The organism is Streptomyces sp. NPDC090442 (assembly GCF_044769405.1).
Taxonomy (GTDB): domain Bacteria; phylum Actinomycetota; class Actinomycetes; order Streptomycetales; family Streptomycetaceae; genus Streptomyces.
Genome location: NZ_JBIVXW010000071.1, coordinates 1 through 48,002 on the forward strand (window position 1 = coordinate 1; position 48,002 = coordinate 48,002).

The window sequence follows — 48,002 nt, forward strand, 5'->3', positions numbered from 1 at the left end:
GATCCGTTTCCGTCTCCAGCCCCCTGTTGGAGCGGGGTTCGGCCGCTTCGCTTTCGCTTTTCGACCTTTCCGACTTTATCAGATCTTCTTTCGTTTCCGGCCGCTGAGCGACCGGTTCGAATTCCGTTCTGCATTGCTCGTCGGAGGAGCTTGCCTTTCGGCGTGACCACTACGTTAGCGGCTTTTCCTGACGGCTCATAATCGAGTCATTCGAATCGAATTCCGGACGTGCCGAAATAGACCCATCAGGGAGTCGTGCGGAGTAGTGGTTGGTGCCACATCGGGGACGCAGAAAGCGCTGCCCGTATCCAGCGGCTCGGGCCACGTTAGGCGTTTGGCGGGACAGAGTCAAGTAGCTGTGGCGGTGCGGCGGCGGGGACTGTGGGGGCGGTAGGGGCTGACCGTCGGGTCGCCGTCGATCCAGTAGCGCCAGGGGTGGTCCGCGCCGTCGCCGCCGACGCCGGTGCGGGGGCCGTTGCGCACCACGTCACGAGGGGCCGGGGTGCCGTGGAGGATCGTGAGCGGGGTATCGGTGGGCGCGCAGACGTCGGTGCCGTCCAGGGAGCGGTCGATGTCGAGGGCGGTGGCCAGGCGGGCCGGCCCCTTGGCCAGTTCGTCGGCGTTGCGGGCCTTGGGGCGGCGGGCGGCGGCCAGGGGTTCGCCGGTCAGGATCTCGCCGGCGCGCAGCAGGACCGCACTGGCCCTGCCCTCGGGGCCGCAGACCAGGTTGATGCTGAACCACATGCCGTAGATGAAGTAGACGTACGCGTGGCCGGGCGGGCCGAACATGGTGGCGTTGCGGGCGGTGCGGCCGCGGTAGGCGTGGGAGCCCGGGTCGCGCTCGCCGTCGTACGCCTCGACCTCGGTGAGGCGGAGCTCGATGGGACCGTCGGGGCTGTGGCGTACCAGGGTGCGGCCCAGGAGGTCCGGGGCGACCTCCACGACGGGACGGTCGAAGAAGTCGCGCGGGAGGGGCGTGCGGGCCGGTACGTCGGTCATGGGTTCCGAGCGTAGTGGAGCCGGGCGGAGGTGCGGGGTGTGTGGATCCGGCCATGATCGGGGACGGTGGGAGAGTGCGGTGCGGGGTGCGGTAACGGCTGGTGTTCCGGGGGGAGTTGGTGGTGAGGGTGAGGGTGGCGGGCATGCGCCTGCGGCCGGGATGGGCGGGGGACGACTGGGTGGGGTGGTCCGGTCGTTGGCCGGGCGGGGGCGGTGGGTGGGGGGAAGTGGCTCTAACCTGGCCGGACAGAGTGTCAGCAAGCGACCAGGAGGTCCGAGGTGTCCGAGCTGAAGCGGCGGCCGCTCCCGCACGATTTCCATCCGCCGGTGGCGGAGTTCACGGTGGTGAGCGAGGAGGTGGAGCCGGGCGGGGCGCTGCGGCCGGAGCAGGTCTACGCCGAGGGGAACCGTTCGCCGCAGTTGCGGTGGGAGGGCGCGCCCGAGGGGACCAGGAGCTACGCCGTCACCTGCTACGACCCGGACGCGCCGACCGGCAGCGGGTTCTGGCACTGGGTGCTCTTCGACATCCCGGCGTCGGTGACGGAACTGCCGGCCGGGGCCGGTAGCGGCGATCTGAAGGGGCTTCCCGCGGGGGCCGTGCACGCCCGCAACGACTACGGGACACGGGACTTCGGCGGCGCCGCCCCGCCGCCCGGGGACGGGCCGCACCGCTATGTGTTCACCGTGTACGCCGTCGACCAGGAGAAGTTGGGGCCTGACGCGGATGCCTCGCCCGCGGTGGTCGGCTTCAACCTGCGGTTCCACACGCTCGGGCGGGCCCAGTTGATCGGCGAGTACGAGGTGCCGGCCGCCGGCTGACCCGCGGCCGGCTCTCCGGCACATGGGAAATGCGTTGCGCCCCGGCGCTTCCGCCACGCACAGTGGTACCCGTACCGCCGCCTCCGCGAGGCGGCGGGCGGCTGGTACCGCAGTGGCGGAGCGCCGGGGCGTCAGTGTGTGTGCGCCCCTCCCCGCGGCCCCCAGGGCCCGGGAGGCGCCTCGTCCGGACATCCTGCTCAGGGGCGTCCGTGCGGCTGCCGTTCGCTCCGGGTTCCTCTACGGGGGTCGGAACCCGGAGCGCACTCTTCTTCCCTCTCTCCCGCGCGCGCCGTCGCGCCGGCTCCGCCCCCGTCGCGGAACACCTCTTCTTCACGCTCCCGCAACCCCCCATTTCCCTTGCGGCACACGGAAATTGCGTTGTCCGGGGAATACCTGCCCTTGCAGAGTGGAGCCACTTCGCCAGGGCGGCGATCAGGATCCGGGAGGTGGACGGGATGCGCGAGACGCTGGTGCTGAATGCGAGCTTCGAGCCGCTGGCGACGGTGTCGCTGCGGCGTGCGGTGGTGCTGGTGATGCAGGACAAGGCGGTCGTCGAGCACGCGCACCCGGGGTTGCGGGTCCGGGCGGCCTCGGTGGACGTGCCGGTGCCGCAGGTGATCAGGCTCAGCAGATACGTACGGGTGCCGTTCCGAAGACGGGCGCCCTGGTCCCGGCGGGGCGTGCTGGCGCGTGACCAGCACCGTTGCGCGTACTGCGGGCGGCGGGCCACGACCGTGGACCACGTGGTGCCGCGGTCGCACGGCGGCGGGGACACCTGGCTGAATACCGTCGCCTCGTGCCGGGAGGACAACCATCGCAAGGCGGACCGGACGCCGGAGCAGGCGGGGATGCGGCTGCTGCGGAAGCCCTTCGAGCCGACGCCGGCGGATGCGCTGGTGGCGGCCCTGGGGGTGTCCGTACGGGACGAGTTGCCGGACTGGCTGCGGGCGCTGCCGGCGTAGCGGCGCGGGCGGGTGGTGGCCCTCGTTCGACTCCCCGCCACGGAACTCCCGCTATGGCGTGAGGAGTTGGATGAGGGCCACCAGCCCCACCGCGACGATCACGGCGCGCAGCACGGTGGGCGGCAGTCGGCGGCCGACCCTGGCGCCGAGCTGGCCGCCGAGCGCGGAGCCGACCGCGATGAGGAGCACCGCGGTCCAGTCGAAGCGGGCGACGAAGAGGAAGAAGACCGCGGCGACGGCGTTGACGAGGGCGGTGAGGACGTTCTTGAGGGCGTTGCTGCGCTGGAGGTCGTCGCTGAGCAGGACGCCCATCAGGGAGAGGTAGATGATCCCCTGGGCCGCGCCGAAGTAGCCACCGTAGACGCTGGCCAGCAGCAGGCCGGTGAACAGGGCGGGGCCGCCGTCGCGGTGGGCGGTGGTGCCGTTGCGGGCGCGGCGGGCGCGGACCGCGGCGGCCAGCCGGGGCTGGGCGACGACGAGCACCAGGGCGAGCGCGATCAGGGCGGGGACGACCGCGTCGAAGGCGCTGGAGGGCAGGGCCAGCAGCAAGGCCGCGCCGCCCAGGCCCCCGATGACGGCGCCGGTCCCGAGGCGCAGCACCCGGCCACGCTGGCCGCGCAGTTCGCGCCGGTACCCTATGGCACCGCTGACCGAACCGGGCACCAGGCCCAGGGAGTTGGAGACGTTGGCGGTCACCGGCGGGAGGCCGACGGCGAGCAGGACGGGGAAGGTGATCAGGGTGCCGGAGCCGACGACGGTGTTGATGGTGCCGGCGCCCAGCCCGGCGGCGAAGACTGCGACTGCTTCCCAGGGGGACACGCACGGCTCCTCACGCGATCAGGGTCGCCTCCCCGCCCAGAAGGTCGGGGGGCAACCCTGATCATGCACGAGGGATGCGGCCGCGTCAGTCGATCGGGGGCGCCTGCCGCTCGGGGCTGGCGGGCCGGGGGATCGAGGCGCCGCCGCCGGCGGGGTTGAAGTTGCCGATGGCGCCGCCGAGGCCCTTGAGCGCGTCGCCGATCTCGCTGGGGACGATCCAGAGCTTGTTGGCGTCGCCCTCGGCGATCTTCGGGAGCATCTGGAGGTACTGGTACGACAGCAGCTTCTGGTCCGGGTCACCGGCGTGGATGGACTCGAAGACCACCCGGATCGCCTGGGCCTCGCCCTCGGCGCGCAGGGCCGCGGCCTTGGCCTCACCCTCGGCGCGGAGGATCGCGGACTGCTTCTGGCCCTCGGCGGTGAGGATCTCGGACTGCCGGACGCCCTCGGCCTGGAGGATCGCGGCGCGCTTGTCACGGTCGGCGCGCATCTGCTTCTCCATCGAGTCCTGGATGGAGGTGGGCGGCTCGATCGCCTTGAGCTCGACGCGGTTGACGCGGATGCCCCACTTGCCGGTGGCCTCGTCGAGGACGCCGCGGAGCGCCGCGTTGATCTCCTCACGGGAGGTCAGGGTCCGTTCGAGGTCCATGCCACCGATGATGTTGCGGAGGGTGGTGACGGTGAGCTGCTCGATCGCCTGGATGTAGCTGGCGACTTCGTAGGTGGCGGCGCGGGCGTCGGTCACCTGGTAGTAGATGACGGTGTCGATGTTGACGACGAGGTTGTCCTGGGTGATCACCGGCTGCGGCGGGAACGGCACGACCTGCTCGCGGAGGTCGACGCGGTTGCGGACCGTGTCGATGAACGGGACGACGATGTTCAGGCCGGCGTTGAGCGTGCGGGTGTAGCGGCCGAAGCGTTCGACGATGGCCGCGCTGGCCTGGGGGATGACCTGGATCGTCTTGAGGAGTGCGATGAAGACGAGCACCACCAGGATGATCAGGACGATGATGATATCCAAAGCGGCTCCCGTTGCCCTTCGTTGCTGGCCCATCCGGCCGCGGCCGGCTTGTTGTTGATCAGTCTTCCAGAGGTGCGGGGCGTCGCGCACCGGGTTCGGTTCAGATGACGAGGGCGGTGGCGCCCTCGATGTCCACCACGTCCACCTGTTGTCCCGGTTCGTAGACCCGGTCGCCGTCGAGGGCGCGGGCCGACCAGATCTCGCCGGCGAGTTTGATGCGGCCGCCGGCCCCGCCGTCGACCCGCTCCAGGACCGTGGCGGTCCGACCCTTCAGGGCCTCGATGCCGGAGGCGAGGTGCGGGCCCTGGCCCCGGTGGCGGTTGGCGAGCGGCCGCACGACGGCGACCAGCGCGACGGACACCGCGATGAACACCAGGAATTGCACGACGGTGCCGCCACCGAGCGCTGCGGTGACGGCACCGGCGACGGCACCGACCGCGAACATCCCGAATTCGGGCAGCGCGGTCACGACGAGCGGTATGCCCAGTCCCACGGCGGCGAACAGCCACCACACCCATGGATCCACGGGGTCATGGTAGATCGGTCGGGCGGCTCCAGGACAGGGCGCGATCGGTCAGTGGCCGGTCACCGTGGACCGTGCAACGGTCAACGGCGGCCGGCCACTTGGGATCACGGGGTCACTTCAGGGGCAGGCCCTGGGCGGTCCAGCGGTCGGCGCCGTTGCGCTCGACGACGAGCGGGAGGCCGAAGCAGTGGGAGAGGTTGCCGGAGGTGAGCTCCAGGTCGAGCGGGCCGGCGGCCAGCACCTTGCCCTGATTGATCATCAGGACGTGGGTGAAACCCGGCGGGATCTCCTCGACGTGGTGGGTGACCATGATCATCGAGGGCGCGTAGGGGTCGCGGGCGAGCCGGCCGAGGCGGCGCACCAGGTCCTCGCGGCCGCCGAGGTCGAGGCCGGCGGCGGGCTCGTCCAGGAGGAGCAGCTCGGGGTCGGTCATCATCGCGCGGGCGATCAGGGTGCGCTTGCGCTCGCCCTCGGAGAGGGTGCCGAACTTCCGGTCGAGATGGGCGTTCATCCCCAGCCGGTCGAGGAAGGCGCGGGCGCGCTGCTCGTCGATCTCGTCGTAGTCCTCGCGCCAGGTGGCGGTCATGCCATAGGCGGCGGTGAGGACGGTCTGCAGGACCGTCTGACGGCGCGGCAGCTTGTCGGCGAGCGCGATGCCGGCGATGCCGATGCGCGGGCGCAGGTCGAAGACGTCGACGCGGCCCAGCTGCTCGCCGAGGATCCGGGCGGTGCCGGTGCTCGGGAAGAGGTAACTGGAGGCGACGTTCAGCAGGGTGGTCTTGCCGGCTCCGTTGGGGCCGAGGATCACCCAGCGCTCCCCCTCCTTCACCGACCAGGAGACCTGGTCCACCAGAGCCCGTCCTTCGCGGACCACGGATACGTCCACCAGCTCCAGCACATCGCTCATGAGCGCACTGTCTCCCATTGCCATCTCGCGTCGTCGTGTGCGCCGGTAGGCGCAGCCCCCCTGCAAACCTACGCCACTCGTTGTCAGTGCCGTTCCCTAGGCTGGGGACCATGCTCGATGAACCTCGCTCGGGACGGCTGGCGTCGTGGGGAAATGCCCTTTTGGCCGGACTTGTCTCACCTGATGACGCCGCGCACCAGATCGCGGACGACGATGCGGTCCACCGCGTCCTGGGCCTGCCCGGGGAGGACGCCCCGGTCGGTCTGACGCTCGCGCTGGGGCGGCTGCGGGCGCTGGGGGCGGTCGGCCTGCGGGTCGCGCTGCCGGTGCCGGGGCATCCGCTGGGGCTGAGCGGCCCGCCGGAGTTCAACGCGCGGGCGCTGGAGGCCGGCGAGGCGGTGCTGGCGCACGGCGTCGCGCTGGGGCTCGTCCCGGAGGTCTACGAGGCGGGCCCGGAGGGCGCGGCCGGCCCCGACGTGCACGTCGAGGTGGTCTGGCACTGCCTGCCGGCCCGCGAGGCGCCGCCGGCCGACGTGCCGTCGCTGGGCGAGGCCGAGCGGGAGTTGGCGGAGGCGCTGCGGGAGGCGACGGAGGTGCTCGCGCGGCTCGACGTGGCCGGCTCCGGCCCGGTGGCGGACGCCGCGCTGGCGGCCTACCGGGCGCGGGCGGAGGCCGGCCGGCAGGTGCTGGCACCGGGCTATCCGCCGCGCGCCGTGCGGGTGTTGGAGCTGGCGCAGCGGGTCGGCGCGCTGATCGACATCGCCCGGGGAGCGGGCGGGGACGGTCGGGAGCACGGCGCGGCGGTCAGCTCGTCCCAGATCGCGGCCCGCGCCGAGGCGTTGCGCCCAGTGGAGCGCACGGCCCGGCGGGCGCAGGTGGCGGCGTACAACTCCGCGGTGGAGGAGCGGGAGCGGGGCCGGGGGTGAGCGGGAAGGTCCCGCCGGCCATGGCGCGGCCGGCGGGACCTTCGAGGAGAGTTCGAGGACCAACGTCCTCCGTCGGCCCGGGCGTTGGGGGCCGGGCCGGTGGCGTCAGTCGTTGACGGCCGGGTTGCCGAAGACGGAGTTCAGCACGCCGACGACGTTCACGCTGTTGCCCGTGACGTTCACCGGCACGTGCACCGGGGCCTGGACGACGTTGCCGGAGGCGACGCCCGGGGAGTTCAGGGCCTTGCCGTCGGCCTGCGCGCCGTCCTGGGCGAACGCCGAACCGGCGGCGGCGCCGACGGCGAGACCGGTGGTGGCAAGGACAAGGGCGGCCTTTTTGACGGTGTTCATGGTGGCGTGTTCCTCACGTGGTGGCACAGGGCCGAAAACAACGGTGGATGTGGAGGGTGGACCGGCCGCACGGCCAGGGCTGGGCGGGGCCGGTCCGAAGTGACCTACGCGGGGCCGGAGTTCGGCCCGGCACGCGGGTCAGGTGGTCGGAGCGGGAGCTCCCACGGTCACTTGTTGAAGCAGGTGTTACCGAAGGCCGGGTTGAGCAGGCCGACCACGGAGACGGTGTTGCCGCAGATGTTCGCGGGGATGTGGATCGGGGCCTGGACGACGTTGCCGGAGGCGACGCCGGGCGACTGCACCGCGGCACCCTGCGGACCCTCGTGGGCCGAGGCGACACCCGCACCCGCCAGCGCGAGACCGGCCCCCGCGATCGTGACGGCCGCAACTCGCTTGATGTTCTTCACTTCTCTTGCTCCTCGTTGCCGATGCCGTGGCCAGCCGCCACGACTGCACTGGGAAACGGCCCGGCACGGAGCTGGGATACGCCAAACGGGCTACGTATACACGACAGTATGAATCTCCGACTCATGGGGCGACGTTCGGCTAATAACTTTGATAGAGCCTCAACCCGCCCCGCCCACCTGGTGTTTCAGGCCCCGATGCCGTGCCGCACGGCCCACAGCGCGGCCTGGGTGCGGTCGGCGAGGTCCAGCTTCATCAGGATGTTGGAGACATGGGTCTTGACGGTCTTCTCCGACAGCACCAGCGCCCGGGCGATCTCGCGGTTGGAACGGCCGTCCGCGATCAGCCCCAGCACCTCCCGCTCCCGCTCGGTGAGCGAACCGCCGCGCCCCTGACCGCCGTTGTTGTCCTCCTGCGACAGCAGCGCGCCGGCCACCTCGGGCTGGAGCAGCACATGGCCGGCGTGCACCGAGCGGATAGCGCCGGCCAGCGCGTCCGGGTCGATGTCCTTGTAGACGTAGCCGGACGCGCCCGCGCGGAGGGCCGGGACGACGGTGCGCTGCTCGGTGAAGCTGGTGACGACCAGCACCTTGGCCGGGTTGTCGAGCGCGCGGAGCTGGCGGAGCGCCTCGATGCCGTCCATGCCGGGCATCTTGATGTCCATGAGGACGACGTCCGGGCGCAGTTGCTCGGTGGCGGCGACGCCCTCGGTACCGTCGGACGCCTCCCCCACCACCTCGATGTCGTCCTGGACCTCCAGGAACGTGCGCAGGCCGCGGCGGACGACCTGGTGGTCGTCGACGAGCAGCACGCGGATCGCGTGGCCCTCGCCGGTGGCCCGTTCGGTACCGCCCTGCGGGTGTTCAGCCACCGGGCACCTCCATCTCGACAGTGGTGCCCTTGCCGGGCTCCGATTCCACGGTGAGCGTGCCGCCGACGCCGCCGGCGCGATCGCGCATCGACACCAGGCCCAGGTGCCGTCCGGCCCGGCGGACGATGCCGGTGTCGAAGCCCCGCCCGTCGTCGGCGACCCGCAGCAGGGCGCCCTGGCCGGACCGGGTGAGGCTCACCTCGACGTGCGCGGCGCCGGAGTGGCGCAGCGCGTTGTGCAGCGCCTCCTGGGCGACCCGGAGCATCGCCTCCTCCTGGGCGGAGGGCAGTGCCCGTACGCCCTGGGCGGCGAAGCTGACCCGGGCGGTGTGTGCCCGGTCCAGGACCTGGACCTGGGAGCGGAGGGTGGCGACCAGCCCGTCCTCGTCCAGGGCCGCCGGACGCAGTTCGACGACGGCGGCGCGGAGCTCGTCGGCGGCCTCCGCGGCCAGGGCGGCGACCTGGTGAAGCTCGTCCTTGGCGCGGGCCGGGTCGCGGTCGACCAGGGCGGTCGCGGCCTGGGCGGTGAGCCGGAGCGAGAACAGCTTCTGGGAGACCGCGTCGTGCAGCTCGTGGGCGAGCCGGGCGCGCTCGCCGGCGATGGTCAGCTCGCGGCTGCGCTCGTAGAGGCGGGCGTTGGTGAGGGCGATGGCGGCGTGCTGGGCGAGTATCCCGAGCAGCCGCTCGTCCTCCTCGGTGAAGCCGCACCCGCCGGCGGGCTTGGGGCAGCGCTTGTTGGCCAGGAAGAGCGCGCCGAGGATCTCGTCGCCGTCGGCGACCGGGAGGCCGAGGAAGTCGGACATGTCCGGGTGGGCGGCGGGCCAGCCGCCGAAGCGGGGGTCCTCGCGGACGTCGGCGAGCCGCTCGGGGGTGGCGTTGTGCAGCATCGCGGCGAGGATGCCGTGCTGGCGGGGCAGCGGGCCGATGGCCTTCCACTGCTCGGCGCTGACACCGTCCACGACGAACTGGGCGAAGCCCCCGTGATCGTCCGGCACGCCGAGCGCGGCGTACTCGGCGTCCAGGAGTTCACGGGCCGAGGCGACGATCGTCTTGAGGACGTCGCGCACCTCCAAATGCCTGCTCATGGCCAGGATCGCGGTGCTCACCGCGGGGATCCCGGCACCCGGTCCGGTGCTCATGGCTTCACCGTACCGGCGCGTCGATCACCCCGTATCGGTCCGCCGACGCTCCGTGCCTACGCCCGCTGACCTAGGCCGAACGCCCCGCTGGGGGCGCGGAGCCGGTCGAGCCCCGGCTGGGTACGACCAGAATGCTCCGGTTTCTATAGATAAGTGCGATGCGAGACCCCTTATATAGAGGGCCCTATAAGGAGGGGTCTGGTGGCAAGGTTCCGAGAAGGGTCGTGTTAGCCCGTAAATCAATCCTTGTCCCCTTATATAGGGACAGAGAGTGCGATCGGTGCGGGCCGAGAGCGCGGCGGCGCAGCGATCGAGCCGCGGACGCGGAGGGAATCGGCACGGATTCGGCGATCCGCGGCGCGGGCCGCCGGCCCGGACCCAGACTCATGGGCATGTCCTCTTCATCACAGGCGCACAGCGCGCCGACACCCCCGACGAAGCGTTGGACGCCCACCCACGGCGAGCCCTACCGGTCGGTGCCGTACCGGCCGGAGCGGATGCCCGCGGACGAGTCGCTGGCCCGCGCCGCCGAGCTGCGGGAACGGATGGACCGGCGGCGGACGGTCCGGCAGTTCGCCGCCGACCCGGTGCCGGAGCAGGTGGTCCGGGACGCGATCGCCTGCGCCGCCACCGCGCCGTCCGGGGCGCACCAGCAGCCGTGGACGTTCGTCCTGGTCAAGGACCCCGAGGTGCGTCGCCGGATCCGGGCGGCGGCGGAGGCCGAGGAACAGCGCTCCTACGCGGGGCGGCTGGGCGAGGAGTGGCTGGCGGCGCTGCGGCCGCTGGGCACGGACGAGGTCAAGCCGCATCTGACCGACGCCCCGCACCTGATCGTGGTCTTCCAACAGCGGCACTGGCTGGGCCCGGACGGCACCAAGCACAAGCACTACTACGTGGACGAGTCGGTGGGCATCGCGGTCGGGATGCTGCTGTCCGCGCTGCACCTGTCGGGGCTGGCGGCGCTGGTGCACACCCCGAGCCCGATGCGGTTCCTCCAGGAGGTGCTGGGCCGGCCGGCCAACGAGAAGGCGTTCGCGGTGATCCCCGTCGGCTACCCGGCTCCGGACTGCCAGGTGCCGGATTTGGTACGAAAGTCCCTTGACCAAGTCTTGGTCGAGGTCTGACGCGGGCCACCCCGCCCGCAACCCGCACACGAGCTGTGCGATTGCAACTACTAAACGCGAGATAAACCTCTGCCCGCTGTGACCCCGCGCATAGGGCGCAGGTCACTTACGAAGCTGGTTAGTGGACCGGGAAACCCGCTATGAGCTGGGAATATTCCGGCTCGGACGCATTCTGGGCGGGCCCGGTCCCACTAACCGGGATCGTACGTCACATCGTTGCTCGGCGAATTTTCGGCCGCTAAGAATGGCTCCCGTCGCTCGGCGCCGTAATCAGAACTCGGCGTTCTGCCGCCGCTCTTGGCCCGTGCGATGTCCCCCATCGGAAGAGGTCGCCCGCCATGCCGAAGCACGCCAGTCTGAACCTGACCCGGGTCCACAAGCTCACCGCAGCCGGCATCGCCGCGGCCGGTGCCGCCGCGCTGGTCTTCACCGTCGTCCCGGGGGCCGACGCCAGCCAGGGCAAGGCCGAGGCGCCCTCCGCCAGCCTGAACATCAAGCCGGTGGCCTTCAGCACCGTCGACACCGCCGCCCGCGCCCAGCAGGCCACCATCGCCCAGCAGGCCGACGCCTCCGCCGCCCAGGGCAAGGCCGAGGCCGCGCTCGCCAAGCAGAAGGCCGAGCAGGCCGCCAAGGCCAAGGCCGAGCAGGAGCGCCAGGGCAAGGAGACGGCGAGCCGCTCCGCCGTCCGCGAAGCCGTCCCGGCCGCCGCCCCGAAGCCGGCGAAGATATACCCGAACACCCTGGACGGCTGGATCCGCGAGTCGCTGGACATCATGGCGCAGCACAACATCCCGGGCAGCTACGACGGGATCTACCGCAACCTGATGCGCGAGTCCTCCGGCAACCCCAACGCGATCAACCTCTGGGACTCCAACGCCCAGATGGGCATCCCGTCCAAGGGTCTGCTCCAGGTCATCGACCCGACGTTCCGCGCGTTCCACGTCCCCGGCACGTCCTGGAACATCTACGACCCGGTCGCCAACATCACCGCCGCCTGCAAGTACGCGGCCAACCGCTACGGCTCGATGGACAACGTCAACTCGGCCTACTGAGCCGGACGTTCGCCACGCTCCGCGCCGGCGCACAACGACACGTGAAGGGGCGGCACCCGAACTCGGGTGCCGCCCCTTGGCGTTGGCGCGTGCCGGCGCTACTTGCGCATGACCTCCGGCTCGTGGCGGCGCAGCAGCCGCGCGACGACGAAGGCGAGCCCGACGCCCAGGGCGAGCAGGATGACCACGTCCATCACGTAGACGCCGGTCTGGTGCTTCCACAGCGGGTCGGGGTGGCCGACCTCCCAGGGCAGCAGCGTGTTCATGTCGGCGGTCGCGCCCATCGCGGAGACGCCCCAGCGCGAGGGCATCAGCCAGGAGAGCTGGGAGACGCCGACCGTGTCGAAGAGCTGGAAGAGCACGCCGGTGAAGACGACCTGGACGATGGCGAACATGACCAACAGCGGCATGGTCTTCTCGGCGGTCTTGACCAGTGCGGAGATGATCAGGCCGACCATCATCGAGGTGAAGCCGAGCGCGATGATCGCCACGGTCATCTCGATCGCCGGCATCTTCGGCACGATCAGGCCCTGGGACGGCATGGTCCGCACGGAGAAGCCGATGGCCGCCAGGATCACGCCCTGGATGGCGGTGACCACGCCGAGCACGATGACCTTGGACATCAGGTACGCCGACCGCGACAGGCCGGTGGCCCGTTCGCGCTCGTAGATGACCCGCTCCTTGATCAGTTCGCGGACCGAGTTGGCGGCGCCGGAGAAGCACATGCCGACCGCGAGGATCAGCATGATGGTGCTGGCGTCGCGGTTGGGCCGCATGCCGAGCTGCTTCTCGGGGCCGTAGCCGAGGCCGTAGTCGCTGGGGATCAGCAGCGAGACCACGCCGAGGACGGCCGGCAGCAGCACCATCAGGGCGAGGAAGCCCCGGTCGGAGGCGAGCACGGAGACGTAGCGCCGCATCAGGGTCCACAGTTGGGAGCCCCAGCTCTGGGACTTCTGTATGCGGGCCGGCGGGGCCTGGACGCTGACCGACTGCGGCGGGGCGGCGTCGAGGTCGGCGGCGTACATCTGGTAGTGCGGGGAGCCGCGCCAGCGGCCGGCCCAGTCGTAGTCGCGGTAGTTCTCGAACGCCGAGAAGACGTCGGCCCAGGACTCGTACTGGAAGAAGTTCAGCGCCTCCTGGGGCGGGCCGAAGTAGGCCACCGAACCGCCCGGCGCCATCACCAACAGCCGGTCGCACAGGGCGAGTTCGGCCACCGAGTGGGTGACGACCAGCACGGTGCGGCCGTCGTCAGCCAGGCCGCGCAGCAACTGCATGACGTCGCGGTCCATGCCCGGGTCGAGGCCGGAGGTCGGCTCGTCGAGGAAGATCAGCGACGGCTTGGTCAGCAGCTCCAGGGCGACCGAGACGCGCTTGCGCTGGCCGCCGGAGAGCGAGGTGACCTTCTTGTCCTTGTGGATGTCCAGCTTGAGCTCGCGCAGCACCTCGTCGATCCGGGCCTCGCGCTCGGACTCCGCGGTGTCGCCGGGGAAGCGCAGCTTGGCGGCGTAGCGCAGGGCCTTCTGGACGGTCAGCTCCTTGTGGAGGATGTCGTCCTGCGGGACCAGGCCGATGCGCTGGCGCAGCTCGGCGAAGTGCGTGTAGAGGTTCCGGTGGTCGTAGAGGACCTCGCCCTCGTTGGCGGGGCGGTAGCCGGTCAGCGCCTTGAGCAGCGTCGACTTGCCGGAGCCGGACGGGCCGATGACGGCGACCAGGGACTTCTCGGGGACGCCGAAGGAGACGTCCTTGAGGATCTGCTTGCCGCCGTCGACAGTGACGGTGAGGTGGCGGGCCGAGAAGGAGACCTCACCGGTGTCGACGAACTCCTCCAGCCGGTCCCCGACCAGCCGGAAGGTGGAGTGGCCGACGCCGACGGTGTCGTTCGGGCCGATCAGCGCGGTGCCGGACTTGGGGACCGGCTGGCCGTTGACGTAGGTGCCGTTGTGGCTGCCGAGGTCGCGGATCTCGAACCGGCCCTCGGGCGTGGCCCGGAACTCCGCGTGGTGACGGGAGACCTGGAGGTCGGAGACGACCAGCTCGTTGTCGAGCGCACGACCTATCCGCATCACCCGGCCGGTGTCCAGGCGGTGGAAGGTGGTCGGGCTGCGGTCGCCGCCCTGGGCCTGCGGGGCCTGCTGCTGCGGCGCGGACGCCCCGGCGGGCGCGGCCTGTTGGGGCGCGCCCTGCTGCGGGTGCGGGGCCTGCTGCGGCGGGACGTACGGCTGCTGGTGGCCCTGCGGCGGCGCCTGCCAGTCCTGTTGGACGGGCGGCTGCTGCGCGGGCGCGACCGGCCAGCCCTGGTGCGGCGTGGTCGTCATGGCCTGCGTCTGGAGGGCGTCGTTCGACAGCCCGGCGGCGGACAGGGTCAACCGGGGGCCGTCGGTGGCGTTGCCCAGGTGGACGGCGGCGCCCGGGCCGATCTCCAGTTGCTGGATGCGCTGGCCCCGGACGTAGGTGCCGTTGGTGCTGCCGTGGTCCTCGATCAGCCAGCTTCGGCCGGACCATCGGAGGCTGGCGTGCCGCCAGGAGACCCTGGCGTCGTCGAGCACCATGTCGCCCTGCGGATCACGGCCCACGCTGTAGGTCCTGGACGGGTCGAGCGTCCAGGTCCTTCCGTTCAATTCCAGTACGAGTTCAGGCACTCCATGCCCCATTACATAGTCCCCCGAGTGACGCCCTGTGCGGGAAGTCTAGGGATGGCGAAACATCGTGAGGAACTATTTCAGGCTCGGCCGGTGGACGGGAAACCGGGACGGGACCGGGGGCGGAGCACTTCTGCCGGCATCCGGCGAACCCTCCCGGAGAGCCGGAATAGCCCGCTGGAGCCCACAATGCCGGGAATTCGGGGCATTCGACGCACCGCGACGGCCCCGGACGGCTCCCCCGGCCGCGAAAACGCCATACCAAAAGGGGAGTTGGAGTGCCAGCGCGGTCCCTCGGACCGGTGCAACCGGGCAGGCGCGGACACGAGTCCATAACGATCGCCCCGACCCCCGCGGACCAGGCGCCCGACCGCTTCGGTGGCGGGGCGGTGACCCTGCGACGCCGCGGGTCCGAACCCCGGACACCCGTACGGCCCCGGCCGGCCGCCGGATACCGTAAGGGCACCATGAGCGCATCGCAGACCCCGCCTGCCGCCGCCGGATCAGGCGAAGACGTACCGACACTCCTCGTCAAGATCTTCGGGAAGGACCGGCCCGGCATCACCGCGGGCCTCTTCGACACCCTGGCCGCCTACTCCGTCGACGTCGTGGACATCGAGCAGGTGGTGACCCGAGGGCGCATCACCCTGTGCGTGCTGGTCAACGCCCCCTCCCCCGACCGGGCCGGCAGCGGCGCCTCCGAGGGCGACCTCCGGGCCACCGTGCACAGCTGGGCCGACTCCCTGAACCTCCAGGCCGAGATCATCTCCGGCCGCGGCGACAACCGCCCGCGCGGTCTGGGCCGGTCCCACGTCACCGTGCTGGGCCACCCGCTCACCGCGGAGTCGACGGCCGCCATCGCCTCCGCCATAACGGCCACCGGGGGCAACATCGACCGTATCTTCCGACTCGCCAAGTACCCGGTGACGGCCGTCGAGTTCGCGGTCTCGGGCGCGGAGACCGAGGCGCTGCGCAGCGTGCTGGCGCCGGAGGCGGCGCAGTTGGGGGTGGACGTCGCGGTGGTCGCGGCCGGGCTCCAGCGGCGGGCACAGCGGCTGGTGGTCATGGACGTCGACTCCACCCTCATCCAGGACGAGGTGATCGAGCTCTTCGCGGCGCACGCCGGGTGCGAGGCCGAGGTCGCCGAGGTGACCGCCGCCGCGATGCGCGGGGAGCTGGACTTCGAGCAGTCCCTGCACGCCCGGGTCGAGCTGCTGGGCGGGCTGGACGCCTCCGTGGTGGACCTCGTCCGCAAGGAGGTGCGGCTGACGCCGGGGGCGCGCACCCTGGTCCGCACGCTGAAGCGGCTCGGCTACCAAGTCGGCGTGGTCTCGGGCGGTTTCACCCAGGTCACCGACGCGCTCCAGGAGGAGCTGGGGCTGGACTTCGCCGCCGCCAACACCCTGGAGATCGTCGACGGCAAGCTGACCGGGCGGGTCATCGGCGACATCGTGGACCGGGCCGGCAAGGCGCGGCTGCTGCGGCGGTTCGCGCACGAGGCCGGGGTGCCGCTGGTGCAGACCGTCGCGATCGGCGACGGCGCCAACGACCTGGACATGCTCAACACGGCGGGGCTGGGCGTCGCCTTCAACGCCAAGCCGGTGGTCCGCGAGGCCGCGCACACCGCGGTGAACGTGCCGTTCCTGGACACCGTGCTCTACCTGCTGGGGATCACCCGCGAAGAGGTGGAGGCGGCGAACACCCACGCGGAGTGAGGGACCGGGCACGGAAGAGGCCCGGACACGGAAGAGGCCCCGAAGCGCGTCGTGCGCTTCGGGGCCGCTACGTCTCGACGCTCAACTGGGCCGCCGTGGGCCGCTCGTCGTGCGGGAGCGGCCGTCGCACCGGGCGGTGGGGGGCCGGGTGGGGAGCCGTCCCGTGGGCGCGGGGTGGACTCAGGCGTGCGGCGACCAGAACGCGACCAGCCGGCCGATGCCGTGCTCGACCGCCTTCCAACTGCCGTTGAAGCTCAGCACCGCCATCGCCGACGTCGGGAAGCCGCTGCGGTTCATCCGGGCCAGCAGGTCCCCCTCGGCCTCGCCGGCCAGGGCGTCGGCGAGGGCGTGCACCCCGGGGTTGTGCCCGACGACCATCAGGTCGTCCACCTCGTCGGAGGTCTCGTTCAGGATCGCGATGAGCTCGCCGAGGGACGCCTCGTACAGCCGCTCGTCGTAGACGGTCTTGGGGCGGTGCGGGAGCTCGGAGACGACCAGCTTCCAGGTCTCTCGGGTGCGGGCGGCCGTCGAGCAGAGAGTCAGTGCGGGGGCGACTCCGGCGCCGGCCAGCCAGCGGCCGGCGACCGGGGCGTCCTTGCGGCCGCGATCGGCGAGCGGACGCTCGTGGTCACTGTCGTTCGACCATTCGGCCTTGGCGTGTCGGAGCAGGACAATCCGGCGGGGTGTATCGACGCTCATGCGTCCCAGCTTCGCATGAAACCCGCCGCCCGGCGCGGGGTGTTGGGGCGCTCCGCTCGGGCGGGTGATGGGCCCCGGGCACCGCCGCCGGCACCCCGGTGGGAGCCCCGATCAGCCCCCGAGCCGCAGCACCCTGGCGACGAATTCCAGCAGCGGTCCGAGGGTCTGCGAGGCCCGCTCCGCGCCGGCCGCGCTCGCCGCACCGGGGTTGGCGACGAGCAGCAGCAGGGCTATGAACGAGAGCACCGGCAGCGCCACTCCCCACCACGGCAGCGCCTTCCGCAGGCGGGGTGCCTGCGCTGCGGACGGACGGCTGAACGCGGTGGACATGGCGGGCTCCGGAGGGTCACCGAGGGCTCGTGCGCCCGCGGGGCCGCGGGGCACCCACCGCCGTTCCGCGGTGTGACTGTGACGCTACGGACCCCCGGCGGCCGTTCCTATCCGGGAAGCCACCCATTCAACCCTGACGCCGGCCCCCTAGGGGATGGGGGGGACAACCCCACCCCGGGGACCGGTTCGCCCCTCATCGCGCGGCGATGCTGGCGATGATGGCGACGACGACGGTCACCCCGAGCATCAGACCCAGGACTTGCAGCAGCTTCTTCTGGCTGCCCTGCGGATTCGGTTCGAGGACTGGCATGCGCCCAGTGTCGCACCCGCCCCGGGCACCGTTCCGCCCAGGGCGCGCGTCGGGGTGCGCGGAGCGCGGAACGACGCCGCGGGCGGCGGCCGATGGCCACCGCCCGCCCCCGTCGGCGGTCCTCAGCGCTCGTCCTCGATGCGGCGGTTGCGGCCCGCCAGCACGCCCACCGCGATCTGCGGCACCATCAGCCCGACCATCAGCGCGATCGGCAACCCCCAACCACCGCTGTGCTGGTAGAGCGTGCCGACCAGCAGCGGCCCTGGGAGGGAGATCAGGTACCCCACGCTCTGCGCGAAGGCGGACAGCTTGACCACCCCGGCCGGGCTGGCGGAGCGCATCCCGATCATCGTCAGGGCCAGCGGGAAGGCGCAGTTGGAGATGCCCATCAGCAGGGCCCAGCCCCAGGCACCGGCGGCCGGCGCCAGCCACAGGCCCGTGTACCCGGCCAGTCCGCAGACGCCGAGGACGACCACCAGCGGCCCCTGGTGCCGCATCCGGGACGCCAGCCGCGGCAGGACGAAGGAGAGCGGGACGCCGACCGCCATGGTGACGGCCAGCAGCACCCCTGCGGTGCCCGCCGAGACCCCGGCGTCGCGGAAGATCTGCGGCATCCACCCCATGGTGATGTAGGCGGCCGTCGCCTGGAGGCCGAAGAAGACGGCCAGCGCCCAGGCGGTCGGCGACGAGGTGATCCGTATGGGGGTTTCCGCAGCCGCCGGCGCACCGCTTCCCGGTGCGGGCGCCGCGGCGGCCGGACGCCGCCGGAGCACCACCAGCCACGGCAGCACCGCGAGCATGGCGAGCAGCGCCCACACCGTCAGGCCGGAGCGCCAACTACCGCCCAGCGCGGCCGTCATGGGGACGGTGAGCGCCGCGGCGAGCGAGGTCCCCAGGGACAGCGCCATGGAGTACACACCGGTCATCGGGCCGACCCGGTCGGGGAACCAGGTCTTGATGACCACCGGCAGCAGGACGTTGCTGACCGCGATGCCGGCCAGGGCCAGCGCGCTGCCGGCCAGGAACCCGGGCGTACCGCCGGCGTACGGGCGCACCACGACGCCCACCGTGATCGCGACCATGCCGGCGCAGACCACCGCGCCCGGACCCCACCGCCGGGCCAACCGGGGCGCGGCGAAGCCGAAGACGGCGAAGCACAGCGCCGGTACGGACGTCAGGAGGCCGGCGACCGTGCCGCTCATGCCGAGCCCCTCGCGGACCTCCTTCAGCAGCGCGCCGAGGCTGGTGATGGCCGGGCGGAGGTTGAGCGCCGCGAGCACCAGTCCGGCGACCACGATCCGCGGCAGCCAACGGGCGGCCGGCCCCGGCTCCGGCACGGGCTCGGGGGCGGCGCCCGTGGTGGGCCCCGCGGCGGGCGGGGCGGGGGAGGTCGTGGGTCCGGCGGCCGGGCCGAGGATCGCGAGGTCGTCGTCTGACATAGCGGCCATCATAGAATCATGGGATGAATAGTTGTCCAGTCATTATCGGTAGCCTCGGCTCACCTCCACGGCACCACGGACCCCGCCGGCCGGCCCGCGTCCGCGCCGCCGTCCGCCCGGCCGACCGGCCTCAGCCCCCCGGAGCCCAGCCATGCCCCTGACCTCGCCCCGTCGGTCCGCGCTGGCGGACCAGGTGATCGCGCAACTGCGCGCCCAGATCACGTCCGGCGACTGGCCCGTGGGGTCCCGCATCCCGACCGAGCCGGAACTGGTCGAGCAGCTCGGGGTGGCCCGCAACACCGTCCGCGAGGCCGTCCGCGCGCTGGCGCACAACGGCCTGCTCGACATCCGGCAGGGCTCGGGCACCTACGTGGTCGCGACCAGCGAGCTGGCCGGGGTGATACACCGCAGGTTCGCCGACGCCGACCCCCGGCACGTCGCCGAACTGCGCTCCGCCCTGGAGACCGAGGCCGCCCGGCTCGCCGCGCACCGCCGCACCGAGCAGGACCTGCGCCAGCTCGACGCGCTGCTGGAACGCCGCGAGCGGGCCTGGGAGTCGGGCGCCGCCGCGGCGTTCGTGGAGGCCGACGCGACCCTGCACATGGCGGTGGTGGCGGCTTCCCACAACGACGTGCTGGCCGAGATCTACGCCGATCTCGGCGGTGTGCTGCGGGAGTTCCTGCGCGCCGACGTCGGCGAGGAGCTGCGGCCCGAGGCGCGGATGGACCACGCGCGGCTGGTGGCGGCGATTCGGGCGGGCGACGGCGAGACGGCCGCGGCCGAGGCGGGCGCGCACTCCTTCGGGTGCCGCCCCGGGGCGGGGCCCGTAGGGGCGGTCGAACGGGTCCCGTAGGGGACACGAACGCCCCCTGCGGGGCCACAACGGGCCGCGGGCGGGCGGATGTTCCCGAGGCGGCGGAGCGGCGTACGTTCTCGGCCAACGACGCACACGGGCGCTCCCGGCCGGGCGAAGCAGGCGGACGCACCCGTCCGGACAACGCGGGCCGGCGCCCACCCGGAACCACGTCACCGCAACGCAGAGCCGCGACACCGAGCCGTCATGCGCACCCGCGACAGGTGACCGGAACGCCCACCCGCAGCAGATGGCCGGAACGCACCGCCGCTGCCCGCAACGCGCAACTGCCCGCCCCGGGCGTACCGGGACGGGCAGTTGGGGAAGTGCGACGGGTGTCGCGGTGGGCGTCAGGCGCCCATCATGTGCACGCCACCGTCGACGTGGACGATCTCGCCGGTGGTCTTCGGGAAGAAGTCCGACAGCAGGGCGACGATGCCGCGGCCCGCGGGCTCCGGGTCGGCCATGTCCCACTCCAGCGGGGAGCGGGTGTTCCACACGTCGGCCAGGTCCGAGAAGCCCGGGATGGACTTGGCGGCCATCGAGCCGATCGGGCCGGCCGAGATGAGGTTGCAGCGGATGTTCCGCTTGCCGAGGTCCCGCGCCATGTAGCGGTTGGTGGCCTCCAGGGCGGCCTTGGCCGGGCCCATCCAGTCGTACTGCGGCCAGGCGAACTGCGCGTCGAAGGTCAGGCCGACCACCGAGCCGCCCTCGTCGGGCATCAGCGGCAGGCAGGCCATGGTCAGCGACTTCAGGGAGAACGCCGAGACGTGCATGGCCGTGGCGACCGACTCGAAGGGCGTGTTGAGGAAGTTGCCGCCGAGCGCGTCCTGCGGGGCGAAGCCGATGGAGTGGACGATGCCGTCCAGGCCACCGAGCTCCTCGCGGACCACGCCCTCCAGGCGGTCCAGGTGCTCCTGGTTGGTCACGTCGAGCTCGACGACCTTGGCCGGCTTCGGCAGCTTCTTGGCGATGCGCTCGGTGAGCGTCGGCCGCGGGAAGGCGGTCAGGATGACCTCGGCGCCCTGCTCCTGCGCGACCTTGGCCGCGTGGAAGGCGATCGAGGACTCCATCAGCACACCCGTGATCAGGATGCGCTTGCCGGCAAGGATTCCACTGGTGTTCGTCATCGTGCTCAGTGCCCCATACCCAATCCGCCGTCGACGGGAATGACGGCTCCGGTGATGTACGCGGCCTCGTCGGAGGCCAGGAAGCGGACGGAGGCGGCGACCTCCTCGGGCTGCGCGTAACGCGCCAGCGGCACCTGCTTCACGATGCTCTCCCGCTGCTCGTCGCTGAGCACCCGGGTCATGTCGGTGTCGACGAAACCGGGCGCGACGACGTTGACCGTGATGTTGCGGCTGCCCAGCTCACGCGCGAGCGAGCGGGAGAAGCCGACCAGCGCGGCCTTGGAGGCGGCGTAGTTGGCCTGCCCCGCCGCGCCCATCAGGCCGACCACCGACGAGATCAGGACGATCCGCCCCTTGCGGGCCCGCAGCATCGCGCGGTTGGCGCGCTTCACCACCCGGAACGTGCCGGTCAGGTTGGTGTCGAGGACGGCGCTGAAGTCCTCCTCGGACATCCGCATCAGCAACTGGTCGCGGGTGATGCCGGCGTTGGCCACCAGCACCTCGACCGGACCCTGCTTCTCCTCGATCTCCTTGTACGCCTGCTCGACCTGCTCGGCGTCCGTGATGTCGCACTTCACGGCCAAAAAACCCGCCGGGGGCTCGCCCGAGCGGTAGGTGATGGCGACCTTGTCGCCTGCCTCGGCGAAGGCGCGGGCGATGGCCAGGCCGATGCCGCGGTTGCCTCCGGTGACCAGAACCGAGCGGCTCAAGAGATCACCCTTTCCGTGTCCCGTTCGTCTTGCGTTCGGTACGAAACTATCGGTCGGGGGCCCCTTCCGGAGAATCGAGCCCGGACAGGGGCGCGCCCCGGTCACTGTCGGGTCTCCACAGAAGCAGGGGATGATGCTCCCGCCGAACTACGGGAGGACGCCGTGCCCGCCGCACCCCATGAACTCGACGAGACCTTCCGCGCGCTGCCGTTGCACGCGCTGGCCGACGCCGCCCTGGCGCGGGCCCGCGCGCTCGGCGCGGAGCACGCCGACTTCCGCCTGGAACGGGTCCGCAGCGCGCTCTGGCAGTTGCGCGACGCCCGCACGTCGGCCACCGCCGACACCACCGACCTCGGCTACGCGGTGCGGGTGGTGCACAACGGCGCCTGGGGCTTCGCCTCCGGCGTGGACCTGACCATGGACGCCGCGGCCCGGGTCGCCGGCCAGGCGGTGGCGATGGCGCGGCTGTCCGCGAAGGTGGCGCAGGCCGCGGGCGCCGGGGAGCGGGTGGAGCTGGCCGACGAGCCCGCCCACCGGGACCGCACCTGGGTGTCCTCCTACGAGGTCAACCCCTTCGACGTGCCGGACGCCGAGAAGACCGGCCTGCTGGCCGAGTGGAGCGCCCGGTTGCTGGCCGCCCCCGGAGTGGCGCACGTCGACGCGCACCTCCTGGCCGCCCAGGAGAACAAGTTCTACGCCGACACCGCCGGCACCAGCACCACCCAGCAGCGGATCCGGCTCCACCCGGAGCTGACCGCGGTCGCGGTGGACCCGGCCACCGGCGACTTCGAGTCGATGCGGACGCTCGCGCCGCCGGTCGGCCGGGGCTGGGAGTACCTGACCGGCGGCCACGACTGGGACGGCGAACTCGCCGCGCTCCCGGAGCACTTGGCCGGCAAGCTGCGCGCCCCGAGCGTCGAGCCCGGCGCCTACGACCTGGTCATCGACCCGTCCAACCTCTGGCTGACGATCCACGAGTCGGTCGGGCACGCCACCGAGTTGGACCGCGCGCTGGGCTACGAGGCGGCCTACGCCGGCACCTCGTTCGCCACCTTCGACCGGCTCGGCGCGCTGGTCTACGGCTCGCCGCTGATGAACGTGACCGGCGACCGGACCACGGAGCACGGCCTAGCCACCGTCGGCTACGACGACGAGGGGGTGGCCGCCCAGTCCTGGGACCTGGTCACGGACGGGATCCTGACCGGCTACCAACTCGACCGCAGGACAGCGAGGTTGGCCGGTCTCGCGCGCTCCAACGGCTGTGCGTTCGCGGACTCCCCCAGCCATGTGCCGGTCCAGCGGATGGCCAACGTCTCGCTCCGGCCGGCGCCGGACGGCCCGTCGACGGAGGGGCTGATCTCCGGGGTGGAGCGCGGCATCTACCTCGTCGGCGACCGCTCGTGGTCCATCGACATGCAGCGCTACAACTTCCAGTTCACCCAGCAGCGGGCGTTCCTGATCCGCAACGGGCGGCTGGCCGGTCAACTGCGCGACGTCGCCTATCAGGCCACCACCACCGACTTCTGGGGGTCGTTGACCGCGCTCGGCGGCCCGGAGACCTACGTCCTGGGCGGCGCCTTCAACTGCGGCAAGGCCCAGCCGGGCCAGATCGCGGCGGTCTCGCACGGCTGCCCGGCGGCGGTCTTCGAAGGCGTGCAGGTCCTCAACACCACGCAGGAGGCAGGGCGATGAGTCAGCGGGCCAGGCGCGGCAACCGGCCGCACGAGATCGTCGAACGGGCCCTGGCGCTGTCCCGCGCCGACGGCCTCGTGGTCCTCGTCGAGGAGCGCTCCGACGCCCATCTGCGCTGGGCGGGCAGTGCGCTCACCACCAACGGCACCACCCGCGGCCGGACGGTCACGGTGGTGGCGACGGTGGACGGCGCCCGGGGGACCGCGTCCGGGGTGGTCTCGCGGTCGGCGGTGACCGCGGGGGAACTGGAGCCGCTGGTGCGGGCGGCGGAGGCGGCGGCCGCGGACGCCGGTCCGGCCGAGGACGCGGGGCCACTGGTCACCGAGGGCCCGGCGGGCGCCGACGCGGGCTTCACCGACGCCCCCGCCGAGACCTCCCCGGACATCTTCGGCGCGTTCGCCCCGGCCCTCGGGGAGTCCTTCCGACAGGCCCGGGCGGGCGGCCGCGCCCTGTACGGCTTCGCCCAACACGCCGTCGTCTCCACGTACTTGGGCACCTCCACCGGGCTGCGGCTGCGGCACGACCAGCCCACCGGGACGCTGGAGCTCAACGCCCGGTCCGCGGACGGCACCCGCTCGGCCTGGGCCGGCCGGTCCACCCGGGACTTCAGCGACACCGACCCGCGCCACCTGGACGCCGAGCTGGCCCGCCGGCTGGGCTGGGCGGAGCGCCGGATCGACCTGCCGGCCGGCCGCTACGACACCCTGCTGCCGCCCGCCGCCGTCGCGGACCTGCTGATCTACCAGCAGTGGTCGGCCACCGCCCGGGACGCCGCCGAGGGCCGCACGGTCTTCTCCAGGGCGGGCGGGCCGGCGGGCGCGGCGCGGACCCGGGTCGGCGAGCGGCTCAGCGACCTGCCGCTGACACTGCGCAGCGACCCCGCGGCCCCCGGGCTGGAGTGCGCGCCGTTCGTGCTGGCCCACGCCTCCGGCACGGACGCCTCGGTCTTCGACAACGGGCTGCCGCTGACCGCCACCGACTGGGTGCGCGAAGGCGTGCTGGAGCGCCTGGTGGCCACCCGGCACGGCGCCGCGCTCACCGGCCTGCCGGTGGCGCCGGCGGTCGACAACCTCCTTCTGGAGGGCGGGAGTTCGGACTCCCTCGACGCGATGGTGGCCGCCGCCGGCCATGACGGGCCGACGCTGCTGCTGACCTGCCTGTGGTACATCCGCGAGGTCGATCCGGCGACGCTGCTGCTGACCGGGCTGACCCGGGACGGGGTCTATCTGGTCGAGGGCGGCGAGGTGGTCGGCGCGGTCAACAACTTCCGGTTCAACGAGTCGCCGGTGGACCTGCTGGGCCGGGCGGTGGCGGCGGGCCGGACCGAGCGGACGCTGTCGCGGGAGTGGGGGGACTCCTTCCCGCGGACCGCGATGCCGCCGCTGCGGGTGCCGGACTTCAACATGAGCTCGGTCAGCCGGGGCGTGTGAGCGGGCCGCCGCACCGGCCCTGGCGGCAGGGGGCGGGGCGGCGGCCCGGGCGGCCGGGCCGGCGGATATCCCGACGACCTCCCGGGACCGGCCTAATAGACTGTCGCCCTGTCCTCCCGTTTGGGAACCACGATTGATCAGGGACGCCATGACACGCCTCGGCGAATCCGTCGCCCGCGCCAGCACACTGCTCTCCACCGACCTCTCCTCGGACGACACCGTCCGGGAGCTGCTCCAGGAGACCGGTGAGCGGCGCTATCTGGACCTGACGGACCTGTCGCCGAAGGAGCAGGCCGAGCTGATCGCCTCCCGCACGGTCGAGGTGCTGCCGGGCGTCGCGAAGCTGGCCGAGCGGATCGAGGAGCGCCGGGCGGCCGGCAAGGGGCTGCACGTCAAGCTGGGCATCGACCCGACGGCCACCGATGTGCACCTCGGGCACGCGGTGCCGTTGATCATCCTCAGCCGTTTCCAGCGGCTGGGCCACGACGTCACCCTGATCATCGGCGACTTCACGGCCAAGATCGGCGACCCGTCGGGCCGGACGGCCGAGCGGCCGCCGCTGACCGACGAGGACATCGCGCACAACCTCGCCACCTACCGCCAGCAGGTCCGCCCGTTCTTCGACTTCGAGAAGGTCAGCTTCCGGCAGAACAGCGAGTGGCTGGCGCCGTACACCTTCCCGGAGCTGCTGGGGCTGCTCGCGCAGGTGCCGGCCGCGCAGTTGCTCCAGCGCGAGGACTTCCGCAACCGGCTCGCGGCCGGCTCCGGGCTGACCATGACCGAGCTGCTCTACCCGGTCGCGCAGGGCCTGGACTCGGTGGCGCTCGCCTGCGACGTGGAGCTGGGCGGCTCCGACCAGCTCCTCAACCTCCAGATGGGCCGCAAGCTGATGGAGCTGCGCGGGCAGCGGCCGCAGCTGGTGGTGACCATGCCGCTGATCGAGGGCACGGACGGCACCGGCGCCAAGATGTCCAAGTCCAAGGGGAATTACGTCGGGCTGAGCGCGCCCGCCGACGACGTCTTCGGCAAGATCATGTCGGTGCCGGACCGGCTGATGGAGCCGTACCTCAAGGCGTGGACCGAGTGGACCGACGACGAGATCGCGCTCGTGCTGGGCCGGGTCGCCGAGCGGTCGGTGCACCCGATGGACCTCAAGAAGATCCTGGCGGGCGAGGTCGTGACGGCGCTGTATGGGCTGGACGCGGCGATGACCGCCCGGGCCGGCTTCGTGGCGCAGTTCTCCAGGAAGTCGTTCGCGGACGTGGAGTCGCTGCCGTCGGTGGACGCCGGTGAGCACGGGGCGCAGACCGTCGCGGCGGTGTTGACGACGGTGCTGGAGTTCACGCCGAGCGCCTCGGCGGCGCGGCGGCTGGCGAAGCAGAACGCGCTGCGGCTGGTGGTCGAGGGCGCGGACGGCCAGTCGACGGTGGTGCTGGCGGAGGCCGACGCGGTGCGGCCGCTGGCCGAGGTGCTGGCGGAGAAGGTGGCCGACCCGGCGGGCGTCGCGTACCTCAAGGCCGGCCGCAAACTGGCCCAGATCACCGGCCGTTAGTCACCGGCCGCGCACGGCCGCCGGCGCGGGGTGTCCGACCTACCGCATCTGTCGGACACCCCGTACGCCATCGGCACGACCCGGCCTCGTAGGGCGCAAAGGGCCGGCGTACCGTGGGAACTGACCGGGATGCGGGGAGAATCCGGCAGGACCGAGCAGGTGGTGGAACGTGATGCGGAAGCAGAGCGGCGGCGTCGAAACCTTCCGGATCACGGGGGCCCGGCAGGGGCTCACCGAGGACGTGCGGGGCCGTCAGCGGCGGTATGTGATCTCGATGGCGGTGCGGACCGTGGCGGTGGTGCTCACCGCCGTGCTGTGGAACGTCGAGCGTCCGATTGCCATCGCAACGTTGGTGATCGGCCTGGGGCTGCCGTACGTCGCCGTCGTCATCGCCAACGCCGGCCGGGAGAACGTCCCTTCGCTGCCCTCCACGTTCGTCAAACCCGTGCGGAAGATGCTGGATTCGGGCGACGCGGAATCCGTTGCGGAACGGCCGGCGGAAGAGTCGACGCGCTCGCGCGGCGAGCGCGACTGAGCTTTGCAGCGGGCGGTCGCTCCGCAAAGCTCAAGAAAAGCTCAGATCAATCACGCGGTTCCGGTGCACCGGGCGCCATCCCCCGTGACATACTGCGTACGCGCTCCGCATCCCCCGTCGGAGCGACCGATCGACGCCGGGCGGCTCCCCCCGTGGCTGCCCGGCGTCGTCATGTCTGCACCAGCCGCCGGCGCGTGAGGACGGCGTGGGTCGGGACGTAGGGTTGAGGCGTGAACTCCCCGAACGCTTCCGAGAATGTCACCATCTGTTCGGCCAAGGGCTGCCGCGCCGACGCGGTGTGGGTGGTGGCCTGGAACAACCCCAAGCTGCACACGCCGGACCGGCGCAAGACGTGGTTGGCGTGCGACGCGCACCGGGAGCATCTGTCGCAGTTCCTCGCCGTGCGCGGATTCCTCAAGGACGTGGTGGCGCTGGCGGATTGGGAGCGGGGGCGGTCAGCCTCCGATGGCTGACATGGGGCGTTCGGGCTGAAGGAAGGTGGGGTCGTCGAGGCCGGAGCCGGCCTTCTTGCCCCACATGGCCAGCTTCCAGATCCGGGCTATCTCGGCGTCGGGAACACCGGAGCGCAGCGCGGCCCGCAGGTCCGTCTCCTCGGTGGCGAACAGGCAGGTGCGGATCTGGCCGTCGGCGGTGAGCCGGGTGCGGTCGCAGGCGCGGCAGAACGGGCGGGTCACCGAGGCGATGACGCCGACGCGGTGCGGGCCGCCGTCGACGACCCAGCGCTCGGCGGGGGCGGAGCCGCGCTCGTCCTGGCCCTCGGCGGTGAGGGTGAAGCGGGTGCGCAGCGAGGCGAGGATGTCGCCGGCGGTGATCATGCCGTCGCGCTTCCAGCCGTGCTGGGCGTCGAGCGGCATCTGCTCGATGAAGCGCAGCTCGTAGCCCTCCTCGATGGCCCAGGCCAGGAGGTCGGGGGCCTCGTCGTCGTTGAGGCCGGGCATCAGGACGGTGTTGACCTTGACGGGGGTGAGGCCGGCGGCGCGGGCGGCTTCCAGGCCCGTGAGGACGTCGGCGTGCCGCTTGCGGCGGGTGAGGGCCGTGAAGACGTCGGGCCGGAGGGTGTCGAGGGAGACGTTGACGCGGTCCAGGCCGGCGGCGCGCAGGGCGGGGGCGGTGCGGGCCAGGCCGATGCCGTTGGTGGTCAGCGAGAGCTGGGGGCGGGGGGTGAGCGCGGCGGCGCGCTCGACGATGCCGACCAGGCCGGGGCGGAGCAGCGGCTCGCCGCCGGTGAAGCGGACCTCGGTGATGCCGAGGTCGCGGACGGCGATCTCGATCAGGCGGACGATCTCGTCGTCGGTCAGCAGATCGGGCTTGGCCAGCCAGGCAAGGCCCTCTTCGGGCATGCAGTAGGTGCAGCGCAGATTGCACCGGTCCGTGAGCGAAACCCGCAGGTCGGTGGCCACGCGGCCGTACGTGTCGATGAGCACTGGGCCCCCTCCCCGAGAGTGTGGATCGGTGCGTCGATCGCTTGCGTCTTCGAGCCTACGCGATGGGTCCGACAGTGAGGAGGCGTGAGAAGCACGAGGTGGGCGGGGTGCGGTCGTAGAGAACTACGACGGCACCCCGCCCGGGGACTGTAGAGACGACTCAGGCGGCCTGGGGGTGGCTCAATGGGCGCCGCTGCCGGTCAGGGAACGGACCTCCAGTTCGGCGTACTTGGCGGCGTCCGGTGCCTCCTTGGAGAGCAGGGAGCCGAGCCAGCCCAGGAGGAAGCCGAGCGGGATGGAGATCAGGCCCGGGTTCTCCAGGGGGAAGAACGCGAAGTCGGTGCCGGGGAACATCGAGGTCTCCTTGCCGGAGACGACCGGCGAGAACAGTACGAGGAGGACGGAGGAGAGCAGGCCGCCGTAGACGGACCACAGGGCGCCCTGGGTGGTGAAGCGCTTCCAGAAGAGGCTGTAGAGGAGGGTGGGGAGGTTGGCGGAGGCGGCGACGGCGAAGGCGAGCGCCACCAGGCCGGCGACGTTCAGGCTGCGGGCGAAGACGCCGAGGACGATGGCGACCCCGCCGATGCCGACGGTGGCCCAACGGGCCGCGCGGACCTCCTCCTTCTCGGTGGCGGCCCCCTTGCGCAGGACGTTGACGTAGAGGTCGTGGGCGAAGGAGGAGGACGAGGCGAGGGTGAGGCCGGCGACCACCGCGAGGATGGTGGCGAAGGCGACCGCGGAGATCACGGCGAGCAGCACGGCGCCGCCGGTGGAGCCCGCGCCGCCGCCGATCTCCTGGGCGAGCAGCGGGGCCGCGGTGTTGCCCGCCTTGTTGGAGGCGGTGAGGGTACCGGGCTTGATCAGGGCCGCGGCGCCGAAGCCGAGCGCCAGCGTCATCAGGTAGAAGACGCCGATGATGGCGATCGCCCAATTCACCGACGTCCGGGCGGCCTTGGCGGTGGGCACGGTGTAGAAGCGGATGAGGATGTGTGGCAGGCCCGCGGTGCCCAGGACGAGGGCGAGACCGAGGGAGATGAAGTCGATCTTCGAGGTGGCGGTGGCCCCGTACTTCAGGCCGGGCTCCAGGAAGGCGGCGCCCTTGCCGCTGTTCTCGGCGGCGGCGCCGAGCAGCGCGGAGGGGTTGAAGTGGAACTTCCAGGCCACCAGGAAGGTGATCAGCAGGGTGCCCGCGATCAGCAGGACGGCCTTGACCATCTGGACCCAGGTGGTGCCCTTCATGCCGCCGATGGTGACGTAGAGGATCATCACGATGCCGACCAGGACGACGACGAGGATCTTGCCGGCCTCGCTGGTGATGCCCAGGAGCAGGGTCACCAGGGCGCCGGCGCCGGCCATTTGGGCCAGCAGGTAGAAGATCGAGACGACGATGGTGGAGGTGCCGGCGGCGGTCCGCACCGGGCGCTGGCGCATCCGGTAGGCGAGCACGTCGCCCATGGTGAAGCGGCCGGAGTTGCGCAGCGGTTCGGCGACCAGGAGGAGCGCCACGAGCCAGGCGACGAGGAAGCCGATGGAGTACAGGAAGCCGTCGTAGCCGAAGAGGGCGATGGCGCCGGCGATGCCCAGGAAGGACGCCGCGGACATGTAGTCGCCCGAGATGGCCAGGCCGTTCTGGAAGCCGCTGAACTGCCGCCCGCCGGCGTAGAAGTCCTCGGCCCCCTTGGTCTGTCGGCCGGCCCAGACGGTGATGCCGAGGGTGGCGGCGACGAAGACCGCGAAGAGGGTGACGATCAGGGTGCGGTGCTCGCCGGCGCCGCCGGCGGCCAGGTGGGAGGTGAGGGTCATGCGCCGGCCTCCTGTACGCCGGTCGGACCGGGGCCGTCCTCCGGGGCGGCGCCCGGAGCGGCGTCCTGCGGGGCGGCGGCGGGCGTGGTGGGGCCTTCCAGTCGGGCCTTGAGGGCCGCGGCCCGGGGGTCCAGGTGGGCGGCGGCGTGCCGGGAGTACCACCAGGCGATCAGGAAGGTGGTGGCGAACTGGGCGAGGCCGAGCACCAGGGCGACGTTGAGGTGGCCCGCGACCTTGGTGGCCATGAAGCCGCCGGCGTAGCTCGACAGCAGCACGTAGGCGAGGTACCAGAGGACGAAGGCGGCGGTGACCGGAAAGGCGAACGAGCGGTGTGCGCGGCGGAGTTCGGCGAACTCCGGGCTCGACTGCACCTGTGGGTAGTCGGGCGGGTCGTGCGGCCCCCGGTCGGCGTGGGGTGCGGTGATCACTCAAGTCTCCTGACGCTCGATGAGCTGGTACGGGGCCGACAATAAGGCCCGAATAAGTGATGTAGATCACGCATCGTAGAGCCGGCGGGCGTGGCGCGACAGACGGTGGATGGTTGAATTCCCGAAGAAATCGGGGGAATGGGCGCACCGGCCGCCACCGCGCCGGCGGCGCTTCGTTGGGCCGGTCATGACGCCCCCGCCGCCGCAGGACCCGCCGCCGTACGCCCCCCACCGGCGCCCGTACGGCAGCGTCCGGCTGGTCGCGCCGATCGCCGCCAGCCCCTCGCGGCCGCGCCCGGGGGCGGACGCCCGGCGCTGGTACGGCCCGCGGATCCCGTTGCCGCCGCTGAGCATGGGCACGCTGCGCGCCCGCAACGGCGCGGCCGACGGCCCCCGCCCCCGCTCCCTGCCTCGGCCGCCGGCAACTGACTAGACGTCAATTCGCCGCTTCTGCGGGTTTCTTCCGCGTCCCATTGCCGCGCGTCGGCGCGCGCCGCTAGCTTCGCCTGTCATGTATCCGCCCGTACGCACCCCGCGTGCGGGCGGTCCGACGGATGAGGTGGAGTACCCATGGCACGTCCCCTTTCACGTCCCCGGAACAGACGCCTGCGGGCCCTGGCCGTACCACTCGGGCTGGCGCTGGCCGCCGCCCTCGGCTTCCTGCCGAGCGCGGCCGGCGCGACGCCCCGGGCCGGCGGCCCGCTGCTGTCGTACGTGGTCAACACCGTCCCCGGCCACGCCACCGTCGCCAAGGTCGAGCGGGCGATAGGCCGGGCCGGTGGCACGGTGGTCACCGCCCACGAGCGGATCGGGGTGATCGTCGCGCATGCGGCCGACCCGCGGTTCGCCGCCGGCATCCGCACGGTGCCGGGGGTGCAGTCGGCCGGCGCGACCCGCACCGCGCCGCTCAGGCAGTCCGGCACCGACGACGTCGGAAAGCCGCAGCGGATCACCGAGGCCCAGCGCGCGGCGGCCGAGCGCACCGCGCGGGCCACCGGCGAGGAGCCGCTGGAGCCGCTCCAGTGGGACATCCGCGCGATCCGGGCCGACCTGGCGGCGAAGGTGAACCCCGGCAGCCGCAAGGTGACCGTCGCGGTCATCGACACCGGCGTGGACGACACCCACCCCGATCTGAAGCCGAACTTCTCGGCCCGGCAGTCCGCCAACTGCGTCGGCGGGGTGCCGGACACCTCCCCGGGCGCCTGGCGGCCCTACGACCCGGTCACCGACGCCCACGGCACGCACGTGGCGGGCACCATCGCCGCGGCCCGGAACGGCGTGGGGGTGACCGGCGTCGCGCCCGGCGTGCGGGTCTCCGCCCTCAAGGTCAGCGAGCCGGGGACCGGCCTGTTCTACGCGGAGAGCGTGGTGTGCGCCTTCGTCTTCGCCGCCGACCACCACGTCCAGGTCACCAACAACAGCTATTACGTGGACCCGTGGATGTTCAACTGCAAGGACGACGCCGATCAGGCCGCCATCGTTGACGCGGTCGGCCGGGCCGCGAAGTACGCGCAGGACCGGGGCGTGGTCAACGTCGCGGCGGCGGGCAACGCCAACGCCGACCTCGCGGCCGACAAGCTCACCGACACCGCCAGCCCCAACGACTCCACGCCGGTCAACCGCACCGTCGACCCCACGCGGTGCTGGGACGTGCCGACCCAGCTCCCGGGGACGGTGACCGTCGCGGCGACCGGTTCGCACCGGCTCAAGTCCGGCTACTCCAACTACGGCCTCGGGCAGATCGACGTGGCGGCACCGGGCGGCGACACCCGGCAGGTGCCCGAACCGCCCGCCAAGAACGGCAATGTGCTGTCCACCATCCCCGGCGGCGACTGGGCCTTCTACGCCGGCACCTCGATGGCCTCGCCGCACGTCGCGGGCGTCGCGGCGCTCCTGAAGAGCACCCACCCGAAGGCGAGCCCGCAGGAGATCCGGTGGCTGCTCAAGCAGCAGGCCGACAATCCCGGGTGCCCGACGGGCGACGCCACCTGCACCGGCACCCGGTACGTCAACAGCCACTTCGGCTACGGGATCGTCGATGCGCTGAACGCGGTGACGGAGTGAGCCCGTTGAACGCGGCGCAGGGGGTGAACGCGACGCGGTAGGGCGCGTCCAGGGTGGTGGCGGGCCGGGCCCGCCACCACCCGTCACCCCGCGCGCCCCAGGGCGGCGGCGAGCCGGTCCACCGGGGCGCGCGGCTCCGCGGGCGCGGGGTCGGCCGGTCCGGTCGCCGCCGCCAACACCCCGACGGCCAGGCCGCATTGGGCGGCCGTATAGGTGAGCATGACCCAGAACTGCGGGACGGGCAGCTGGGGCCAGTGGGCGAGGCCGCCGGCGAGCAGGGAGTCGGAGAGCAGGAAGAGCAGCCCGCCCACGGCGGCCCGGCGGCCCGCCCGGAGCGCGCCGAACGCCATCGCGGTCAGCAGCAGGCTGTAGCCGGCCACCGGCACCCGCAGCTCGGCCGGCAGGTCCGGCCACAGCAGCACCGTGGTGGCGACCAGCGCGGCCGCGTACAGCCCGGCGGTCGTGGCGCTGCGCGAGCGGCGGGTGCTGACCGGCCCGCCGTGCCGGGCGAACAGCACCAGGTAGCAGACGTGGCCGAGCGCGAACGAGCCCATGCCGACCAGGAACGCGGTGCCGCCGTCGAGTTGGAGCAGGGTGTCGCCGCCGCAGCCGAACAGCAGCGCCCCGGCCAGCAGCGGCGGTCCGCCGCGGGTCAGCGCGTACGCGGCCAGCAGCGGCATCAGGGCCGGCTTGGTGAGGTGGACGAGGGTGTCCGCAAGTCCCGCGGTGCCACCGCCACTTGGGGCGGCGGCGCGCGCCACCAGGGCGACGAGGTGGCCGACGGCCAGGACGGCGAAGACGGCCAGCAGGACCCGAGCGGCGCGCGGCCGGGGCGCGAGCGGTCTCATGCGGCGGGCTCCCCCACCGCCGGCTCCGCGGCGCGTCCCGCCGCGTTCTCGGCCTCGGCCGCCGCCACCGCGGCGCGGACCCGGGCCGGCTGCCAGCCCGGCCCGCGGAACACCCGCCCGGCGCGCTCGCCCCAACCGTCCGCGGCCCGGATGTCGCGGGCGATGGCGGCGTACTCGTGGGTGGCGACCCGCAGCGGGTTGAAGGTGTCGATGTCCTTGGTGAGCCCGTAGACGGGCCGCTCGGCCTCGGGGACGAACGAGCCGAACATCCGGTCCCAGACGATCAGGATCCCGCCGAAGTTGCGGTCCAGATAGCCGCCTTGGGAGGCGTGGTGGACGCGGTGGTGCGAGGGCGTGTTGAAGACGAACTCGATCGGCCGGGGCAGGGTCCCGATCCGCTCGGTGTGCACCCAGAACTGGTAGACGAGGTTGGCGCCGGAGGTGAAGGCGATCACGGCGGGGTGCACGCCGAACGCGACCATCGGCACGTAGAACGGCCAGACCGTCCAGGTCGTCCACGGCTGCCGCAGCGCGGTGGTGAAGTTGAACCGCCGGCTGGAGTGGTGGACCACGTGACAGGCCCACAGCACGCGGATGACGTGGTGGCCGCGGTGCGACCAGTAGTAGAAGAAGTCCTGCACCAGCAGCATCAGGAGCAGCGTCCACCACGTGACGGGGATGCGCAGCGGGGTCAACTCGTAGACGGCGGAGTAGATCGCCACGATCGGTATCTTCCACAGCGCGTCGAAGACCAGGCTGCCCAGCCCCATGGTGACGCTGGTCGCCGCGTCCTTCGCCTCGTACCCCTCGGCGTCCTCGTCGGGGTGCAGGCGGTAGCTCACCATCTCCACGACGGTGAGCACGACGAAGGCCGGTACGGACCACAGGACGACATCGGGCAGGTGCGGCATGCCCCGCACCATAAGTGCGCCACCGGGCGTACCGCTAGGGGTAGTTACTCAGAAGTATGTAAGACCTGGCGTCAGCTTCCCGCCTGGGCGTACCGTCGGTAGCCCCAGCGGGTCGCCGGTCGCCCGCGATCCCTCACTCCGCCTCGGTGCGCGCGCCCGGCGGCACCATCCAGAAACGGCCGCCCCGGATGCCGTCCACGACCCGCCCGGCGACCTCCGCGACCGCGGCGGGCGGCACCGGCGGCCCGGCACCGTCGAGCCCGTACGGGCCGGGGACGAGCACCGAGGCTCCTACGGGGGCGCCCGCGGCCGCCAGTTGGGCGCGCAGGGTCTCGGTCAGGGCCACCACCGCCGCCCCGGTGGCGGCGGGCACGGAGGCGGCACCCGGGGGCGCGCACCCGCCGTCCGCGACAGCCGAGTTGACGACATGGCCGGGCTCCCCGGAGGCCACCATCCGGGGCAGGAAGCACCGGACGCCGTGCAGCACGCCCAGGACGTTCGCCCTGAACGACCGCCGCCAGTCGGCGGGATCGTGCTCCCACAGCGGCCCCGCGGCCCCGCGCCCCGTCCCGGCGTTGTTGCACAGCACATGGACGGCGCCGAAGGTGTCGTAGGCGGCGCCGGCCAGCGCCTCGACCTCCGCCCGCTCGCCGACGTCGACGGTGCGCGCCAGCAGTTCGGCGCCGCCCGCGATGAGTTCGTCGGCGAGGGCGCGCAGCGGCTCCTCCTCGGTGTCGGCGAGGACGACCCGCAGGCCCTCCAGGGCGAGGCGCCGGGCCAGGGCCCGGCCGAGGTCGCCCGCCGCGCCGGTGACCACCGCGACCTGCCCGGCTTGCAGCTCCATCACGCGCCCCCGTCCCGCCGCCGGTCGCGGGCCGGGGGCGGGGCGCCGCCGCGCCGCCACCCGGCGGGACGCGGGCCCAACGGGGCTCCGGGGCAGGCCCGTTGGGTGCCCGTGCCGGCCCGGGCCGGGGCCGCCGGCGCGTCCGCGGCGGCCCCGGCCGCGGTGCGGGCTCCACAGTGTGTGCCTGCCATGGCGTACCGCCCTTCGTCGTCCGTGTCATCGGTGTGGTCGAAAGTGATCGGAGTGGTCCGTGCGGCGCGGGTCGTGCGAGGCGTCCGTCACACCGTCGCACCGCGGCCGACAGGGGGTAAAGACCGTGCTCCCGGCCGGAGCTGGGCGGGCGGGGCGACGACCGCGGCCCCGCGCCGCCCCGTTGACCCGCGCGCCGGCCCCGGCGGGCACCGCATCTGGCCCGTTCCGTCCCCCGGCGATGCGGTGGCTGTCGGTGGCGGCCCGTATCCTCAGTGACCATGCTCGAAGACCACAGCGCAGCCGCCCCCTCGATCGCGCCGAAGATCGGCCGGCAGCCGGGCCCGCAGACGCCGCCGGCCGACTGGCCGGCCGGGTATCCGCAGGGATACGCGGTGGTCGACGTGGAGACCACCGGCCTGGCCCGCGACGACCGGATCATCTCCGCCGCCGTGTACCAACTCGACGCCCAGGGCGAGTTCCAGGACTCCTGGTACACCCTCGTCAACCCGCAGCGCGACCCCGGACCGGTCTGGATCCACGGCCTGACGAGCGCGGTGCTGGAGGGCGCTCCGCTCTTCCCGGAGATCGTGCCGGAGCTGTCGGCCCGGCTGGCGGACCGGGTGCTGGTCGCGCACAACGCCATGTTCGACTGGTCGATGCTGGCCCGGGAGTACGCCCGGGCCGCGGTCGTCGCCCCGGTGCGCCAGCGGCTGTGCACCATCGCGCTCTCCAAGGAACTGGGCCTGCCGCTGCCCAACCACAAGCTGGAATCCCTCGCCGCGCACTACGGCGTCATACAGGAGCAGGCCCACCACGCCCTGGACGACGCCCGGGTGCTGGCCGAGACGTTCCGCCCCAGCCTGCGCCGGGCCGCGCAGGCGAACGTCCGGCTGCCGCTGCTGAGCTGCCAGCCGCTGACGGAGTGGTCCGACGCCCCCGCGCCCCGCGCGCACCCCACCGGCTCGTCCTACCGCCCCACCTCCTGGCGGCCGGCCCGCAAGCGCCCGGCCTGCCCGTATCAGAACCCGGGGCGCTACGAGCCCGGCGGCCGGCTGGTCCAGGGGATGCGGGTCGCCTTCTCCGGGGACACCTCCGTGGACCGCGAGCTGCTGGAGGACCGGGCGGTCGAGGCCGGGCTGCACGTGGCCACCAGCGTCTCCCGGCTGACCAGTCTGCTGGTGACCAACGACCCCGACGCCCGCACCTCCAAGGCGGTCAAGGCCGCGTCGTTCGGCACGCCCGTCCTCGACGAGGCGGCGTTCATGCAGCTGCTGCGGGACGTGCAGCCGGCGGCGCCCGCGTCCGGGTGAAGCCCGGTCAACACACCCGCCGGCGCCGCGCCCGCTCGTACCCCCGCCCCCAGTCTGTGGCGCATGACACGTTGTGAGGTCTGCGGAAACGACTACGGAATGACGTTCGAGGTGCACGCCCAGGGTGCGGTGCACGTCTTCGACTGCTTCGCCTGCGCCATCCACCGCATGGCGCCGATCTGCGAGCACTGCCGGGTGCAGATCATCGGGCAGGGCGTGGAGGCGAGCGGGCAGTGGTACTGCGGTGCGCACTGCGCCCGCTCGGCCGGGCAGGTGGGCATCGTCGACCGGGTCTGACGTCCCGGCGCGAGCGCGGCGCGCGGCGGCGCCCCGTCGGCCCGCCGGGGGACCCCGCGGGCCGGGCGCCCAGGGTCGGGGGGTACCGTCGCAGCCGTGTACCGCTTCCTGTTGACCCGGCAGTGGGTGATCCTCACCCTCCTAGGGCTCGTCCTGATCCCCCTCATGATCAAGCTGGGGTTCTGGCAGTTCCACCGCCATCAGCACAAGGTGGCGCAGAACGCGCAGATCGCGCACAACCTGGCCGCCACCCCGGTCCCGGTGACCGAGCTGGCCGCCGTCGGCCGCGACCTGCCGCACGGCGAGATGTGGCGCCGGGTCACCGCCACCGGAACGTACGACACCGCGCACGAGGTCGTGGTCCGCCAGCGCACCGCCGCCGACGAACAGTCCATTGGCTACTACGTGCTGACCCCGCTCGTCCTGCCCGACGGCGACGCCGTGGTCGTCAACCGCGGCTGGATCGCGCCCGGCAACGACCTCACCAAGTTCCCCGACGTGCCGGCCGCCCCCAAGGGCACGGTCACCGTCACCGGCCGGATGATGGTCGACGAGACCACCGCGGTCAGCGGGATCAAGGACACCAAGGGCCTGCCGCCCCGCCAGGTCATGCTGATCAACAGCAAGCAGCAGGCGAAGCGGGTGGGCCGCCCGATGCTCGGCGGCTACATCGAGCAGACCGCGCCCAAGACCAAGAACAACTCCCCCGAGTTGGTGCCCGAGCCGGACCACGACTCCATCGGCCCGCACATGGCGTACGCGATCCAGTGGTGGCTGTTCGCGGCGGCGGTGCCGGTCGGCTGGGTCGTCCTGGTACGCCGGGAGCGCCGCGACCGGGCGGCGGCCGCCGCCAAGGAGGCCGAGGGGACCGCGGAGTCCGGGGAGGCCGTCGCGGCGCCGGAGAAGGCCGACGACGCCGAACAGGCCGCCGCCGGCGAGCCGGTAGCCCGGACGGCCGCCACCCCCGAGTAACGCCCGCGCCCCGCGGGAAGGGCCGCGGGGTGCACCCACGCATCGAGGACTACGCACTCATCGGCGATCTCCAGACCGCCGCGCTCGTCGGCCGGGACGGCTCCATCGACTGGCTCTGCCTGCCCCGCTTCGACTCCGCCGCCTGCTTCGCCGCCCTGATCGGCGGCCGGGACAACGGTCACTGGACGCTGGCCCCGCGGTCGCCGGAGGCCCTCTCCACCCGTAGCTACCGCGGGGACTCGCTGATCCTGGACACCGTCTGGGAGACCCCCGAGGGCAGCGTCAAGGTCACCGACTTCATGCCGCAGCGCGAGCGGATGCCCGACGTCGTCCGGGTCGTCACGGGGCTGCGCGGCCGGGTCGAGATGCACGGGGTGCTGCGGCTGCGGTTCGACTACGGGCGGGTGGTGCCCTGGGTGCGCGCCTCCGAGGGCAGCCGGGTCGCGATCGCCGGCCCGGACTCGGTGTGGCTGCGCACCCCCACCGACGGCGTCACCTATGGCAGGGACTTCAGCACCCGCTCGGAGTTCACCGTCGCCGCCGGCGAGCGCACCGCGTTCGTCCTGAGCTGGCACCCCTCGCACGAGCCCCGGCCCGACCAGATCGACCCGTTCACGGCCCTCGCGGACAGCACCGAGGACTGGCACGCCTGGTCCGCGCGGTGCCGCTACCACGGCCGGTACCGCGCCGCGGTGATCCGCTCCCTGATCACCCTCAAGGCGCTGACCTACGCGCCCACCGGCGGGATCGTCGCGGCCCCCACCACCTCGCTGCCCGAGGAGCCGGGCGGGGTGCGCAACTGGGACTACCGCTACTGCTGGTTGCGCGACGCCACCCTGACCCTGAACTCCCTGCTCACCGCCGGCTATCTGGAGGAGGCCGACGCCTGGCGGGACTGGCTGCTGCGCGCGGTGGCCGGCTCCCCCGACGACCTCCAGATCATGTACGGGCTGGCCGGCGAGCGGCGGCTGCCGGAGACCGAACTGCCCTGGCTGTCCGGGTACGAGAGCTCGCTGCCGGTGCGGATCGGCAACGCCGCCGTCGGGCAGCGCCAACTCGACGTCTACGGCGAGGTGATCGACTCGTTCCACGCCGCGCTCGCCGCGGGGCTGCCGGTCAAGCCGCACGCCTGGAGCATCCAACGGGCGCTGGTGGAGTACCTGGAGTCCACCTGGCGCGACCCGGACGAGGGCATCTGGGAAATCCGCGGCCCCCGCCAGCACTTCGTGCACTCCAAGGTCATGGCCTGGGTCGCGGCCGACCGTGCGGTCAAGGTGCTGCAGGCGCACCCGCGGCCGGGCGGGGACGTGAACCGCTGGCGGGCGATGCGCGACGAGGTGCACCGGGAGGTCTGCGCGCGCGGCTACGACACCGAGCGCGGCACCTTCACCCAGTCCTACGGCTCGACGGCACTGGACGCCGCGACGCTGCTGATCCCACGGGTCGGCTTCCTCCCCGGCAACGACCCCCGGGTGCTCTCGACCGTCGACACCCTGCGCCGCGAGCTGACGCACGACGGCCTGATGCGCCGCTACAGCACCGAGGGCACCCCCGTGGACGGGCTCCCCGGCGACGAGGGCACGTTCCTGGTCTGCTCGTTCTGGCTGGCGGACGCGCTGCTGCTGACCGGGCGCCGGCGGGAGGCCCGGGCGCTGTTCGAGCGGCTGCTGACGCTGCGCAACGACGTGGGGCTGCTGGCCGAGGAGTACGACCCGGCCAGCGGGCGCCAACTGGGCAACTTCCCCCAGGCGTTCAGCCACATCGGCCTGGTGGGGACCGCCTTCGCGCTGCACGACGGCGCGGGGGCAGACTAGGGCCATGGATCTTGGACTCACCGACCGGACGTATCTCCTCACCGGCGCCACCCGGGGCCTGGGCTTCGCCACCGCCCGCGAACTGGTCGCCGACGGCGCCAACGTCGTGCTCACCGGACGCACCGAGGAGGCCGCCACCGAGGCCGCCGCCTCCCTGGGCGAGCGGGCCCTGGGGGTCGCCGCCGACAACGCCGACCCCGACGCGCCGGCCCGCCTGGTGGCGGCCGCCCGGGAGCGCTTCGGGCGACTGGACGGCGTCCTCGTCAGCGTGGGCGGCCCGCCGCCCGGCACCACCGCCGACACCACCGACGCGCAGTGGCAGACGGCCTTCGAGACGGTCTTCCTCGGCGCGGTCCGGCTCGCCCGCACCGTCGCCGCGGAGCTGGGCGAGGGCGGCGTCATCGGCTTCGTGCTCTCCAGCTCGGTGCACGAGCCGATCGCCGGCCTCACCATCTCCAACGGCCTGCGCCCGGGCCTCGCCGGCTTCGCCAAGTCCCTCGCCGACGAGTTGGGCCCGCGCGGCATCCGCGTCGTCGGCGTCCTGCCCGGCCGGATCGCCACCGACCGGATGGCCCAGATCGACGCGGCCTCCGGCGACCCCGAGGGCTCCCGCACCCGCAACTGCGCCGCCATCCCGCTGCGCCGCTACGGCGACCCTGCGGAGTTCGGCCGCACCGCCGCCTTCCTGCTCTCCCCCGCCGCGTCCTACGTGACGGGCGTGATGGTCCCGGTGAACGGCGGGGCCCGCCGCGGCTTCTGAGTCCCACCCGGTGGCGTTCGCGCCGCCCACGGCACCGCCCCGGCCGACGCGACGGACGCCCGGCCGGGGCGGGTTCGCGCGATTCTCGTCGGAGTCCCCTTCGCCCGGCTCCCGCGAAGACCGCTGGGACGCGGCTGTACGGCCACCGCCGCCACTCAACTCCCGTGCGACTGCCGACTGTCGGCGCCTTCCGGCCGTCAGCGGAAGGCTTCACAGGCGGGCAGGTCAACCGCGCACCCCCTAGCCCCACCCGCCCTAGCTGACCCGTTCCGCCCGGTGGCGGACCGCCCGCAGCCGGACCTCCGTCGGCAGCCGTTCCAGGCCAGCCGACTCGCGGGCGTGCGCCACCGCCCCTTCGGACAGTCGGAGCACCACGATCCCGGGGTCGGCGTGCGGGGCGAGGACCACCAGGGCGCGCGCCTGCGGCGCCATGCGGCGGCCGGTCAGCACGACGGCCGCCCGGTCGACGCCGTCCAGCGCCGCCGCCTCGGCCGCCAGTACCGCCTCCAGGGCCCGCCCGCGCACCACCGCGCCCTCCCCGTCCCCGGTGTCGACCAGCAGCGATCCGAGCCGGCGCCGCCGGAGTTGGGCCAGCAGCCACCACAGCAGCAACAGCACCAGAACGGCCAGCCCGGCGATGACCGACGGCCACCACCAGCCGCGGTCGGTGAACCGGGTGCGGTCACCCGCCGGGAGCGGGACCGCGTCCGGGCGGGCCCAGGGCCAGCCGGCGGGCAGCGCGAGGTGCCAACGGGCGGGCAGGTCCAGGCCGCCCAGCAGCGCCAGGGCGCCGCCGCCGAGCAGCAGCAGCCCGACCAGTCCGAGCAACACCCGGTTGACCGCGGCGTGCACGGTGCGCGTCACGCCCTCACCTCCTCTTGGGGCGCCGGACGTCGACGGACAGCCGCAGCCGGTGCGGCAGGCCGAGTTGCCGCAGTCCGTCGCCGAGCGCCGTGGTGAGGTCGCCGCGGACCTCGTCCAACTCCCGGAAGTGCACCACCGCCTGGGCCCGCGCCCGGTGGCGGCTGACGGTCATCCGCACGGACTGCACTCCGGAGACCTCCATGGCCCGGTCGCGCAGCACCAGCGCGGCGGCCGGCCGGTCGAGCCCGGCCCGGACGCCGGGGGTGGCCCGCCGCATCGGCAGCACCGCCCGCAGACCCGGCGTGCCGGCCAGCGTGAGCAGCCAGATCCCGAGGACCACCGCGGCCGCCGCGACCCCCAACACCCAGGGGTCATCCAGGTGCCGGGTGGCCAGTTCGTGCGCCAGCCGCCGGCGCCAGGCCATCGCGGCGCGGCCGGCCCGCACCGCCGCCACGTCGTAGAGCAGCAGCCCGGCGGCGCCCAACAGGACCAGCGCGACCAGCGCCGCCGGCACCCGCCGGGCCGACCAGAAGCGCCCCGCGCGCCGGTCGGCGTGGACCGGTTCGGGATCCACGGCGTCCGGCCCGACCGCCAACCCGCCCTCGGAACGGTCCGGTTGACGGGCCCCGACCGCACCCCGTCCCGCGCTCATCGCACCCGCTCCCGCCCCCGGTCCGTCAACAGGGGCGAGTTCAACCGCTCCACCTGCACCGCCACCTCGGCGACGACCATCCCCGCCAACTCGCTCACACGCGCGGTCACTTGACGCCGCACCTGGCCGCACCGCGCGCCGATCGGGGCGGGATAGGCCAGCTCCACGGCGATCCGCAGCCGGGCCTCGCCGAACGGCGGATGGACCTCGCGGCGGTCCACCGTCACCGTGGCGTGCGCGTCGGTGGGCACCCCGGGGGACGCCGCACGCAGCGCCTCCCGGGCCGCCCGCGCCGCGATCTTGGCGACCACCCGGTCCGCGACCCTGGTCTCCCCGCGCTCGCCGGCCGGCACGTCGGCGGCAGCGGCGGGCCCGGTCACCGTCGCCATCCGCCGCTCACCGCCGCCGGTCGTCGCGGTCACCGGTCCGGGTGCGGAAGAACTCCCCGGCCTCCAGGTCCCCGTCGAGGAACCTGCCGGCCACGAACCCCACCACGCCCAGCGCCGCGACCAGGATGAACGCCCCGAACCCGCCGAAGTACCCGGCGAAGCCCAGCGCCATCCCGGCCACGAGGCCGATCACGGCCATGCTCATCGTGCGCTCCTTCGCTTGCCGCTCCGGCCGTCCCGGTCACTGGAGCCGCGGCTCCGCTTCCTCGTCCTCGTCGTCCTCGTCGGGCAACTTCACGTCGCTCACCGCGATGTTGACCTCGACGACCTCCAGGCCGGTCATCCGCTCCACGGCGGAGATCACGTTCTCCCGGACGGCCCGGGCCACCTCCGCGATGGCGACCCCGTAGTCGACCACGATCTCCAGGTCCAGCGCGGTCTGCACCTCGCCGACCTCGGCCTTCACCCCGCGCGTCGCGGTGGCCGCCCGCCCGCCGCCGGGCACCCGGTCGCGCACCGCGCCGAGCGTCCGGGCGAACCCGCTGCCCATCGCGTGGACGCCCACCACGTCCCGGGCCGCGAGCCCGGCGATCTTCTCCACGACGCCGTCGGCGATGGTGGTCCGCCCACGGGTCGCGGGGTCGCCCCCGCCCCGCTTCACCGGCGGCCGCACCGCCTCCGCGCCCGACCCGTCCTCAGCCATCGCCCCCACCCCCTCTCCCACTCACGCCAACCACCCCACCCATCCCACTCACCCGATCCACACCACTCACCCCATTCACCCCATTCGTCCCGCTCATGGCGCTCCCCACAGTAGGGGCGGCGGACGGGGCGCGCCCCGGGGACGGGGCAGCGGAGTGCCCGGCCTGCCGGGGCGGACCGACTGCGGCAGGCTGGGGAGGTGGCCCGGAACGGGCCCGGAAAAAGGGGTGACGCGGTGGTCGCGAACGACGTGGCGCGCACGGTGCGGGCACAGCTCGGCCTCGGCCGGGTGCTGCCGCTCGGCGGCCCGGCGGACGGGGCCTGGATCTCCGAACGCGCCGCCCGCACCGCCCTGTTGCGCTCCCCCGGCATCCCGCCCGGCATCCGCCTGAGCGCGCTACGGCTCGCCCTGGACGCCCCGGCCGACGCCCCCGCGCCGACCGTCCCGCCCCCACCCAGCGCCCTGCCCCCGGGCCCCCTGCGCCTCACGGCGGACGTCACCGCACCGCCGGATTGCCCCCTGCCCCCGCTCGCCGCCCGCCTGCGGACGGCGCTGCTGACCGCGGCGGAGCGCGACCTGGGGCTCCGCCTGACCGCCGTGGACCTCCGGATCACCGGCCTCCTGGACGAGCCGGCCGCGGACGCACCACGCGGCGAAGCCTCACCGGGCGCCGCGGAAGCGGAAGTTCCACGGACCGGAGCGGAAACCGGGGCCCCGGACCGGGGCACCTCCCCCGGCCCGCAAGCCCCGGCAGCTCCGGACGACCTCGCCGCCCGGATCCTCGCCGTACCCGGGGTGGCCCGACTCGCCCCCGCCCTGGCCGGCCGCTCCCGCCCGGTGGCACGCACCGACGACGGGACGCACATACTGATCCAACTGGCGACCGCCGCCGGTCACCGCCCCCTGGACGTCGCCCGCGCCGTGGGCCGGGCGGTGACCGGCCCACCACCGGCACCGGAGACCGCGGCCGTGCTGATCACCGCGGTCCAGTACCGCTGACGCCGCCGGTCAGTCCCCCGCGCCGGCCAGGTCCCGCAGCCGCCGCGCCTGGGCGGCCCGCTCGGCGCGGCGCTGCTCCTCGTAGCTGCGGCCCGCGGCGCCGGCCAACAGGGCCTTGGTCTCGATGACCGCGTCCCGGGGCGCGGCGAGCAGCGCGGCGGCCAAGTCGGCCACCGCGCCGTCGAGTTCATCGCCGGGCACCACGACGTTGGCCAGGCCGATCCGTCCGGCCTCGTCGGCGTGCACGAAGCGCCCGGTGGCGCAGATCTCCAGCGCCCGGGCGTAGCCGACCAGCCCCACCAGGGGGTGGGTGCCGGTCAGGTCCGGAACCAGGCCCAGGCTGGTCTCACGCATGGCGAACTGCGCGTCCTGGGCGGCGACCCGCAGGTCGCAGGCGAGGGCGAGTTGGAAGCCCGCGCCGATGGCGTGCCCCTGGACGGCGGCGATGGACACCAGGTCGGTCCGCCGCCACCAGGTGAACGCTTCCTGGTACTCGGCGATCGTGGCGTCCAACGCCTCATCCGTATCGCGTGCCAGGTCGAGGAACGACGGCTCGCCGTCGAACCCTTCGGGCGTGAACGCCTGCCGGTCCAGCCCCGCGGAGAAGGACCTGCCCTCTCCGCGTAGGACCACGATCCGGACGTTCCCCGGCAGCAGCGAGCCCGCCTCGGCCAGCGCCCGCCACATGGCGGGGCTCTGTGCGTTGCGCTTTGCCGCGTTGGCGAGGGTCACCGTGGCGATCGCGTCGTCCACGGTGAGCCGCACACCGTGCTTGTCGAGCAGAGTCATGAGGGCGCCTCCGAGTCAGCCACCGCACCTGCGTGCGTAAGTGACTGAACGGTAACCTCCCGGCCGACTGCTGGGACGGCCGGGGGCACCGCATGCACCCGGAGCCGCGGCCCTCAGACCGAGGCGGCCTTCTTACCCCTCGTGGCTCCGCCGCGACCGCGCAGGACCACACCGGATTCGCTGAGCATCCGGTGCACGAATCCGTAGGAGCGGCCGGTTTCCTCGGCCAGCGCCCGGATGCTCGCTCCGGCGTCGTATTTCTTCTTCAGGTCTGCCGCGAGCTTTTCGCGCGCAGCGCCGGTTACCCGGCTGCCCTTCTTCAGAGTCTCGGCCACCCGTGCCTCCTCGTGGGAAGTGCGCTCTGGACTCTCATGATCACCCCTCCCCGGCTTCCTGGCCACCCATTCCGCAAGGTATGTGAGACATCCTTTGCCGTGCCGCGGGCGGCCGGCGCGGTCCGCCTCGCCGCCGCCGCACGCCCCGGAACTCGCGCACACCACCGGGTGCCCGAAAAGTGCCAGGTCAGGTGGTGTGCCGTAGAAAAGATGCCGGCCGGGCCCGTGGGGCCCGGCCGGATGTCGCAGGCTCGCCGGTGTACGAGCCGTTCTCACTCAGATGATGGATCACCCGTGGGCCGAATGATCCAGCGGGCGTGATCCAACCGGCGGCACCGGCACCTCGGAGATCAGGCCAGGGCGACCAGGTCCGCGTAGTCCTGGCCCCACAGGTCCTCGACGCCGTCCGGGAGCAGGATGATCCGCTCCGGGGTCAGCGCGTCCACCGCGCCCTCGTCGTGGGTCACCAGCACCACGGCGCCGGTGAAGGTGCGCAGCGCGCCGAGGATCTCCTCGCGGCTGGCCGGGTCGAGGTTGTTGGTGGGCTCGTCGAGGAGGAGGACGTTGGCGGAGGAGACGACCAGGGTGGCCAGGGCGAGGCGGGTCTTCTCGCCACCGGAGAGCACGCCGGCCGGCTTGTCGACGTCGTCACCGGAGAACAGGAAGGAGCCCAGCACCTTGCGGACCTCGACGAGGTCCATGTCGGGGGCGGCGGAGCGCATGTTCTCCAGGACCGTGCGGTCCGGGTCCAGGGTCTCGTGCTCCTGGGCGTAGTAGCCCAGCTTGAGGCCGTGGCCGGGGCGGACCTCGCCGGTGTCGGGCGTCTCGACACCCGCCAGCAGCCGCAGCAGGGTGGTCTTGCCGGCGCCGTTGAGGCCCAGGATGACGACCCGGGAGCCCTTGTCGATGGCGAGGTCGACGTCGGTGAAGATCTCCAGGGAGCCGTAGGACTTGGAGAGGCCCTCGGCGGTCAGCGGGGTCTTGCCGCACGGCGCCGGGTCCGGGAAGCGCAGCTTGGCGACCTTGTCGGAGACCCGCACCGCCTCCAGGCCGGCCAGCAGCTTGTCGGCGCGCCGGGCCATGTTCTGCGCGGCGACGGTCTTGGTGGCCTTGGCCCGCATCTTGTCGGCCTGGGAGTTGAGCGCCGCGGCCTTCTTCTCGGCGTTGGCCCGCTCGCGCTTGCGGCGCTTCTCGTCGGCCTCGCGCTGCTGCTGGTAGAGCTTCCAGCCCATGTTGTAGACGTCGATCTGCGAGCGGTTGGCGTCCAGGTAGAAGACCTTGTTGACGACCGTCTCGACCAGGTCGACGTCGTGGGAGATGACGATGAAGCCGCCGCGGTAGCTCTTGAGGTAGTCGCGCAGCCACGCGATGGAGTCGGCGTCGAGGTGGTTGGTGGGCTCGTCGAGCAGCAGGATGTCGGAGTCCGAGAAGAGGATCCGGGCCAGCTCGACGCGGCGCCGCTGGCCGCCGGAGAGGGTGTGCAGGGGCTGGGCGAGGATCCGGTCCGGCAGGCCCAGGCTGGCGGCGATGGTGGCCGCCTCGGACTCGGCCGCGTAACCGCCCTTGGTGAGGAACTCGGTCTCCAGCCGCTCGTACTTCTTCATGGCCTTCTCGCGGGTGGCGCCCTTGCCGTTCGCCATCCGGTCCTCGTTCTCCCGCATCCGGCGCAGCACGGTGTCCAGGCCGCGGGCGGAGAGGATGCGGTCGCGGGCGAGGACGTCGAGGTCGCCGGTGCGCGGGTCCTGCGGGAGGTAGCCGACCTCGCCGGAGCGGGCGACCGAGCCGCTGGTCGGCATGCCCTCACCGGCCAGGACCTTGGTGAGGGTGGTCTTGCCGGCTCCGTTGCGGCCGACCAGGCCGATGCGGTCGCCCTTGGCGATGCGGAAGGAGGCGGACTCGATGAGGATTCGGGCGCCGGCGCGCAGCTCAAGGCCGGAAGCGGTGATCACGGGAAAACTCCAGGGCAGGAAGACGGCGGGTTGGACGGACGGTCCGAGAGCGGTCTACGCCGTCTAATGAACCCAGAGGAGAACTGCCATGCAGGCAGTCTAACGGGCCGGTGCAAGTCGATTTCCTGCGTTGTCAGACCCCGCCGTCAGACTGTGAGGCAGGACACAGGAGTGGGGGCGGCACGGGGCCGTCCGACGACGCGAGAGGTGCGGTGATCGACATGGCGGGCACTTCGGGGGTGTTCCCCACGCTGCTCTACCGGGACGCCCCGGGCGCCATCCGGCAGTTGACGGAGGCGTTCGGCTTCACCGTCGCCGCGCGGTACGACGGCGCGGACGGCACCGTGCTGCACGCCGAACTCGCCCACGGCGACGGGGTGGTGATGCTCGGTTCGAAGGGGCACGGCGGCCCCTTCGACGAGGCGCTGGGCGACGCCGGGTCGAGCGGCGTGTACGTCATCGTCGACGATCCCGACGCGCACTGCGAGCGGGCCCGGCGGGCCGGGGTGGAGATCCTGGTGCCGCCGACGGACCAGGAGTACGGCTCCCGGGACTATCTGGCGCGCGACGCCGAGGGCACCGTCTGGAGCTTCGGCACCTACCGGCCGGGGGGGGGGGGGGGGGGGGCCCCCCCCCCCCCCCCCCCCCCCCCCCCCCCCCCCCCCCCCCCCCCCCCCCCC

At 72.9% G+C, this 48,002-nt stretch carries 52 protein-coding genes; 21 read left to right on the top strand and 31 right to left on the bottom strand.

Features of this window, described 5'->3' with window-relative positions:
• Positions 1-348: 348 nt before the first annotated feature.
• Positions 349-999, bottom strand: a complete 651-nt coding sequence (locus ACIQU6_RS35170) for a DNA-3-methyladenine glycosylase (RefSeq protein WP_403485784.1) — start codon at positions 997-999, stop codon at positions 349-351.
• A 279-nt stretch (positions 1,000-1,278) separates the two neighbouring features.
• Between ACIQU6_RS35170 and ACIQU6_RS35175 the strand changes: the two genes are divergently transcribed.
• Complete coding sequence (locus ACIQU6_RS35175) at positions 1,279-1,818, top strand: YbhB/YbcL family Raf kinase inhibitor-like protein (protein ID WP_403485785.1); 540 nt, start codon at positions 1,279-1,281, stop codon at positions 1,816-1,818.
• A 455-nt stretch (positions 1,819-2,273) separates the two neighbouring features.
• Complete coding sequence (locus tag ACIQU6_RS35180; RefSeq protein ID WP_274916436.1) at positions 2,274-2,780, top strand: HNH endonuclease; 507 nt, start codon at positions 2,274-2,276, stop codon at positions 2,778-2,780.
• Positions 2,781-2,831: 51 nt separating this feature from the next.
• Here ACIQU6_RS35180 and ACIQU6_RS35185 read toward each other — a convergent pair whose 3' ends face one another.
• The 4 genes from ACIQU6_RS35185 to ACIQU6_RS35200 form a co-directional block, all read right to left on the bottom strand.
• Positions 2,832-3,599 (bottom strand): sulfite exporter TauE/SafE family protein, encoded by a 768-nt coding sequence (locus ACIQU6_RS35185; RefSeq protein ID WP_403485786.1) that lies wholly within the window; start codon positions 3,597-3,599, stop codon positions 2,832-2,834.
• A gap of 85 nt (positions 3,600-3,684) precedes the next feature.
• Complete coding sequence (locus ACIQU6_RS35190; RefSeq protein ID WP_403485826.1) at positions 3,685-4,653, bottom strand: SPFH domain-containing protein; 969 nt, start codon at positions 4,651-4,653, stop codon at positions 3,685-3,687.
• Between the two features lie 67 nt (positions 4,654-4,720).
• On the bottom strand, positions 4,721-5,134 hold the full coding sequence (locus ACIQU6_RS35195; protein ID WP_403485827.1) for an NfeD family protein: 414 nt from the start codon (positions 5,132-5,134) through the stop codon (positions 4,721-4,723).
• A 124-nt stretch (positions 5,135-5,258) separates the two neighbouring features.
• On the bottom strand, positions 5,259-6,071 hold the full coding sequence (locus ACIQU6_RS35200; RefSeq protein ID WP_403485828.1) for an ABC transporter ATP-binding protein: 813 nt from the start codon (positions 6,069-6,071) through the stop codon (positions 5,259-5,261).
• 92 nt (positions 6,072-6,163) lie between these two features.
• Between ACIQU6_RS35200 and ACIQU6_RS35205 the strand changes: the two genes are divergently transcribed.
• Positions 6,164-6,979, top strand: a complete 816-nt coding sequence (locus tag ACIQU6_RS35205) for a hypothetical protein (protein ID WP_274916434.1) — start codon at positions 6,164-6,166, stop codon at positions 6,977-6,979.
• A 105-nt stretch (positions 6,980-7,084) separates the two neighbouring features.
• On the opposite strand, the gene ACIQU6_RS35210 is transcribed toward ACIQU6_RS35205, so the two are convergent.
• The 4 genes from ACIQU6_RS35210 to ACIQU6_RS35225 form a co-directional block, all read right to left on the bottom strand.
• On the bottom strand, positions 7,085-7,330 hold the full coding sequence (locus tag ACIQU6_RS35210; RefSeq protein ID WP_403485787.1) for a chaplin: 246 nt from the start codon (positions 7,328-7,330) through the stop codon (positions 7,085-7,087).
• A 167-nt stretch (positions 7,331-7,497) separates the two neighbouring features.
• Positions 7,498-7,737: a chaplin gene (locus tag ACIQU6_RS35215; RefSeq protein ID WP_403485788.1), complete on the bottom strand. Its 240-nt coding sequence runs from the start codon at positions 7,735-7,737 to the stop codon at positions 7,498-7,500.
• Positions 7,738-7,922: 185 nt separating this feature from the next.
• Positions 7,923-8,606, bottom strand: coding sequence for a response regulator (locus ACIQU6_RS35220; RefSeq protein ID WP_403485789.1), 684 nt, complete (start codon positions 8,604-8,606; stop codon positions 7,923-7,925).
• Positions 8,599-9,744 (bottom strand): GAF domain-containing sensor histidine kinase, encoded by a 1,146-nt coding sequence (locus ACIQU6_RS35225; protein WP_403485790.1) that lies wholly within the window; start codon positions 9,742-9,744, stop codon positions 8,599-8,601. The genes ACIQU6_RS35220 and ACIQU6_RS35225 overlap by 8 nt, the downstream gene beginning before the upstream one ends.
• Before the next feature lie 392 nt (positions 9,745-10,136).
• On the opposite strand from ACIQU6_RS35225, the gene ACIQU6_RS35230 reads away from it, so the two are divergent.
• Both ACIQU6_RS35230 and ACIQU6_RS35235 read left to right on the top strand, forming a co-directional pair.
• Complete coding sequence (locus ACIQU6_RS35230; RefSeq protein WP_403485791.1) at positions 10,137-10,868, top strand: nitroreductase family protein; 732 nt, start codon at positions 10,137-10,139, stop codon at positions 10,866-10,868.
• A 338-nt stretch (positions 10,869-11,206) separates the two neighbouring features.
• A complete protein-coding gene (locus tag ACIQU6_RS35235; RefSeq protein WP_403485792.1) occupies positions 11,207-11,920 on the top strand; it encodes a transglycosylase SLT domain-containing protein in 714 nt (237 codons plus the stop codon).
• A gap of 98 nt (positions 11,921-12,018) precedes the next feature.
• On the opposite strand, the gene ACIQU6_RS35240 is transcribed toward ACIQU6_RS35235, so the two are convergent.
• On the bottom strand, positions 12,019-14,571 hold the full coding sequence (locus tag ACIQU6_RS35240; RefSeq protein ID WP_403485793.1) for an FHA domain-containing protein: 2,553 nt from the start codon (positions 14,569-14,571) through the stop codon (positions 12,019-12,021).
• A 455-nt stretch (positions 14,572-15,026) separates the two neighbouring features.
• On the opposite strand from ACIQU6_RS35240, the gene serB reads away from it, so the two are divergent.
• Positions 15,027-16,274: a phosphoserine phosphatase SerB gene (gene serB / locus ACIQU6_RS35245; RefSeq protein WP_403485794.1), complete on the top strand. Its 1,248-nt coding sequence runs from the start codon at positions 15,027-15,029 to the stop codon at positions 16,272-16,274.
• 180 nt (positions 16,275-16,454) lie between these two features.
• Here the strand turns inward: serB and ACIQU6_RS35250 are convergent, their stop codons facing one another.
• The 4 genes from ACIQU6_RS35250 to ACIQU6_RS35265 form a co-directional block, all read right to left on the bottom strand.
• Complete coding sequence (locus ACIQU6_RS35250) at positions 16,455-16,973, bottom strand: SixA phosphatase family protein (protein WP_403485795.1); 519 nt, start codon at positions 16,971-16,973, stop codon at positions 16,455-16,457.
• Positions 16,974-17,084: 111 nt separating this feature from the next.
• Positions 17,085-17,303 (bottom strand): hypothetical protein, encoded by a 219-nt coding sequence (locus tag ACIQU6_RS35255; protein ID WP_403485796.1) that lies wholly within the window; start codon positions 17,301-17,303, stop codon positions 17,085-17,087.
• Between the two features lie 193 nt (positions 17,304-17,496).
• Positions 17,497-17,613, bottom strand: a complete 117-nt coding sequence (locus ACIQU6_RS35260) for an SGM_5486 family transporter-associated protein (RefSeq protein WP_403485797.1) — start codon at positions 17,611-17,613, stop codon at positions 17,497-17,499.
• A 122-nt stretch (positions 17,614-17,735) separates the two neighbouring features.
• Positions 17,736-19,052: a CynX/NimT family MFS transporter gene (locus ACIQU6_RS35265; protein WP_403485798.1), complete on the bottom strand. Its 1,317-nt coding sequence runs from the start codon at positions 19,050-19,052 to the stop codon at positions 17,736-17,738.
• Positions 19,053-19,203: 151 nt separating this feature from the next.
• Between ACIQU6_RS35265 and ACIQU6_RS35270 the strand changes: the two genes are divergently transcribed.
• Positions 19,204-19,905, top strand: coding sequence for a FadR/GntR family transcriptional regulator (locus tag ACIQU6_RS35270; RefSeq protein WP_403485799.1), 702 nt, complete (start codon positions 19,204-19,206; stop codon positions 19,903-19,905).
• Between the two features lie 350 nt (positions 19,906-20,255).
• Here the strand turns inward: ACIQU6_RS35270 and fabI are convergent, their stop codons facing one another.
• Together fabI and fabG are read right to left on the bottom strand one after the other, a co-directional pair.
• Entirely contained in the window at positions 20,256-21,035 is a 780-nt protein-coding gene (gene fabI, locus ACIQU6_RS35275) for an enoyl-ACP reductase FabI (protein ID WP_403485800.1), read from the bottom strand.
• 5 nt (positions 21,036-21,040) lie between these two features.
• Positions 21,041-21,745, bottom strand: a complete 705-nt coding sequence (gene fabG, locus ACIQU6_RS35280; RefSeq protein WP_274916411.1) for a 3-oxoacyl-[acyl-carrier-protein] reductase — start codon at positions 21,743-21,745, stop codon at positions 21,041-21,043.
• A 162-nt stretch (positions 21,746-21,907) separates the two neighbouring features.
• Between fabG and ACIQU6_RS35285 the strand changes: the two genes are divergently transcribed.
• From ACIQU6_RS35285 to ACIQU6_RS35305, 5 genes are all read left to right on the top strand, one after another.
• The gene (locus tag ACIQU6_RS35285) at positions 21,908-23,437 is read left to right on the top strand and encodes a TldD/PmbA family protein (protein ID WP_403485801.1); all 1,530 of its coding nucleotides are present in this window, start codon (positions 21,908-21,910) and stop codon (positions 23,435-23,437) included.
• Positions 23,434-24,867, top strand: coding sequence for a metallopeptidase TldD-related protein (locus tag ACIQU6_RS35290; RefSeq protein WP_403485802.1), 1,434 nt, complete (start codon positions 23,434-23,436; stop codon positions 24,865-24,867). The genes ACIQU6_RS35285 and ACIQU6_RS35290 overlap by 4 nt, the downstream gene beginning before the upstream one ends.
• Positions 24,868-25,015: 148 nt before the next feature.
• Complete coding sequence (gene tyrS, locus ACIQU6_RS35295; protein WP_403485803.1) at positions 25,016-26,419, top strand: tyrosine--tRNA ligase; 1,404 nt, start codon at positions 25,016-25,018, stop codon at positions 26,417-26,419.
• A 172-nt stretch (positions 26,420-26,591) separates the two neighbouring features.
• On the top strand, positions 26,592-26,954 hold the full coding sequence (locus ACIQU6_RS35300; RefSeq protein WP_403485804.1) for a DUF3099 domain-containing protein: 363 nt from the start codon (positions 26,592-26,594) through the stop codon (positions 26,952-26,954).
• Between the two features lie 230 nt (positions 26,955-27,184).
• Positions 27,185-27,427 (top strand): hypothetical protein, encoded by a 243-nt coding sequence (locus ACIQU6_RS35305; RefSeq protein WP_403485805.1) that lies wholly within the window; start codon positions 27,185-27,187, stop codon positions 27,425-27,427.
• Here the strand turns inward: ACIQU6_RS35305 and moaA are convergent.
• The 3 genes from moaA to ACIQU6_RS35320 form a co-directional block, all read right to left on the bottom strand.
• Entirely contained in the window at positions 27,410-28,399 is a 990-nt protein-coding gene (gene moaA / locus ACIQU6_RS35310; RefSeq protein WP_403485806.1) for a GTP 3',8-cyclase MoaA, read from the bottom strand. The two genes, ACIQU6_RS35305 and moaA, sit on opposite strands and share 18 nt — an antisense overlap.
• A gap of 180 nt (positions 28,400-28,579) precedes the next feature.
• Positions 28,580-30,202, bottom strand: a complete 1,623-nt coding sequence (locus ACIQU6_RS35315) for a cation acetate symporter (RefSeq protein WP_403485807.1) — start codon at positions 30,200-30,202, stop codon at positions 28,580-28,582.
• Positions 30,199-30,630 carry a DUF485 domain-containing protein gene (locus ACIQU6_RS35320; RefSeq protein WP_403485808.1) on the bottom strand — a complete coding sequence of 144 codons (432 nt, stop codon included), beginning with the start codon at positions 30,628-30,630 and terminating at the stop codon, positions 30,199-30,201. The genes ACIQU6_RS35315 and ACIQU6_RS35320 overlap by 4 nt, the downstream gene beginning before the upstream one ends.
• Before the next feature lie 187 nt (positions 30,631-30,817).
• Between ACIQU6_RS35320 and ACIQU6_RS35325 the strand changes: the two genes are divergently transcribed.
• Both ACIQU6_RS35325 and ACIQU6_RS35330 read left to right on the top strand, forming a co-directional pair.
• Positions 30,818-31,063 (top strand): hypothetical protein, encoded by a 246-nt coding sequence (locus tag ACIQU6_RS35325; protein WP_403485809.1) that lies wholly within the window; start codon positions 30,818-30,820, stop codon positions 31,061-31,063.
• Positions 31,064-31,200: 137 nt separating this feature from the next.
• On the top strand, positions 31,201-32,694 hold the full coding sequence (locus ACIQU6_RS35330; protein WP_403485810.1) for a S8 family serine peptidase: 1,494 nt from the start codon (positions 31,201-31,203) through the stop codon (positions 32,692-32,694).
• Positions 32,695-32,777: 83 nt separating this feature from the next.
• Here ACIQU6_RS35330 and ACIQU6_RS35335 read toward each other — a convergent pair whose 3' ends face one another.
• From ACIQU6_RS35335 to ACIQU6_RS35350, 4 genes are all read right to left on the bottom strand, one after another.
• The gene (locus ACIQU6_RS35335) at positions 32,778-33,542 is read right to left on the bottom strand and encodes a lysoplasmalogenase (protein WP_403485811.1); all 765 of its coding nucleotides are present in this window, start codon (positions 33,540-33,542) and stop codon (positions 32,778-32,780) included.
• Entirely contained in the window at positions 33,539-34,453 is a 915-nt protein-coding gene (locus ACIQU6_RS35340) for a sterol desaturase family protein (protein ID WP_403485812.1), read from the bottom strand. The genes ACIQU6_RS35335 and ACIQU6_RS35340 overlap by 4 nt, the downstream gene beginning before the upstream one ends.
• A gap of 133 nt (positions 34,454-34,586) precedes the next feature.
• Complete coding sequence (locus ACIQU6_RS35345) at positions 34,587-35,297, bottom strand: SDR family NAD(P)-dependent oxidoreductase (RefSeq protein ID WP_403485813.1); 711 nt, start codon at positions 35,295-35,297, stop codon at positions 34,587-34,589.
• Positions 35,297-35,488: a hypothetical protein gene (locus ACIQU6_RS35350; RefSeq protein ID WP_403485814.1), complete on the bottom strand. Its 192-nt coding sequence runs from the start codon at positions 35,486-35,488 to the stop codon at positions 35,297-35,299. The genes ACIQU6_RS35345 and ACIQU6_RS35350 overlap by 1 nt, the downstream gene beginning before the upstream one ends.
• 279 nt (positions 35,489-35,767) lie before the next feature.
• Here ACIQU6_RS35350 and ACIQU6_RS35355 point away from each other — a divergent pair, with 279 nt between their 5' ends.
• The 5 genes from ACIQU6_RS35355 (at position 35,768) to ACIQU6_RS35375 (ending at position 40,642) form a co-directional block, all read left to right on the top strand.
• Positions 35,768-36,799: a DEDDh family exonuclease gene (locus tag ACIQU6_RS35355; protein ID WP_403485815.1), complete on the top strand. Its 1,032-nt coding sequence runs from the start codon at positions 35,768-35,770 to the stop codon at positions 36,797-36,799.
• Positions 36,800-36,862: 63 nt separating this feature from the next.
• Positions 36,863-37,096: a hypothetical protein gene (locus ACIQU6_RS35360; RefSeq protein WP_403485816.1), complete on the top strand. Its 234-nt coding sequence runs from the start codon at positions 36,863-36,865 to the stop codon at positions 37,094-37,096.
• 96 nt (positions 37,097-37,192) lie between these two features.
• Positions 37,193-38,068 (top strand): SURF1 family protein, encoded by an 876-nt coding sequence (locus ACIQU6_RS35365; RefSeq protein ID WP_403485817.1) that lies wholly within the window; start codon positions 37,193-37,195, stop codon positions 38,066-38,068.
• A 29-nt stretch (positions 38,069-38,097) separates the two neighbouring features.
• Positions 38,098-39,882, top strand: coding sequence for a glycoside hydrolase family 15 protein (locus ACIQU6_RS35370; RefSeq protein ID WP_403485818.1), 1,785 nt, complete (start codon positions 38,098-38,100; stop codon positions 39,880-39,882).
• Between the two features lie 4 nt (positions 39,883-39,886).
• On the top strand, positions 39,887-40,642 hold the full coding sequence (locus ACIQU6_RS35375) for an SDR family oxidoreductase (RefSeq protein WP_403485819.1): 756 nt from the start codon (positions 39,887-39,889) through the stop codon (positions 40,640-40,642).
• A 255-nt stretch (positions 40,643-40,897) separates the two neighbouring features.
• Here the strand turns inward: ACIQU6_RS35375 and amaP are convergent, their stop codons facing one another.
• From amaP to ACIQU6_RS35400, 5 genes are read right to left on the bottom strand one after another with little or no spacing between them, the layout of a single operon-like run.
• Entirely contained in the window at positions 40,898-41,506 is a 609-nt protein-coding gene (amaP, locus tag ACIQU6_RS35380) for an alkaline shock response membrane anchor protein AmaP (protein WP_403485820.1), read from the bottom strand.
• A gap of 4 nt (positions 41,507-41,510) precedes the next feature.
• Positions 41,511-42,158 carry a DUF6286 domain-containing protein gene (locus ACIQU6_RS35385; protein WP_403485821.1) on the bottom strand — a complete coding sequence of 216 codons (648 nt, stop codon included), beginning with the start codon at positions 42,156-42,158 and terminating at the stop codon, positions 41,511-41,513.
• Positions 42,155-42,547 (bottom strand): hypothetical protein, encoded by a 393-nt coding sequence (locus tag ACIQU6_RS35390; RefSeq protein ID WP_403485829.1) that lies wholly within the window; start codon positions 42,545-42,547, stop codon positions 42,155-42,157. Before ACIQU6_RS35390 ends, ACIQU6_RS35385 begins: the two co-directional genes overlap by 4 nt.
• A 7-nt stretch (positions 42,548-42,554) precedes the next feature.
• Entirely contained in the window at positions 42,555-42,752 is a 198-nt protein-coding gene (locus tag ACIQU6_RS35395; RefSeq protein WP_274916384.1) for a hypothetical protein, read from the bottom strand.
• 36 nt (positions 42,753-42,788) lie between these two features.
• Positions 42,789-43,250: an Asp23/Gls24 family envelope stress response protein gene (locus ACIQU6_RS35400; RefSeq protein ID WP_403485822.1), complete on the bottom strand. Its 462-nt coding sequence runs from the start codon at positions 43,248-43,250 to the stop codon at positions 42,789-42,791.
• A gap of 234 nt (positions 43,251-43,484) precedes the next feature.
• Here ACIQU6_RS35400 and ACIQU6_RS35405 point away from each other — a divergent pair, with 234 nt between their 5' ends.
• Positions 43,485-44,249, top strand: a complete 765-nt coding sequence (locus ACIQU6_RS35405) for a hypothetical protein (protein WP_403485823.1) — start codon at positions 43,485-43,487, stop codon at positions 44,247-44,249.
• A 9-nt stretch (positions 44,250-44,258) separates the two neighbouring features.
• On the opposite strand, the gene ACIQU6_RS35410 is transcribed toward ACIQU6_RS35405, so the two are convergent.
• From ACIQU6_RS35410 to ACIQU6_RS35420, 3 genes are all read right to left on the bottom strand, one after another.
• A complete protein-coding gene (locus ACIQU6_RS35410) occupies positions 44,259-45,038 on the bottom strand; it encodes an enoyl-CoA hydratase/isomerase family protein (RefSeq protein WP_403485824.1) in 780 nt (259 codons plus the stop codon).
• 113 nt (positions 45,039-45,151) lie between these two features.
• Positions 45,152-45,373, bottom strand: a complete 222-nt coding sequence (locus tag ACIQU6_RS35415; RefSeq protein ID WP_043263790.1) for a helix-turn-helix domain-containing protein — start codon at positions 45,371-45,373, stop codon at positions 45,152-45,154.
• Between the two features lie 350 nt (positions 45,374-45,723).
• Positions 45,724-47,322: an ABC-F family ATP-binding cassette domain-containing protein gene (locus ACIQU6_RS35420; RefSeq protein ID WP_403485825.1), complete on the bottom strand. Its 1,599-nt coding sequence runs from the start codon at positions 47,320-47,322 to the stop codon at positions 45,724-45,726.
• Positions 47,323-47,543: 221 nt separating this feature from the next.
• Between ACIQU6_RS35420 and ACIQU6_RS35425 the strand changes: the two genes are divergently transcribed.
• A partial coding sequence (locus tag ACIQU6_RS35425; RefSeq protein WP_403485830.1) for a VOC family protein occupies positions 47,544-48,002 on the top strand: 459 nt, incomplete at its 3' end.

What these genes read in the sequence shown, in the direction of transcription:
- ACIQU6_RS35400 (WP_403485822.1), bottom strand. Translation starts at nt 43,250, where the DNA reads ATGGCTGAGGACGGGTCGGGCGCGGAGGCGGTGCGGCCGCCGGTGAAG.
- ACIQU6_RS35335 (WP_403485811.1), bottom strand. Translation starts at nt 33,542, where the DNA reads ATGAGACCGCTCGCGCCCCGGCCGCGCGCCGCTCGGGTCCTGCTGGCC.
- ACIQU6_RS35300 (WP_403485804.1), top strand. Translation starts at nt 26,592, where the DNA reads ATGCGGAAGCAGAGCGGCGGCGTCGAAACCTTCCGGATCACGGGGGCC.
- tyrS (WP_403485803.1), top strand. Translation starts at nt 25,016, where the DNA reads ATGACACGCCTCGGCGAATCCGTCGCCCGCGCCAGCACACTGCTCTCC.
- ACIQU6_RS35255 (WP_403485796.1), bottom strand. Translation starts at nt 17,303, where the DNA reads ATGTCCACCGCGTTCAGCCGTCCGTCCGCAGCGCAGGCACCCCGCCTG.
- ACIQU6_RS35265 (WP_403485798.1), bottom strand. Translation starts at nt 19,052, where the DNA reads ATGTCAGACGACGACCTCGCGATCCTCGGCCCGGCCGCCGGACCCACG.
- ACIQU6_RS35375 (WP_403485819.1), top strand. Translation starts at nt 39,887, where the DNA reads ATGGATCTTGGACTCACCGACCGGACGTATCTCCTCACCGGCGCCACC.
- ACIQU6_RS35345 (WP_403485813.1), bottom strand. Translation starts at nt 35,297, where the DNA reads ATGGAGCTGCAAGCCGGGCAGGTCGCGGTGGTCACCGGCGCGGCGGGC.
- ACIQU6_RS35210 (WP_403485787.1), bottom strand. Translation starts at nt 7,330, where the DNA reads ATGAACACCGTCAAAAAGGCCGCCCTTGTCCTTGCCACCACCGGTCTC.
- ACIQU6_RS35315 (WP_403485807.1), bottom strand. Translation starts at nt 30,202, where the DNA reads ATGACCCTCACCTCCCACCTGGCCGCCGGCGGCGCCGGCGAGCACCGC.
- ACIQU6_RS35230 (WP_403485791.1), top strand. Translation starts at nt 10,137, where the DNA reads ATGTCCTCTTCATCACAGGCGCACAGCGCGCCGACACCCCCGACGAAG.
- ACIQU6_RS35190 (WP_403485826.1), bottom strand. Translation starts at nt 4,653, where the DNA reads ATGGGCCAGCAACGAAGGGCAACGGGAGCCGCTTTGGATATCATCATC.
- ACIQU6_RS35350 (WP_403485814.1), bottom strand. Translation starts at nt 35,488, where the DNA reads ATGGCAGGCACACACTGTGGAGCCCGCACCGCGGCCGGGGCCGCCGCG.
- serB (WP_403485794.1), top strand. Translation starts at nt 15,027, where the DNA reads ATGAGCGCATCGCAGACCCCGCCTGCCGCCGCCGGATCAGGCGAAGAC.
- ACIQU6_RS35330 (WP_403485810.1), top strand. Translation starts at nt 31,201, where the DNA reads ATGGCACGTCCCCTTTCACGTCCCCGGAACAGACGCCTGCGGGCCCTG.
- ACIQU6_RS35395 (WP_274916384.1), bottom strand. Translation starts at nt 42,752, where the DNA reads ATGAGCATGGCCGTGATCGGCCTCGTGGCCGGGATGGCGCTGGGCTTC.
- ACIQU6_RS35225 (WP_403485790.1), bottom strand. Translation starts at nt 9,744, where the DNA reads ATGAGCACCGGACCGGGTGCCGGGATCCCCGCGGTGAGCACCGCGATC.
- ACIQU6_RS35290 (WP_403485802.1), top strand. Translation starts at nt 23,434, where the DNA reads ATGAGTCAGCGGGCCAGGCGCGGCAACCGGCCGCACGAGATCGTCGAA.
- ACIQU6_RS35240 (WP_403485793.1), bottom strand. Translation starts at nt 14,571, where the DNA reads ATGGGGCATGGAGTGCCTGAACTCGTACTGGAATTGAACGGAAGGACC.
- ACIQU6_RS35355 (WP_403485815.1), top strand. Translation starts at nt 35,768, where the DNA reads ATGCTCGAAGACCACAGCGCAGCCGCCCCCTCGATCGCGCCGAAGATC.
- ACIQU6_RS35180 (WP_274916436.1), top strand. Translation starts at nt 2,274, where the DNA reads ATGCGCGAGACGCTGGTGCTGAATGCGAGCTTCGAGCCGCTGGCGACG.
- ACIQU6_RS35170 (WP_403485784.1), bottom strand. Translation starts at nt 999, where the DNA reads ATGACCGACGTACCGGCCCGCACGCCCCTCCCGCGCGACTTCTTCGAC.
- ACIQU6_RS35205 (WP_274916434.1), top strand. Translation starts at nt 6,164, where the DNA reads ATGCTCGATGAACCTCGCTCGGGACGGCTGGCGTCGTGGGGAAATGCC.
- ACIQU6_RS35250 (WP_403485795.1), bottom strand. Translation starts at nt 16,973, where the DNA reads ATGAGCGTCGATACACCCCGCCGGATTGTCCTGCTCCGACACGCCAAG.
- ACIQU6_RS35390 (WP_403485829.1), bottom strand. Translation starts at nt 42,547, where the DNA reads ATGGCGACGGTGACCGGGCCCGCCGCTGCCGCCGACGTGCCGGCCGGC.
- ACIQU6_RS35325 (WP_403485809.1), top strand. Translation starts at nt 30,818, where the DNA reads ATGACGCCCCCGCCGCCGCAGGACCCGCCGCCGTACGCCCCCCACCGG.
- ACIQU6_RS35270 (WP_403485799.1), top strand. Translation starts at nt 19,204, where the DNA reads ATGCCCCTGACCTCGCCCCGTCGGTCCGCGCTGGCGGACCAGGTGATC.
- ACIQU6_RS35200 (WP_403485828.1), bottom strand. Translation starts at nt 6,071, where the DNA reads ATGGGAGACAGTGCGCTCATGAGCGATGTGCTGGAGCTGGTGGACGTA.
- fabI (WP_403485800.1), bottom strand. Translation starts at nt 21,035, where the DNA reads ATGACGAACACCAGTGGAATCCTTGCCGGCAAGCGCATCCTGATCACG.
- ACIQU6_RS35235 (WP_403485792.1), top strand. Translation starts at nt 11,207, where the DNA reads ATGCCGAAGCACGCCAGTCTGAACCTGACCCGGGTCCACAAGCTCACC.
- ACIQU6_RS35340 (WP_403485812.1), bottom strand. Translation starts at nt 34,453, where the DNA reads ATGCCGCACCTGCCCGATGTCGTCCTGTGGTCCGTACCGGCCTTCGTC.
- ACIQU6_RS35260 (WP_403485797.1), bottom strand. Translation starts at nt 17,613, where the DNA reads ATGCCAGTCCTCGAACCGAATCCGCAGGGCAGCCAGAAGAAGCTGCTG.
- ACIQU6_RS35385 (WP_403485821.1), bottom strand. Translation starts at nt 42,158, where the DNA reads ATGAGCGCGGGACGGGGTGCGGTCGGGGCCCGTCAACCGGACCGTTCC.
- ACIQU6_RS35410 (WP_403485824.1), bottom strand. Translation starts at nt 45,038, where the DNA reads ATGACTCTGCTCGACAAGCACGGTGTGCGGCTCACCGTGGACGACGCG.
- ACIQU6_RS35360 (WP_403485816.1), top strand. Translation starts at nt 36,863, where the DNA reads ATGACACGTTGTGAGGTCTGCGGAAACGACTACGGAATGACGTTCGAG.